Below are 54,731 nucleotides of genomic sequence, written 5' to 3' on the forward strand. Positions count from 1 at the left end.
GGTCTTTCGGCAGAAGAAACCGCCGATATCGTGGGGTCTACCCCGGGTGCGGTTCGCGTCGCACAGCACCGAGCTCTCGCACAATTGCGAAAGGCTCTTGGGCAACAACTAGCTACCGAGGGCTAAAGCCACAACCCCCGCTCTAGTCGCACGCGTACACCTTAAGAAAGGAAGGAGGGACAGAAACCATCATGGCCTCCAAGCATTCTAAAAAGAATAACGATGACCTGACGGAGCAGCTCCAGCCCTTGGTAGATGATGATGCATTCCTCACCGAGCTGTCGCAGGGCAAAGATCCCTCCAACGGCAGCGATGAGCTCGCTGGGCTACTGCTGGGGCTGAAGCGGGACATCGATAAGCAGATGCCGCCAGCCCCGCGCGTGGATGGGGTAGAGGAAGAACCGGAAGTCGTAAGCCTCAATAAGGTGCGGTCTCGCCGGCGCAATCGCCCCGTGATGCATGGGCTTATCGGCGCGGCCGCCGCCACCGTGATCCTCGCCGGTGCGGGCGGGGTCATGGTTAATTCCGGCGCCTTTGATCGCCCAGATGAAACCCGCAACGTGGAGCTGGCTGGGACCTTAGATGAGATGGAATCCCGCGCGGCAGAGGGAGATATCGAAGGCGCGCGCGAGCTCATGAAGGAAGCCCGCGCCAAGCTCGAAGAGGCCGAAGGCAAGGAAGAAAACGCCATCGCCGCCAAGGAAGAGGCCGAAAAGAAGCGCTCTGCCCGTCCGAAGCACACGACCGTGACGGAAACCGCCACCGAGACCGTGCCGGGGCAGCAGCCGCAGGACAAGCCCGAACCGGCGCCGAAGACCGTGACGGAAACGCAGTACCAGACCTCAACCGTGGTGGTAACGGAGCAAGCACCGGGGAACTCGCAGCCGGAGACGCGCGAGCCCGAAGAAAGCCCCACCACAACCATTCAGTTGGGGCCAGGCTCCGAGTAACTAGGGCGGTACTTACGCCCTAGCGGTTTTCCAAGCCGTCGACGTAACCCAGCGCGTAGTCCCACGGCACGTAGCGGCGCGGGTCCGGCTCTGCCCCCGGCTCGTGTACTGGGGCGAGCTCGCCTGCCAGCGTGGCGCGCATATTGGCGGCCATAATGTCCCACTCGTAGAAGTGGTTTTCCTGGCAGTCTTCACACAGGAAGAAGATGCCATCGATCCCGCGCGGGCCGAGCACACTTGCGAATTTCTCTACCAAGGCGAGATCGTGGATAAGGGCGAGGCGGTCTTCATCGGAAAGCGGCATGACCTGCTCGTCCTCCTCCAAGAAGGAGGCGGGGTCATTCGGATCGTCTGCAAAAGGATCGCGGGGCATATTGGCGAAGAAGTTCACGCCTGCGAGCCTATTGAACTTGCCCGCTTAAGGCAATTAACCCCTAGCCTGAATGGTGTCATTGGCTGGGCACGCACTACAGTTGGGGTAGCCGCTGAACCTGTTTAAGGAGATACCTCGATGAGCGATTACCCTATTCACACTGGTGGAGATGACCCGAACAAGGTAGCCCTGCGCGGCTTGACCTTTGATGACGTGCTTCTTTTGCCCGCCGAGTCCAATATCGTGCCCTCCGAGGTCGATACCGGCGCGCAATTTACCCGCAATATTCGCCTAGGCGTGCCGCTGGCATCCGCAGCGATGGATACCGTGACCGAGGCCCGCATGGCCATCGCCATGGCGCGCCAGGGCGGCATCGGCGTGCTGCACCGCAACCTTTCTGCGGAAGCACAGGCTGAGCAGGTAGAAATCGTCAAACGCTCCGAGTCCGGCATGGTCACGGACCCGGTCACCGCCCGCCCCGAGATGACTATTGGCGAGGTCGACGCCCTGTGCGCCCGCTTCCGCATTTCCGGCTTGCCGGTCGTGGATAAGGACGGCACCCTGCTGGGCATTTGCACCAACCGCGATATGCGTTTCGAGCCGGATTTTGACCGCAAGGTCAGCGATGTCATGACCGCGATGCCGCTCGTCGTCGCGCGCGAGGGCGTGTCCAAGGACGAGGCCCTGGAGCTTTTGTCGGCCAATAAGGTAGAAAAGCTGCCGATTGTTGATGCAAATAACAAGCTCATTGGCCTTATTACCGTCAAGGACTTCGTCAAATCCGAGCAGTACCCCAACGCCTCCAAGGATGCTTCCGGCCGCCTGTTGGTTGCCGCGGGCATTGGTACCGGCGAGGAGTCCTATCAGCGCGCCGCCGCGCTTGTCGATGCCGGCGTTGACGCCCTTGTCGTCGACTCCGCCCACGCCCACAACAACCGCGTGCTCGAGATGGTTTCCCGCGTGAAGAAGGACTTCGGCGACAAGGTCGATGTCATTGGCGGCAACCTCGCCACCCGCGAGGCCGCCCAGGCGATGATCGACGCCGGCGCGGACGCCATCAAGGTCGGCATCGGCCCGGGCTCCATCTGCACCACCCGCGTCGTCGCCGGCGTCGGCGCGCCGCAGATCACCGCGCTGATGGAGGCCGCAGCCGTCGCCGCTCCCGCGGGCGTGCCGGTCATCGGTGATGGCGGCATGCAGTACTCCGGTGACATCGCCAAGGCGTTGGCCGCCGGTGCCGATACCGTCATGCTGGGCTCCATGTTCGCCGGTACCACTGAGGCACCCGGTGACATCGTGGTCTACCAGGGCAAGCAGTACAAGCGCTACCGTGGCATGGGTTCCATGGGCGCCATGCAGGGTCGCGGGCTTTCCGGCGAAAAGCGTTCCTACTCCAAGGACCGCTACTTCCAGGCCGATGTGCGCAGCGAGGACAAGCTGGTGCCAGAAGGCGTGGAGGGTCGCGTGCCCTTCCGCGGTGAGATCGATGCCATCGTGCACCAAATCATCGGCGGCCTGCGCGCGGCCATGGGCTACACCGGCTCGGCCACCCTAGATGAGCTCAAGACCAAGCGATTTGTCCAGATCACCGCCGCGGGACTGAAGGAATCCCACCCGCACCACCTGCAGCAAATCGCCGAAGCCCCGAACTACCGCTAGGACAAACATGCGTGAATACGCCGAAATCGGCATCGGCCGCGAGGCCCGCCGCACCTTTGATTTAGACCAGGTCTCCATCGTCCCCCAGCGCCGCACGCGCTCGTCCAAGGACGTGGATACCACCTGGAATATCGATGCCTATACCTTCGATACCCCCTTCGTTTCGCACCCCACCGATGCGCTCGCCACGCCCGAGTTCGTCATCGAGATGGGCAAGCAGGGCGGGCTCGGTGTCATCAACGCCGAAGGCCTGTGGGGCCGCCACGAGGACCTTGAGGGTGCCTTGGCGCGCATCTATTCCCAACCGGGCGATAACTCCACCATTCAGGAGTTGCACGCCGCCCCGCTTGACGATGCCCTCCTTGCCTCCCGCATCGCCCAAGTGCGCGAGTCCGGCGTGACCGTCGCCGTGCGCGTTTCGCCCCAAAATGCCCGCGAGATGGCGCCCAAGGCCATCGCGGCTGGGGCCGAGTTACTGTTTATCCAGGGCACGCTGCTGTCCGCGGAGCACGTCGCCACGGGCGGCGAGCCGCTGAACCTGAAGGAATTTATCGGCTCGCTCGAAGTACCCGTCATCGCCGGTGGCGTGGCGGACTACACCACGGCGCTGCACCTGATGCGCACCGGGGCGGCCGGCGTCATCGTGGGCGCGGGCGTGACGACCAACGCGGAAACCGTCGGCATCGATACCGCCATGGCCACCGCCATTGCCGATGCCGCCGCCGCCCGCCGCGACTACCTCGACGAGACCGAAGGCCGCTACGTGCACATCATTGCGGATGCGGAATTCGATAACTCCGGGACCATCGCCAAGGCCTTCGCCTGCGGCGCCGATAGTGTCGCGCTCGGCCCCCTTCTTGCCCAGGCCCGAGAGGCAGGCGGTAGGGGATGGTACTGGCCGGCTACCGCAGGCCACCCGCGGTTCCCGCGCGGATACGCGCAGTTCGCGGGCGTCGATACCGACCTCGATGTGGATTTCCTCACCGCAGGCGATGCTGCGCCCGTGGCTGCGCCGAGCCTGGAAACCGTGCTGCACGGCCCATCCAGCGAACCATTCGGCCGCACCAACCTCGTGGGTGCGCTGCGGCGTGCCCTCGCAAAGTGTGGGTACACCGACTTGAAGTCGTTCCAGAAGGTCGAGCTCGCGGTGCGCTACTAATTAGCGCGCGGCGCGCCTTGCACCGTGCAAGCCCGCGCCGCTCGCCCCGAATCCCGCCGCGCGCCGAATCGCTGTGCCCTGGCGCAGCCGCGCTCACGGCTTCCTGGCGCACCCTGTATTACTTGTGTCCATGGGCCCTTGCGCACCCCGATTCGCTTGCGCGCCCCGCGCCACTACGGCGCGAAAGCCGCCGCAAAGCCCCGCAGGGGCAAGCGCTTCCTGGGCCGCGGGGCCGATGGGTTAGACTATGGGGCGTGACTAAGCCAAATACTACCCCGCGCCCAGTCCTCGTCGTGGACTTTGGCGCTCAGTACGCGCAGCTCATTGCCCGTCGCGTGCGCGAGGCCAAAATCTACTCCGAGGTTGTTTCCAACTCCGCCTCTATCGAGGAAATCAAAGCCAAAGACCCCGCCGCGCTTATTTTGTCCGGCGGCCCGTCGTCCGTCTATGCCGACGGCGCCCCAGCGCTCAAGCCTGAGCTGCTGGAGCTCGGCGTACCAGTCTTCGGCATTTGCTACGGCTTCCAGGCCATGAACCACATCCTCGGCGGTACCGTATCTTCTACCGGTGAGCGTGAATACGGCCGCACCGATATCGACGTCAAGGGCGGCATCCTGCACGAGGGCCTCGAGCCCACGCACAAGGTATGGATGTCCCACGGCGACGCCGTCTCCGCCGCCCCCGAGGGCTTCGACGTAACCGCAACCTCCGCCGGCGCCCCAGTCGCCGCGATGGAGTGCCCGGCCAAGCAGATGGCCGGCGTGCAGTACCACCCAGAGGTGCTGCACTCGCCCCACGGCCAAGAAGTGCTCACCCGCTTCCTCACGGAGATCGCCGGTCTGGAGCAGAACTGGACCGCCGATAATATCGCCGAGCAGCTCATCGCGGATATCCGCACCCAAGTAGGCAAGGAAGGCCGCGCTATTTGCGGCCTGTCTGGTGGCGTGGACTCTGCGGTCGCTGCAGCCTTGGTGCAGCGCGCCATTGGCGATCGCCTGACCTGCGTCTTCGTCGACCACGGCCTGCTGCGCGCGGGCGAGCGCGAGCAGGTCGAAACCGACTTCGTCGCTTCTACCGGCGCCAAGCTAGTCACCGCGGATGAGCGTTCTGCCTTCCTAGCCAAGCTGGCAGGTGTGAGCGATCCAGAGGCTAAGCGCAAGGCTATCGGGGCGGAGTTCATTCGCTCCTTTGAACGCGCCGTAGCCGGCGTGCTTGCCGATGCCCCCGCCGGCTCCACCGTCGATTACCTCGTCCAGGGCACCTTGTACCCGGACGTCGTTGAATCCGGCGGCGGCGACGGCACCGCCAATATTAAGTCGCACCACAACGTCGGCGGCCTCCCGGATGACGTCGAGTTCGAGCTCGTCGAGCCGCTGCGCCTGCTCTTTAAGGACGAGGTGCGCGCGGTGGGCCGCGAGTTGGGCCTGCCGGAAGAGATCGTCGGCCGACAGCCCTTCCCGGGTCCCGGCCTGGGCATCCGCATCATCGGCGAGGTCACCGAGGACCGCCTCGAGACCCTGCGCCAGGCGGATCTGATTGCCCGCACCGAGCTGACCAATGCCGGATTGGACGAGCAGATTTGGCAGTGCCCGGTCGTGCTGCTTGCCGATGTCCGCTCCGTCGGCGTCCAAGGCGATGGCCGCACCTACGGCCACCCCATCGTGCTGCGCCCGGTATCTTCCGAGGACGCCATGACCGCGGACTGGACCCGCTTGCCGTATGACGTGCTAGAGAAGATCTCCACCCGCATCACCAACGAGGTTAAGGACGTCAACCGCGTGGTCTTGGATTGCACCTCCAAGCCACCGGGAACCATCGAGTGGGAGTAAAACCCACAAAACGGCATGCGTATAAGGCGCTCAGTACTTGAGCGCCTTTTCGCATACCTGCGGCTAGTTGCGGGGTGTTACGGGTGGCCGCCAGACGATGCGACCGCCCACCCTTTCTAGCCGCCCGCGCCGAGGCGGGGCATTGGGATCGTCGTCGTTGATGCCGTTGTGGTAAGCACAGCACACGACGAGGTTGTTCATATTGGTCTCCCCGCCGCGGCTCCAGGCCGTGAGGTGGTGGACCTGGGATAAATCGGCCGGTTGATTGCATCCGGGCCAGGCGCAGCGCGGATTTTCCGCGGCCGCCATCATCCTCTGCTTATCGGTGGCCACGCGCGCCGTGCGGTAGAGGTTGACCGGCCCTTCTACAGGATGCACGAGGGTGACATAGCCCGTTTCGCCATCACCGCTGCCGTTGCCGCTGGGGCCGGGGGCGGAATAGCCGGCATCGTTAAGCACGCGGCGCAGGTACTCGGTACCGGACATGGTCGCACCGTTGGTGAGATCGAGTTGCACGTCGTCGCCGTGGCCGTCGCGGAGGCGAATGAATTTCTCCAGCGGCACGATGGCGTTGGTGACCACCGTGGAGCGCGCGGCGCTGCCGGCGCCGAAGAAGATATCTTCCACCGCCTGCAGCGGCTTTTTATCGGCGGCTGTAATCGCGCCCTGCAGATCCGCAATGAAGCGGGAGGTACCAGTAATGGCGAGCGTCCAGTAGTCATTGGGGCGCCGGTAGGTGCGCACGCCGGGGCTGACCGTGGACTTTTTCATCTCGCGCACCCGGCGCCGGGCGTGTTTGATAATGGCGCTCATCTCCGCGGACATCGCACAGCACTCCGCGCGCAGCTCCCACGCCTGCTTCTTGCTGGGCGCGCGGTTGACCACGCGCTCGATGCCGGCGAGGAGGGCAATGGGGTGGGAGTTGGCGCGGGCATCGGCAATGGCGCGGCGCTGCATCCGGCTAAAGGCGGTGCGGCCGTAGTAGCTTTCGCATAGAAGGAGCAGGTCGGCGGCGATGGCATCGGGCGCGCCGCGCTCCATAAGCTCAGACCCAGAGAGCCCGCGGCACGCGGCGATGATATCCATGCCGGGCGCGAGGGCGGTGAGGTAGGTCTCGAGTGCGTTCATGCCGCCTACGCTAGGGCGGTGTTAGCCCGCGCTCAATCGCTAGGGCAACCGCAAAGGCGCAATTTGTGGATAACCCGGATCCGTAGCGTGAAAACCAGGGGAAATCCTGTGGATAAGTCCCCGCAGTGTCGCATGGATTAGACAAAGGCCAGTCGGCGCGTGCCATCCACGTGGGGGAAGGCGATAAAACTTATACCTGAGACCGCAACCCACACCAGCGCCGAGCCCCACGCGGGCAGGCCGAGGATGGGCGCGAGCATAATAAGGAGCCATAAAATCATCAGCGGTACTAGCTGCGCGATGGTGGGGATGAGATCGGCATCGTGCCGGTCGGCATAGGAGCGCATCTCGCGGCGGTAGGGGTGGGCAAAGACCAAGACGAAGGCCGCCACGAGGCAGACCGCGGCCCCAGATAGGGTGGCGAAGAAATGGGTGCGGGTGGTCAGCAGCGCGACGGTGGCACCGAGCAGGATGGAGGATCCGAGGCGCACCCACGGCGGGGTGGGGATGGGGGTTGGATTCTCGCGCATAGCACCGTAGGCCTCGTTCAGGTTCATGCGCTTAAGACTACCATTCGAACATACAGTTGCATGTGTCCGGTGGAGGGTTCATACTGTCTGGGTGAGTCAAACGAACGTTCGCCTGGAAAAAGCGGTGGCGGGACTGGATAGGTCCGACCGCGTTGCGGTGCTGCGCGCCCGCATGCAGGCGATGGAGCAGGAGGATGAAGACGAGCTGGTAGATACCGTTCCCCAGCTGGCGCGGCTACTTCCCGCAGGTGGTCTCGCCCGGCGGAAGGTGGTTTCGTGTGTGGAATGTCCCGCGCTCGTGGTGGAGCTTATCTGCCATCTTACGGCCCGCGGGGGCCATGTGGGGATAGTGGGGTGGCCGGATCTTTCTCTCGCACAGGTTGCCGAAATGGGGAGTCTCAATAACGTGGTCACCGTCCCCGATCCGGGCCTGGAGGCATGGGCGGTAACCAGCGTGCTTACAGAAGGTATGGACCTTATTATCCACCATGGCCCGTCCAGCGAATTGAGTCCAGCCAAGGCACGGCCGGTGTGGGCGAAGATCCGCGGTGGGCAGGCCGCGGTGCTGACCGTGGGCGCGCGGCTGCCGGGCACCGCGGTGCGCATTGGGGCGGAGGTGAGTACGTATCGGGGCATCGGCAAGGGCAGCGGGCGCATCCGCGGCGTGGATATTGATCTTGCGGTGGACTCGAAAAAGGGCACGGCGCGCGGGAGCCTCACCATGGGCGAAGCCCGCAGGTTGGAGGCCGTATGAGGGTGGCCGCGGTGTGGTTTCCGGATTGGCCCATCCAGGCGGTTGGGCAGGCGGGGCCGGTGCTGATCGCGCGCAATCATGCGGTGCTGGTGTGCGATAGCGCGGCGCGCCGGGCGGGCATTCGGCGTGGGATGCGCCTGCGACAGGCCCAGGCGATTTGCCCTGAGGTAAAGGTGGTGGAGGCGAACCCGGATAGGGACGGCGCGGCCTTCGCGGAGATTGCGGCGGGCTTGGACGCCGTGGCCTCGTCCGTGGAGGTGCTGCGGCCCGGCCTGGCCATCGTGGACGCGGGGGCGGCGCTGCGCTATCACGGGCCGGAGGCGCTGGAGATGCTTGCCGATGCCACCGCGCACGCCGGTTTTGATTCCACCCTCGGCGTGGCAGACGAGATCGCCACGGCCATCATCGCGGCTCGGCACCGCGGGGTAGGCGCGGTGGTGCCGGAGGGCGGGTCCCGGGATTTCTTGACCGCCCAGCCCGTGGGCGTCTTAGCCGAGGAGGCTGCGCTGGGGTTTTCTGCGGAATTTGTGGCCCAGCTGCAGAAATTGGGCGTGCGCCGGTTAGGTGATGTGGCGGAGCTGCCGTTTAAGCAGGTGGTCACCCGGTTTGGGCAGCAGGGCAAACGTGCGCACGAGGTGGCGCACGCGCGGGCGGACCGGCGCGTGTCCCCGGAAATGGCGCGGCCCGATCTGTCCGTGAGCAGCGAGCAATCCATCGAGCGCGTGGATGCGGCGGCATTCGTGGCCCGGCAATTGGCCGCGCAGCTGCACGTGCGGTTGGCGGAGGCGGAAGTGGTGTGCGTGCGCCTGCGCGTGGTGGCGGAGCTGGCCACTGGTGAAACCGTGGCCCGGGTATGGCGCACGCACGAGGCGTTGACGGAGCAAGCGACCGCGGACCGGGTGCGCTGGCAGCTGGATGGGTGGCTTACGGCGGCGCGCTCGAGCGGCAAGGACGGCGCCGCGATCGTGCGGCTGGTGCTCGAGCCGGTGGAGGTGGCTAGGCCGCAGGCCGATGGCCTCTGGGGCGGGGATACCTCGCAGGAACAGGTCAAGCGGGTGATTTCGCGCGTGCAATCGCAGCTGGGCATAGATCGCGTCTTGCAGCCGCGGGCCGCCGGTGGCCGTGGGGTGACCGAGCGCATCGAGTACGTTCCCTATGGGGAGCAGCGCGATGCCACGCCGCAAGGCAGCTGGCCAGGCAGGATTCCCGCGCCGCTTCCCGCACGCCTAGGCGGCGGGCCGAACCACCCGGCCGCGCGCATTCGGCTTATCGATGCCGTCGCCCGGGACGTCATCGTCACCGCCGAGGCCCTCCTATCCTCTGTGCCCGTGGCGCTCGGGTGGGGCGCGCACCGCTACCGCGTTATCGGCTGGGCTGGCCCGTGGCCGGTGGATACGCAGTGGTGGACCGAAAAACCACAGCATGCGGCGCGGCTACAAATTGTGGGCCAGGCTGAGCGGGAACAGCGCCAGCGCGCCTGGCTCTTGGTGTGGGCAGAGGGGCGCTGGCGCGTGGAAGCGACGTATTAGGAGCGAATATCTACCACGAGGCGCGTGGGATTTTCTAGCACCTGTACGGAATAAGGCTTGCGCTGGTTCATGCCGATGACAAACTGGCTGCGGCCCTCGTAGGTGCGGCCGTTGACCACTTGGGTAATAACGCCGCCGGCAGGTGCCTCGACGATGCCAATGCGCGGCTCGTCGATGCCTGCCTCAAACGGATAGACCACGCCATCGATATTGACATTGAGCGCGGTATCACCGGAATAGTTAATGGGTTGGCCAGAGCCTTGCTGCTTGGGATTATCGGCGTAATCCACGAACCAGCCCGGGGAACCCTCGCCCTCGAGCTCGAAGACGGCGCGCTCAAAACCATCGTGCTGGCCCACGCGCACCTTGGTCACCACGAGCTGCGAAGGGGCCTCTGGGCGCAGCGTTTTCATGCTCATATCCGCCTCACCCAGCGGGTTGATGTGCGAGTTTCCCACAGAGGCCGCCATGGTGGTGTCATCCGCTGATTCGGTGCTGCAGCCGGTGAGGAAGGCTGCGGCGGCAAGCAGGAGCGAGAGGCGGGCTTTATACATGACCACTAGAGTATAATTTCCAGTAATTGCTGCCTAGCGTTGGGGGCAGATCTTGACCGAATTGTTGCCAAATATGTGAGCTGAGTTGCAGACGGGATAGGCTAAGATACATGACCGATTTCTGTTCAGATTACCAGGTGGAACCGCTGCCCGGCACGGCGAAAAAAGAGTCCGTATTTGTCCTCTTTGAGTGGCCCGGCGGCTGGTCGCGCGATGTGCTTGATGGCGATACTTTTGGCCCGGAGCTCACGGCCCAGCTGAAGAAAAAACTCAAGGGCCAGGCCGGGCTGCAATTGATTCGCCGCCCCGGCCGCGATGGCCGCCAAATCGGCACCATGCACCGGTGCTACCTGGTGTGGGCCGAGCAGGGCGTGATGGAATTGGTCCTTTTGACCGGACCGGAAAAGATCCTGGATTTGGATCTCACCGCGCCGGGCCGCAACGGGGGAGGATCTCTCGAAACACCGCTGGTTTTGGTGTGCACCCACGCTAAGCGCGATAAGTGCTGCGCCGTGAAGGGCCGGCCGCTCGCCGCGGAGCTGGTGGAGGATTACCCGGATATGGTGTGGGAGACCTCGCACACGAAGGGGCACCGCTTCGCGCCCTCGGTCATGCTCATGCCCTGGGCCTATTCCTTTGGCCGGATGAATAAGGAAGCCGCCGCGCAGATGATTGCGGCGGCGGCGCAAGGAAAGTATTTCTACCCGGTCAATCGCGGGCGCGGCATCTTCGGCCCGCGCGGCCAGGTGGCGGAGTTGGCGGTAGCGCGCGAGCTTATCGATGCCTCCGAGGACCTCTACTACGGTCAGCTCCACGCAGAAGACGAAAAGCAGGGCCCCGTGGTCACGCATGCCGATGGCCGGCAGTGGACCGTGGCGCTCGAGCAGCGCGCCGTGGAGGGAGTGGTTTCTTCCTGCGGCGACGCGCCCAAGACCGGCAAGGCGCTTGTGGCCACGGATGTGGAGCTTATTAGCGGCGCATAACCTTGGAAGATAGCCAGTTGCCAAAGAACTGCGCGGCCTGCACCAGCACGATGATGATAAGCGTGGCCACGACGGTGACTTCCCACTCGAAGGCGCGGTAGCCGTAGACGATGGCGAAGTCACCCAGTCCGCCGCCGCCGACGTAGCCGGCCATGGCAGACATATCCACGATGGCGATAAAGAGGAAGGTATAGCCCAGAATCAGCGGGCCAAGGGCCTCCGGGATAATCACGGAGGTAATGATCTTCCACGGTGAGGCGCCCATGGCGCGGGCGGCCTCGATAACGCCCGGGTCGATGGCCACGAGGTTTTGCTCCACCACGCGCGCTACGGAGAACGTGGCGGCGATGACCATCACGAAAGTGGCCGGTTCGCGGCCGATGGACCCGCCCATCACGGCGACGGTGAGCGGCTGCGCAAACGCCAGCAAAATAATAAACGGGATGGGGCGAACGAAATTCACCAGCAGGTTGACCACCAGGTAGACGGCCTTATTTTGCAGGATGCCGCCCGGGCGGGCGGTGTAGAGCAAAATACCGAGCCCCAGGCCCAGAATGCCGGCGACGACGAGGGTGGTCGAGACCATGATGAGGGTGTCGACGATGGCATCGACAAGCGATCCGCCCAAGCGGTCCCAGTCGGCGGCGGCGAGATAGTTGACGTTCATCGTTCAATCTCCTCAATTTGAGTGGTGGCAGATAGGGCGCGGTAGAACTCTTCGATGGCGGCATCGTCGCCGCTCAAGCGCACGGTGAGCTTGCCAAAGGAGTGCTGCTGCAAGGTGGTAATGCCGCCGTGGACGACGGCGATGGATACGCCCGCATCCTTCAGCTTGGCCGCGGCGCCGAAAAAGCCGGATTCCTCGGTCAGGTTGATGGTAAACAGGCGGCCCTCGTGGGCGAGCAGGTCATCGGTTTCCACCACGTCGGGCTCATTGCGCAGCGAGGTGGCGACGAACTTGGCGGCCACGGCGGTCTGGGGATTGGAAAAGACCTGGTAGACGCTGCCTTGTTCCACGACGTGGCCATTTTCCATCACCGCAACCTTATCCGCGATGGAGCGCACGACCTCCATTTCGTGGGTGATGACCACGATGGTGATGCCGAGCTCCTTATTCACCCGGCGCAGCAGGTCGAGGACCTCCTGCGTGGTGGTGGGGTCGAGGGCGGACGTGGCTTCATCGGCAAGCAGCAGCGAAGGATTCGTGGCCAGGGCGCGCGCGATGCCCACGCGCTGCTTCTGGCCGCCGGAAAGCTGCTCCGGGTAGCTTTTCCCCTTATCTCCCAGTCCAACAAAATCCAGCAGCTCCTGCACGCGCTGTTGGCGCTCGCGCTTGCCGATGCCCTGCAGCTGCAGCGGGTACTCAATATTGCCCGCCGCAGTCCGGGAATTCATGAGGTTAAACTGCTGGAAAATCATGCCGATATTGCGGCGGATGCCGCGCAGTTTCTTTTCGGACATGCCGACGATATTTTGGCCATCGAGTAGCAACTCACCGGACGTGGGCGTATCCAGGCCGTTGATCATGCGGACCAGGGTGGATTTGCCGGCGCCGGAGTAGCCGATGATGCCGATGATTTCGCCGGAATCGACGGTCAAGGAGACATCGTCAAGAGCTTTGACCTTGGCCTTTTTCTGCTGGAAGACCTTGGTGATATTGCGGAACTCAATGCGAGTGCCGTTCTGGGTGGAATCTGCCACGGGTTGCGTCCTTAGTGAGGAAGTGCCAAACCCCGCCGGGGTGAAAACCGGCGGGGTAGAAGGCAAGGGTGATTAGTCCAAATCTGCTTCGAGCTTATCCAGGATTTCCTGGAGTTCTTCTGGGGTGCGCTCGACCTCGACGGAGGTGCCTGCGGAGTCCTCGTCGACACCCTTTTGTACCGCATCGGAGTGCCAGAGCTCGGCGAGCTTCTTGATGTCCTCGTTATCGGCGTCTTCCTCGCGAACGGCGAAGACGTTGATATAAGGCTCTGCCTCTTCGGAGTTCGGGTCATCCTGGAAGACGGCGGTGGCCGGGTCGATGCCGGCGCGCTCCAGGAAGGAATTATTGATAATCGCCGGGGTGCCCTCGCCGTGTGCGGATGGGGTCTGGGCTGCATCGACCGGCACGACCTTGACCTTGGACTTCTTCTCATCGATGTCCAGCGGGGTCGGGGTGATAAGCCCGTCCTTCTTCAAGGTGATAAGGCCAGCCTGGACCAGCACGTTGATGGCGCGGCCCTGGTTGGTGGAGTCATTCGGGATGGCAACTTCTTCGCCCTCGATGCCGTCGAGGGAGTCGTGGCCCTTCCAGAACAGCGCCAGCGGCACGATTTCGGTGGCGACGATGGGCACCAGGTTGGTGCCGTTGCCGTGGTTGTACTCAGCCAGGAACTTCAGGTGCTGGAAGTTGTTGGTATCCAGCTCGCCCTGGTTTAGGGCCTGGTTCGGGGTGTTGTAATCCGAGAAGGACTTGATGTCGATGTCGTAGCCGGCGTCCTTGGCTTCTTGCTCAAAGGCAACCCAGGCCTGCTTTGCATCATCGGTGGTGCCAACGGTGATGGTCTTGTCATCATCTGCGTCGGAGGAGCAGGCCACGAGGCTGGTGGCGGCGACGGTAACGGCGGCGGTAGCGGCCGCTGCGCGACGAATCTGCATGAGGTCCCCTTACATGTAGGAGTTGAAATAAATTGACCGTTTAGCAATCTAGCAATAAGCGAACCGCTTTGTCTATTGAACGCGTCTCATTGCGTCGGGTTGTATAGAACACCAATTCGACATTACCCTGTGAAGGGTGAAATTTAATGGTGGAAAGGCGCTGCCGTGGTCGCGTTTAGAAAGGATACTATCCGGCAAGGACACTGCCGCGCCCGTCGCCGTGCATCACCTCGGTGGCGGCGATGAGTCTGTCCAGCGTGGGCACTCCGCCGTGCCCTTTGCGGAGCTGCACGCGGTAAGCTCCTATAGCTTTCTCGACGGTGCCGCCGGGCCGGAAGAGCTGGTCGCCCGCGCCTTAGAGCTTGGCCTCGAGGGGTTGGCCGTTGTGGATCGGGATGGCTTCTACGGCCTGATGAAATTCGCGGAAGCCGCAGCTAAGGCCGGACTTCCGGCCATATACGGCGCGGAGCTTTCCCTTGCGGAATCCCCGGTGACCGTGTTGGCGCGCACCCCGGAAGGCTACCGCCGCCTCTCGCGCCTTATCGCCCGCGCGCGGATGGATGCCGGGGAGAAGGGGAGTGTCGCGTACCCGCCCCTAGACGCCGTGGCGCGCGAGCTAGAAGGGGAGTGCTTTTTCCTGCTGGGGTGGGAGGCTATACAAAAAATCGATCACGTTCTCGAAAGAATAAAAATAGACAGCATAGTTCTCGAATATGCGTGCACAATGTCTCCCGAAGATGCGGATCACCACCGTTTCCTGGATAAGTACAATAATCTCCGCGCCATCGCAACCGCTCGACCTGCGGCAGCAACGCGCGACCAGGTAAGGCTCGCCGCCGCTAAACGCGCCTTGGCGCACCGTCAATCCTTAGAGGAAGCCGCACCGGATGCCCACCCGATGGGCGCAGGCTGGATGCGCTCCGGCGAGCAGATGGCCCAGTTGCTTCCCGGCCGGCCCGAGCTTATCGCCGAAACCGTGCACCTTGCCCGCGAGTGCTCCTTTACCTGGGGTGCCCTTGCTCCCAACCTGCCGGATTTTGTCGTCCCGGAGGGGCATACCGAGATGAGCTGGCTCGAACACGAGGTATGGCGGCGCGGTAAAAAGCGCTACGCCTCGCGCCCGCCCGAAATACAGGCTAAGGCGAAAAAGCAGATGCGGCACGAGCTGGGCATCATCAAGCAGCTGGGCTTTCCAGGCTACTTCCTCATCGTCTGCGACCTGGTGGATTTTTGCCGCCAGGAAAATATCCTCTGCCAGGGGCGCGGCTCGGCGGCCAATTCCGCCGTCTGCTTCGCGCTGGGCATTACCAACGCCGAGCCCATTTCGGCGCAGCTGCTCTTCGAGCGCTTCCTGTCGCCGGATCGCGATGGCCCGCCCGATATCGACATCGACATCGAATCCGGCCGGCGCGAGGAGGTCATCCAGTACGTCTATCGCACCCACGGTCGCGACCGTGCTGCACAGGTTGCCAACGTCATTACCTACCGCCGCAAGGGTGCTACCCGCGACGCCGCACGCGCGTTGGGCTACCCGCAGGGCTCGGCCGATGCGTGGTCGAAGGGCATAGCCGAGCCGCCTGCCGATGTCTCCTTACTCGCCGAGCAATTCCTCGACCAACCGCGCCACCTCGGCATCCACTCCGGCGGCATGGTCTTATGCGACCGGCCGATCGCGGACGTGGTGCCGATGGAATGGGCCCGCATGGAAGGCCGCTCCGTGCTGCAGTGGGATAAGGACGATTGCGCCGCCGCCGGGCTGGTGAAATTCGACCTGCTGGGTCTCGGCATGCTGGAGGCGCTGCACCACATGATCGATGCCGTGCGCGCCACCACCGGCCGTGAGGTGCGCCTGTGGGAGCTCGACCTGGCCGAGCCCGCGGTCTATGACATGCTCTGCCGCGCCGATGCCGTCGGCGTCTTCCAGGTGGAGTCCCGCGCGCAGCTGGCCACGCTGCCGCGGCTCAAACCGCGCTGCTTCTTCGACCTCGTGGTGGAGGTCGCGCTCATCCGCCCCGGCCCCATCCAAGGCGGTTCCGTGCACCCCTACCTGCGCCGGCGCGATGGCCTCGAGCCCGTGACCTATGACCACCCGGTGCTGGAGAAATCGCTGGGCAAGACCTTGGGCATCCCGCTTTTTCAAGAGCAGCTGATGCAGATTGCGGTGGATGCCGCCGGTTTTACCGGCGCCGAGGCCGATGACCTGCGCCGCGCCATGGGCTCGAAGCGCTCACCGGCCAAGATGGCCGCGCTGCGCAGCCGCTTTTTCGAGGGCCTGCGCGCCACCAACGGCATCGACGGTGAGGTCGCGGAGAAGCTCTGGGCCAAGATCACTGCTTTCGCCGCCTACGGTTTCCCGGAATCGCACTCGCAGTCCTTCGCCTCGCTGGTGTATTTTTCCGCGTGGTTCAAGCATCACTACCCGGCGGAGTTCTGCGTGGGCTTGTTGCGCGCGCAGCCCATGGGCTTTTATTCGCCGCAGTCGCTCATTCAGGACGCCCGGCGCCACGGCGTGCGCGTGCTTCCAGTGAGCATCAACGATTCCGGCGCGCAGGCCAGGGCGTTGCCCACCGGAGAGATCCGGTTGGGCCTCAACCTCATCAAGGGTCTGGGGGATAAGGCCGCCGAGCGCGTGGAGGCCGCCGCGCCCTTTAGCAGCGTCTCCGATCTGTCGCGCCGCGCGGATCTCAGCGTGGAGCAGGTGGAGGCGCTGGCCACGGCGGGGGCGCTGGAGTGCTTGGGGTTGGAACGCCGCCAAGCGCTTTGGCAGGCTGGCGTCGCCGCCACCGAGCGCGAGGGCATGTTGCCTGGCACGTCTGCGCTCGCCTCGCCGCACCTGCCCGGCATGTCGGCCTTCGAGCTGATGGCTACCGATGTCGCCGCCACCGGCGTCACTCACGATAAGCAGCCTATGGAGTTAGTCAGGGCCGCGCTTGGCGATGTCCTGCCTTCCTCCCACCTTCCCCACGTCCCCGATGGCACCCGCGTGCGCATCGCCGGCATCATTACGCACCGCCAGCGCCCGCGCACCGCCTCCGGCCTGACCTTTTTGGGCGTGGAGGACGAAACCGGCCTGATGAATGTGATGGTCTCGCCCGGGCTGTGGTCCCGGCAGAAGGTGCTCGCCCGCACCGCCCGCGCCCTTATCATCCGCGGCATCGTGCAAAATGCCACCGGCGTGGTAAGCGTGGTTGCAGACAAGCTCGAGCCGCTGGATTTTGGCGATTTCCTCTCGCGCGGCTCCCGCGATTTCCGCTAGTTTTCTTCGCATCGAAGCCCAAAAGCGGTGGCTAGGCCGAGAAAACATCGCCGGCCAGTACTAAGCGCCTGCGGTGAGCTAGTTAGCCATTAAGAGTTCTTCCTATAGATTTCCGTGGACCTAGGTCAAAGTACTGCATAAACCCAACACTCTGACAAGGTTTTCTATTCCACTTCGAAGATATCGCCCGGCTGGCAGTCCAACGCCGCACACAGTGCCGCAAGGGTGTTAAAGCGCACGGCCTTGGCGCGATTATTCTTCAGGACGGACAGGTTAACTGGCGTGATACCTACCTCTTTGGCGAGTGCCGCTCCGGTAATACCGCGCTCCTCCATTATCCGGTCGAGGTGGCAGATCACCTGGGGTTCTTGCTCCTCAGACAAGGCCTTCGACCTCCTCTTCGAGCTTGCTGCCGCGCTTGATGGCAACTGAGAAGAGCTGGAGGGTGCAGACAAAAAGGTAGGGCAGCGCAAGCTCGCCTAATGAGGAACCGCTCTGGTTGGCCCACCAGTCAATGTCGAGCTGCGAGGAAGCCCAGTTATTGCCCATACCTTCGAGTGGGAAGCGTCCGATAAACCAGACGAGAATCCCCAAGGTCATTCCATTAAGGAAGCGGACATTTTTCGTATTGAAAACCTGCCCACGAAGCATTGGTTTGACCAAGCGGTAGGCGAAGAACGCGATAATCAAGATTCCTGCAATCTTGACGACGAGCCCCGCAGTGAGCATCCAGAATGGCCCGCCGTCGAGGTTGTGCTTGCTTAGGCCTTCCGGGATGGCCGCGCTCAGCGCGGTGGAAAAGCGTCCGGTGACAAGGTCGCGCAGGTAGGTGGGGCCGAGGATGATAATGGTGAACAGGCAGAGGGTGGCCGCCGCAGTAATTTCGCGGCGCTCAGTTTGGGAGGTGGGTTGCGGGGTGGTCATGACAATCCTTTCCGTCGATTCCTTATCGACTTTCGATGTTGTCGTAATTCGATAATATCGATTAACGATAAGTTGCGCAAGGGTGCGGGCCCGATTGCTACTGTCAGTAGCTATGAGCGAAGAAATGAACCCCGTCTCGCCGCGTTTGGTTAAGGTGCGCTACATCCGCCACCTGGGCTGGACGGTTATTTTCGCCGCGGCGGCCGCAGCGGCAGGGTACTGGTGGACCCCGTGGTTCTACTGGGCGGCGGGGCTCTTCGCCGTCCTCTTTTTCTGGCTGCTTTGGCTCATCCCGGCCCAAGTACGCCGCATGGGCTGGTGCGAAACCGACGATGAGCTGCTCATTACGCGCGGCAAGCTGTGGCATTCCTTCACCGTCGTGCCCTACGGCCGCATCCAGTTCGTGGACGTGACCGCCGGCCCCCTCGAGCGCGTCTTCGGGCTCAAGGAGCTGCAGCTGCACACCGCCTCCGCAACCACGGACGCCACGGTGAAGGGTTTGGAAGCCCCGCTTGCCGATGCCCTCCGCACCCGCCTCACCCACCACGCCCGCGAACGGATGAGCGGGCTATGAGGTACCACCGCGTCCACCGCTTGACCCCGCTACTGCGGCTGTGGTCGGTCATCCTGGCCGTCATCGCGGCTTTTGCCTTAAACGTCAATATGGAGGCGCTGCGTGGAATCTTTGCCTTCGTTACCGGCGAACACAGCGCGGCAGACCTGCGCGATATTGGCCTCGCGCTGGCCGGGTTCATCGCAGTGTGCGCGGTGGTCTGGCTCGTCTCCGGCGTGTGGTGGCGCCAGATGGGATACCAGCTGGGCGAGGAGGAACTCACCTTGCGCCGCGGGGTAATTTCGAAGCAGCAGCGCACGGCACGCTATGACCGCACGCAGGCTGTAGACGTCGTCGAGCCCGTTATCGCCCGTCTCTTCCGGCTCGCTGCCGTGCGCGTGGAAACGGCCGGCGGGCAGTCGTCCGCCATCGAAATCGCCTTCCTGACAAAGCGCGATGCCGAGGCCCTGCGCGCCGAAATCCTCTCCCGCGTCCACGGTAAGCCGCGGGAGCGGCCAGCTGAGGAACGGCCGGCCGAAGAACGGCCGGCTGAAGAAGAGGACAATGTCCTCATCCCCGAAATCCCCATCGCGCGTTCCCTGGCCGCGGCCGCCTTGCACGCGTCCACGATCGTCCTGCTTGCGGCCCTTGTCTTCCTCGTGGTCACGCCGATGTCCCTGACTATTACGCTGCCCATCCTTGTGGCCACGATCCCGAAAGCCTGGAACGTGATTGACTCCTCATGGCGCTATACCGCCAGCCTTGATGATGGCGTGCTCAATATCACCTATGGCCTTGCCGATCGCCGCCGCCAAAACATCCGCCTCGAGCGCATCCACGCCGTCCAGGTCACCCAGCCTTTCCTGTGGCGGCCCTTCGACTGGTACGAAACGCGCGTGTCGGTCGCCGGTTATGGTGGCATGGCTAGCGGCGAGGGATCGGGGTCGACGCGGATCGTGCCCGTCGGCAAGCGCGAGCAAGCCCGGCAATTCCTGCCCGCCGATGGCCCACCGACGTATTCCTCGCCCGCGCGCGCCAAATGGGTCTCGCCCATCGACTACCGGCAGCAGACGGTCGCCCTAGTTGGCGACTACGTCGTCGTGCGCACCGGCCGCTTCAATCGCCGCGTCCAGGCTATCGAGGTGCGCCACATCCAGGAGCTCACCCTGCGCCGCGGTCCGATATCCCAGCTGCTCGGCCTAGCCACGGTGGAGCTTGACCTCGTGCAGGGGCCCGTGAAGATGGCGGCGCGCAACCTCGCGCTTGCCGATGCCCACGCGCTCCTTAGCCGCCTGCGCTCCCGCGACCTGCCAGAACTTACACCGCTCCCTTAAAACCAAGCTGGCGCCAGGCCTCGAAGACCGCCGTGGACGCGGAGTTGGAGAGGTTCATCGAGCGCCGAGCCGGGACCATCGGAATGCGCACTTGGTCGGTAATCCGCGGATGATTGACGTGCTCGTCCGGCAGGCCGGTCGGCTCCGTGCCGAAAAGAAGCACGTCGCCGTCTTGGTATTCCACTTCCGTGAACCACTTATCCGTATGCGTGGTAAAAGCGAAGACCCGCGCGCCCGGCAGCGCATCCATGCAGGCCTGGAAATTGGGATGGATGGTCATATCGGCCAGGTCGTGGTAGTCCAGCCCCGCCCGCTTGAGGTGCTTGTCGTCGAAGTTGAACCCCAGCGGCTCAATGAGGTGCAGGTGCGCGCCCGTGACCGCCGCAGTCCGAATGGCGTTGCCGGTATTGGTGGGGATTACGGGGTTGTCGAAGACGATGTGCAGGTTGGTCATGGTTTAAGGGTAGTCGGTGAGAAGAAAGAGGTAGGAGTCGCACCTCTCGCGCTGCCCTGAGAAACCGATTTCTCTTACTCGTTGGTCCCGCGATTATTGCGCTTGTTCCACCTGGACCTACGCCAAAGGAAAAACGGCAGGACCAGAAAGTAATAGAAGGCAAGGAATTGCGCTGAATAGCCCAATAATCCTTCCGAGCTCACCTCACTCCACGGGACTCCTTCTTCGTTGGGTGAAGCTACGCCGCGCCAGCCGGTTACTTGGCTGATGTAGAAACTTGCTACGACCATGGCCGGTAGGACAATAAACGAGAACCATGCCGGTGGTACCCACGGCCCACCGTCTTTGCTCGTTCTTTGCAGAGCACCGCCGAATCCCATCGAAGAAACCTTTCTACCTACATCTGTTCACTCAAAGCGCAGGGCCACCAATCGCTGAAATGCCGTAATCAAGATCTGCGGTAACGCCGTTCAAGGCGGCAACCTGAGTGATCTTCTCAGCTGCTGGGCTCCCATAGCCCCGTGGGTTGTTCAGAGACTACTTCGGTAAATACTGTTTCGAAACTCTGGGAAAGTTCGCGTGTGACTTCTGGACTGGTTGATGTTGAGCAGCAGCGATTGCAGAAGCGACAATTGGCCTTTTGAGGGAAGGCGTACCGGTCGTAATCGCGCTCCAATGCATTGCTATGAGTTCGATGGGTCTGAGCAGCCAATAGTCTGCATACGAATCAAGTAATTTCCAGTAGAGGAAAGTCGACATGAGGTACCCACGTAAGAAATAGTGACGGTTTTGAGCTTGCTGCTGGGTCTCGGCTTACGCCTACCATTAGGATATAAACCATGGCTGCAACCAAATTAGATGGCAAACTGTACCGCGACGAGATTTTTGAAGACCTCAAGCAGCGTGTGGCTGCGCTGAAAGAAAAGGGAATTACCCCTGGCCTGGCCACCGTGCTGGTGGGGGAGGACCCAGGATCCCAGTCCTATGTAAAGATGAAGCACCGCGACTGCGAGCAGCTGGGGATTAACTCCATCCGCAAGGACCTGCCGGCGGATATCAGCCAGGAGGACTTGGAGGCGGTCATCGATGAGCTCAACGCCGATGAAGCCTGCACCGGCTACATCGTCCAGCTCCCCCTGCCCAAGCACCTGGATGAAAACGCCATCCTTGAGCGCATCGATCCGGAAAAGGACGCCGATGGCCTCCACCCGGTGAACTTGGGCAAGCTTGTGCTCAATGAGGACGCGCCGCTGCCGTGCACCCCGAATGGCTGCCTGCACTTGCTGCGCCGCTTCGGCGTGGAGCTCAACGGCGCGAAAACCGTCGTCATCGGCCGCGGCGTGACCGTCGGCCGCCCGATTGGCCTGATGCTGACCCGTCGCAGTGAGAACTCCACCGTGACTCTGTGCCACACCGGCACGAAGGATTTGGCCGCCGAAACCCGCAATGCCGATATCGTCATTGCCGCCGCCGGCCAGCCGCACATGCTCACCGCGGACATGATTAAGGAGGGCGCCGCGCTTCTCGATGTCGGCGTGTCCCGCGTCGACGGCAAGCTCACCGGCGATATCGCGCCGGACTGCTGGGACAAAGCCGGGTATGTCTCGCCGAACCCAGGCGGCGTCGGACCGCTCACGCGCGCCTTTTTGGTACGCAACATCGTTGAGCGCGCGGAAAAGCTGGCGTGAATTTAGACAATCCCCACGACGTGCACCTAGCACCCTCCCCGCTGCCCGCCTCCGTGCAGTGGGTGGCTATCGGGCTCTTTATCGCCGGGGTGGCCTTGTCCGGCGGCTATGCCATTTTCGAGTATTGGCGTCGGGCCACTTTCTTGCTTGGGCTTGCGCTGCTGTGGCTGACGGTGGTGCGCCTGACGTGTGATTCGAGCCGCGTCGGCGTACTGGCGGTGCGCTCGCGCCGCTTCGATGCCACGTTTACCGGTGTCATCGGCGCGCTAATGGCCTTTCTTGCCTACTCCGTGGACGCATTGGGCAGCTAGTTATCCACAGGTGATTGTTTCAGCATCACCAAACTGCGGCGTGTCGCGTGGTTATTCACAGCCGGCGCGCACTAGGCCTCGCGCCCTTCGCTGCCCGCGGTTTAGGCTCGGAGCCATGATTTCGGATTACCTCGCAGCAATCAACTCCCCGATGGCGCTCATCGGGGAGTGTACTGGGCTATCCGAAGCCGAATTAGTAGAGCGCGGCTTTAGCGATAAAGAAGCCGCGGAATTCGCGCGCCTAGCGGATACGTATTTCGGCGCGACATCGTTTAGCGCCAAGCAACGCGCCGCCCGCACCACCGCGCTCCCGCTCGATGCTCTGAAAATCATTGAGGTGCACGCGCAGAAGCTGAAAACCCAGCGCGCGGCGTGGGCCCTGCGCGAGGAGTTATGCCGGCTCAACGTCTCTACCAGTGAGATTGAAAAGCGCGCCCGCCGCCGCGTCAAAGAAGAACGCACCCAAAAGCGCGCGGAGGGCGTCCGGCTCACCCGCCGCACCGATGACCTGTGGACGCTGACCATCACCGCGGAATCGGACCTGGTGGCTGAGATTAATAACCACGTCTCCACCGTGGACGATGCGCGCCGGGTATTCGCAGAGGGTGCGGTATCCTCCACTATCACCACCAACGTGGTCCTCACCCTGGATGACATGGTGAAGGTTACCCACGGCGAGGACGTCACCCTGCAGCTAACCAACGGCGCCACCATCACCGGGGCGCAGCTAGCGGAGCGCGCGCTTGCCGATGCCGGCCTCATCACCCTCATCCACCCCGTTACCGGCCCCGTGAACCTGTACCACACGCGCCGACTCGCCACCTGGAAACAGCGGCAGATGGCGATGGCGGAAAATCCGGTGTGCCCGTGGCCCGATTGTCATACTCCTGCCGATGAATGCCAGGTTCACCACCTGCAACCATGGCTGCTCGGAGGCGAGACCAATTCTGAGAACCTGACCATCGCCTGCAAATATCACAATGCCGTTAACGACGATGATCCGAATGCCCCACCGCGGCGCGGGCGCCTAGAGCGCCGCCCACATGAAGGTATCGTGTGGCGCCCGCCCTGGGCCCGATAAAAAAGCATCGCCGAAGCCAGCGCAGTTAAACCCTGCGCCGCTTCGGCGATCCTTTTGTATGCCTTCTGTAAGGAGTCCGGGCTAGCCACTCACCGCGCCCCGTTCCAGACCCCGCCACTGCCTGCCTCGCGCCGCGTCCCGTTCGTGGGTCGGACCACCCGCGACCGTAAGTTATGCGGGATTGCGCGCCAGCGCGATGGCCACCCGCACGCCATGCGACGAGAGTTCTGCCAGGCGCACTGGTGCGTCGGGGTCGTGCGTCGAGTCACTAGCGACTGTAAACCGCTGGCGTAGGCGGTGCGGATTTGCGCGCCGCGCCGGTGCGGAGGCGGGGATGGCTAGATGGCGTAGTCGATTGTGCTGTCCGCGTCCAGTGGGTGCGGTTGGGACAGGGTGAGGAAGTTGCGCAGGATGCGGTCCATCTGGCGCGATTCCGTGAGGAATGCATCGTGGCCAACAGGTGAGACTACCTTCGCCATGGCCAGCAGGTTGCCCAGGTTGCGCGAGAGGTGTTCCTGCTGGTGATACGGATAAAGGATGTCCGTGTCGACGCCCACGACCATGGTCGGCACCTGTGAAGAACCGAGCGCGCGGTTCAGGCCGCCGCGGCCGCGGCCGATGTCGTGGCGGTTGAGGGCCTCGGTAAGCGTGACGTAGGAACCGGCATCGAAGTGATCCGCCAGCTTCGAGCCCTGGTAATCCAGGTAGGAATTCACAGCGAAGCGCTGGTCGTGGCGGCGGTAGGGCCCCAGCGGTTCTTCGCCGGTTTGGGCCTGGACGCCAAAGCGCTCATCGATTTCCTGTTCACCGCGATACGTCAGGTGCGCGATGCGCCGCGCCGCCGCCAAGCCCTCGCGGGGGCGCTGGGAGGAGGAATAATAGTCTCCGCCGTGCCAGAAGGGGTCGCGCTCGATCGCGGAAATCTGCGCCGACTGGATGCCGATCTGCCATGCGGAGGCGCGCGCGGAGACGGCGATAACGCACGCAGCATCGACGGCATTGGGATACATGAGCGTCCATTCCAAGGCGCGCGCGCCACCCATGGAACCACCGATAATCGCATGCACATGCGTTATTCCAAGCTCTTCCAACGCCTTTTTCTCTGCGGCGACCAAATCGCGAATGGAAAGCGCCGGAAATCGCGATCCCCAACTGCGGCCATCCGGATGCGGGGAGGAGGGGCCGGTGGAGCCATTGCAGCCACCGAGTGCGTTCATGGCGATAACGCACCACTTCGTCGTATCGAGCGCCTTGCCTGGACCAATGAGATCGCACCACCACTCGGCCACATCGGCATTGCCGGTCAGCGCGTGTTCCACCAGGATGACGTTATTCCCGCCGTGCGGATCGCCGAGGAAATGGCCGAAGCGGTGGTAGGCGATGTGGGCATCGGAAAGCGTGGCGCCTGCTTCGGTGCGAAAATCGCCGATACTTATACAGCTCATGCCAGTGCGTTAAATCCCAATTCGAGGTCAGCAATGATGTCGTCGATATCTTCAATGCCCACGGACAATCGGATGGTGGACTGTGCAATACCCGCCGCGGCCAGGGCGGCATCATCGGACTGCGAGTGCGTGGTGGTCGCCGGGTGAACCGCCAGCGAGCGGGTATCGCCGATATTGGCGAGGTTGGAGTGGAGTTTCAGGGCATCGATAAACGCCCATGCTTCCTCGCGCCCGCCCTCAATATCGAAGGACAGCACAGAGCCGGTGTAGGAATAGCCCAGCTTCTCCTTGACCTTCTTATACGGCGAGGAATCCAGGCCGGCGTAGTTGACCTTCGTCACCTTGGCGTGGCCTTCCAGGTACTCGGCCACGGCCTGGGCGTTGGCATTGTGCTTGTCGATGCGCAGCCCTACCGTCTCAATGCCATTGAGCGTCAGCCATGCATTGAACGGGGAAATGGCGGCGCCGGTATCGCGCAGCAGGCCGGCGCGGGCCTTGAGCGCGAAGGCGGGGGCGCCGAGGTCGGCGTACTTCAGGCCGTGGTAGGCCTCGTCCGGGGTGACGAAGTAGGGGAATACTGGCTTGCCGTCGCGCTCGACGGTCCAGTCGAAGGAGCCGCCGTCGATAATCGCGCCGCCCACCGCGGAACCGTTGCCGGTGTAGAACTTCGTGGTCGAGACCACGACGATGTCCGCGCCCAAGTCGAGCGGGCGGGCCAGCGCCGCGGTGGCGATGGTGTTATCCACGATGAGCGGGACCTGGTTATTGTGCGCGACCTCGGCAACGGCAGGGATATCGAGGACATCGGCGACCGGGTTGCCAAAGGTCTCGCCGTAAAATGCCTTGGTATTGGGCTGCACGGCGTCCTGCCAGGACTGAGGATCGTCCGGGTTTTCCACGAGGGTGACCTCGATGCCAAGCCGCTTGAGGGTGACGGTAAAGAGGGTGGAGGTGCCGCCGTAGAGGCGCGGGGAGGTAACGATGTGATCGCCTGCCGAGGCGAGGTTGAAAATGGCTGCGGTCTCCGCAGCCTGGCCGGAGGCAAAGGCCACGGCGGCCACGCCGCCTTCAAGGGAGGCCAAGCGCTCTTCTAGCGCATCCTGCGTTGGGTTGGTCAGGCGGGTGTAGATGGGGCCTGCATCGGAGAGATTAAAGCGGTTAGCCGCGTGCTCGGCGTCATTAAAGACATACGAGGTGGTTTGGTAAATCGGCACGTTGCGGGAGTTGTGCGCGCCGTCGAGGTTTTGGCCTGCATGAACGGAGCGAGTGGCAAAGGACCAGTCTGCGTTGGAGTTATCGTATTTCGTCGTCATGCCACGCAAGACTAGACCAAGCGGTATGTAACGTACAGCACCCAGCGCCGAAACCGCAGTATAGTCCGAGAATAAAAATAGACTAAGCGGTAAACTTCTTACCCTGCGCGAGCCGCCTATAGCCCGGCACTCCAGCATTGGTGAGCATGGTGTCGAAGGCGGTGCGGCCGACATCGGAAAGCACGGCGTCGTGGATGGGAACCGTAGCGGCGGCGCCTACACGCTGGGCATAATCGGCCGCCTCAGCAGCCTTTACCCACGGACCAGCAATGGGCAGGAGCAAAACCTCGGCCGAATGATCGATGTACTGATCGCCGGGGTGGAGCAGGCCGCCCAAGAGGTAGCCCACGTTGACCGGGCGCGGAATATTCGGATGAATCAGCGCGTGCCGCCCGCCGAGCACCTTGATGTCCTGCCCCGCGACGGTGATGGTCTCGCCGGGTGAGACCGCGGTGCCGCGCCCCAGCTTCTCGCAGACCTCGGCAGGGCCCCAGAGCGGGGCATCGGGAAGCCGGTCCGGATCCAGGTGATCCGCATGCGCGTGGGTAATGAGCACCGCATCGGCATCGGGGATAGTCGGCGTCATTGTTCCGGGATCGATAAGGATGCGCCCGCCTGGTGCCTCGACGGCGACGCAGGCGTGGCCAAGCAGACTAAATTCCATACGCCCCAGCTTAACCGAAGGTAAACGAGTAAAGCTTTAGCCCTTCGCTGACCTCGAGCTCGATGGTCTCCGACATTTCCTCTCCCTTGACCAGGTCAATCGTGCCATCCTCGTGGATGGGGAATTCCTCGGTATCGCCGTTTCCGCGGTGCAGGATAACGGTGCCTTTCCCGGAGACCACCAACTGCACCCATGCGGCGTGATAGTTCAGGCGAAGCCGCGCGTTGTTGCCCGCAGTAATGGGCTGATCCTCCAGCGTCCACGTCCCACCCAGCGAATACTGGCCCGGTTTCGGCTCGCCGAGCTCAAAATCGTGGGTTCCGGGGCGGTAACCGTTGTTGTCGAAATAGCGAGCCCGGTCCGTGCCCAGGTAGGTTTCCGGATTGCGCTCAGACGCCCCTGTGTAATCGCTTCCTTCCAACGGCTCGGGTAGCGCAACGCCGGGGTCGCGCTCGAGCAAAAGCTCGCGAATGTGGCGCTCGGTGGCGGCGTAATCGCCCTCGCCGTGGTGGGTTTCGCGCACCGTGCCGTTGCTGTCTACCAAGTAGTGCGCCGGCCAGTAGTGGTTATCGAATGCCTTCCACGTGGCGAAGTCGTTATCTTGGGCGACCGGATAATTGATGCCTTGCTCCTTGGCGGCCTTGCGGACGTTGGCGGCCTCGCGCTCGAAGGCGTACTCGGGCGCGTGGATTCCCACGACCTCGAGTCCAAAGTCCTTGTAGTGGTCGTAAATTTTGGTGATGTGCTCGTTGTTGCGCTGGCAGTTGATGCAGGCATAGGCCCAGAAGTCGATGAGCGTTACCTTCCCATTTGTGCGGGGATCTACGGGCTCGTCGGTATTAAACCACCCGGTCAGGCCCTGGAACTCGGGTACGGGGGTGCCCTCCGCGCTTGTCGATGTCTCCCCCTTCCACTCCACACTCGGCAGCTTCTTTTGCAGCCACGTCGGCACGCCTGCGGCAATGGCAATCGCCATGGCGATGACCAAGATGCCGGCGGTGATGCGGAGGGGGCGTTGGTGGCGTCGGAAAGCGTCAACGCGTTTGCCGGCCTCGTTGCCGCCAAGGGCGAAGGCAAGAAGAGGGATGGCGACGCCAGCCGCGAAGGACAGGCAGAGCACAAGGATATGGGCGTCGATCTGGCCGGTAGCCCCGGCGACGGAAATCGTCGCGAGGACCGGCCCGGCGCAGGGGACGAAGATGACGCCCATGGCCAGGCCCACGGCGAATCCTCCCTTATCGCGCGCCTTGGCTTGCAGCCCGCCGGCGTGTGGCAGTTTCTGGAAGGGCCATTCGAGTATTTCTTGCACCTTGGGGAAAATCATGCCGAGGCCCACGAGGATGAGTAAGACGACGCCCACCTTCCACACGATGTCGGCGGGCAGATGCAGGGCGTTGAGTACCGTAGTGGCGAAAAGCGTCACGAGGGTGAAGCTGGTGACCAGCCCACCTACTACCTGCCAAGGCCGCCGGCGCGAGCCGCCGCTGACCGCGACGACGAGGGGTAGAACCGGCAGGATACACGGGGAAATTCCCGTGATAAGGCCACCGGTAAACCCGATAAACAGTGTCTCTAGCATTCGTTGTGTCCTCCGAAATGTCGGTGCAGTGATATATCAACCAATTCGGAGTCGGGGCGAGAATGGATTGCTGGAAAGTTTTCCAATCCGTTTCCGCTTACCGCTCCGAATGGGTGGATAGAGGGCCGGAAAAGCCGGCCCGCGACTACAAGGAGAACCCTCATGAAGAAGATCATTTCCGCCGCAGCTGCCCTTGCTATCGCCGCCGGTAGCCTGGCTGCCTGCAATAACGATGACTCGAAGTCTGGGGAGACCTCGTCTGAGATGATGACCCCGTCGTCCGAGATGATGGCGCCTGAATCGGACAGCATGGACAAGGACTCCATGAAAAGCGACGAGATGATGGCGCCGTCGTCTGAGATGGCGCACTAATTCGCCGTTATGCCCGCCCGACTGCTGGAGGTAAACTCACACCCTGTGTCTACGCTCACTCCCGACGATCACGCGCGATTAAACCGCCTCTTGACGGCGTCCGCCGCGGGGGATAAGCGTGCCTTCAGCCAGTTCTACGACGCCCTCGCGCCGACCATTTACAGCGTGTGCCTGCACGTTCTGCGCAATCAGGCGTTGGCGGAGGAAGTGGCCCAGGACGTCTTCGTAGAGGTGTGGACCAAGGCCGTGCACTTCGATCCGGAGAAGGGGACGGCGCGTTCGTGGGCGGGGCGGATTGCGCATGGGCGGGCCGTCGATAAGCTGCGCAGCCACGTTGCCAGCGTGGAGCGGGATGACCGGGAAGCCGCGCTTGCCGATGCCGCCTTTCACCTAGACATCGAAGATGAAGCCCTCAGCAATGTGGAATCGCAGCGTTTGCGCGCGGCCGTCGACGAGATTGGCGAGCCGCACCGCACGGCCGTGATGCTTGCATTCTTTGCTGGATTAACCCGCGCCGAATTGGCAGAATCAACAAATGTACCGATTGGTACGGCGAAGACGCGCGTGCGCGATGGTGTGCAGAAACTAAAACTTATACTCGGGAAGGAGGGGAAATGAGCAACACGCACGAGTTTTCTGAAGCGGAGTTTGATGATTTCCTCGATTCCCTTCCTGAGATCGATCCGCCGCCCGAGATGAAGGACAAGGTATTTTCCTCCCTCGACGTGGAAGCCGAGGTGGTGGAGATGCCGCGCCGGCGCTGGCGGGCTTTTGTTGCGGTCCCCGCAGCCGCGGCCGTTGTGATCGCCGGTGTGGTGCTGTGGATTCCCCACCAGGGTGGAGAAGACGCTGGTGAGGGCAATACCGTGGTCGCAGAATCGTCGGGCGAGGAGTCCATGCACCACATCATGGAGGCTGATGACCTGATTCAAGGAAAGGCCGATGCCTCAGGTGCGCGGCTGGATATCGTGTCCTCGGCCTCGATGGGCAAGTCCGGCGCGATGGTCGATGGCCAGCCTGAGCTGAAGGAAGGCATGGGCGCGCAGGTGTGGGCGATTTCCGAGGACAAAACGATGACCTCGGCCGGCGTCATCGGCCAAGACCCGCACGATGGAGTGTGGATGCCTTTTGAAACCAATGCCGTCAAGGTCATGGTGACGGAGGAACCCGCCGCAGGCAGTGCGGAACCTACGGGCCGCACGCTCGTCGAGGTGCGCCTGAGCTAGCGATCCTCGCTTGCGGATTCCTTTTCTGGCTTGCGCTGAAACAGGTACCAGATTCCGAGGATCGCGCCGAAGAGCAGGAGTGATGATGCGATGAAAACCATCGCGATCACCATTGTGCGGTGCGGATCGTTTAAGAAAATCATGCAGACGATGGCGGCGAGGAAAATCGCAGCGAAAAAAGTGATGAGCCAATTGCGCTTGGTGTGCTCTGCGAATGTCATGCATTAATTGTTACGGAAAAACCGGGGGTAAACAAGCTGGGTGGGAATTTTGGGGGCGGAACCCGGCTATATGGTGCACCGATTTTCCCAACAGTGCCCGCGTGAGGGCCGGCCGATGAGGGTGAATGGGGGTAGGTGCTTGTTGTTCGACTATTTAACACCGCTTTGTCCGTTCATAATGATGTATGTCGAACTCTCTAGAACTGTGAAAAGGATGCATTATGGCCACCACTACTGGGGCTGAGGATCGGTCAAAGCCGGTACTCAAGGTGAGCAATGTGTGGGTGCAAGGGATTGCTCTCGTCATGATTTTTGGCTTTTTGGTCATGGGATTTTTGGCGTACCGCACCTATGACGCATCGATGCCGTTGCCGGAAAAGATTGTCTCCGAATCCACCGGCGAAACGGTCTTGACCAAGGACGAGATCACTAACGGTCAGGCGCTGTACCAGGCACGCGGCCTGCAACAATACGGCTCCGTGTTGGGCCACGGCGCCTACCTGGGCCCGGACTATACGGCGGAGTACCTGCGCCGCGCCCTCGACCATGCCCGCGAGGAAAATGACGCGAACGGTATCCCCGATTTCGTTGATTCCTCCGCCACTCCCGAAGAGGCCGTGGTAGAAGAATTCCGCACCAACCGCTATGACGAAGAAACGGGCGTGCTGGAGTGGACCGATAACCAGATTTCGGCATTCGAGGCCAATAAGGACTACTACGCCCAGTACTTTGGCCCCGATTCCCACAACAGTGGCTTGCCGTCGGACTTTATTACCGATGAGCAAGACATCAATAACCTCGTTGGTTTCTTCGGCTGGACCGCGTGGGCTTCGGCGGCAGAGCGTCCGGGCCATGACTATTCCTATACCAATAACTGGCCAGCGGAATCGCGCGTGGACAACGGTCCGACCGCGGACCTCGTGGTGTGGTCGGTGCTCTCGCTCATCGCGCTTATCGGCGGTACCGGCCTGATCTTTGCGATTTACGGCCGGTGGTCCAAGTCCATCGGTTGGCATTCGGAAGAAGCACCGAACCTGGACTTTAAGCAGCCGGGCGAGGTTGGGCTGACCAAGTCGCAGAAGGTGGTGGCCTGGTTCGTCCTGGTCATTGCGTTGCTGTTCTTGATCCAGGCGCTACTGGGTGCGGCCAGCCAGCACTACCGCACGGAACTAACCGGCTTCTTTGGCATCCCGCTGCAAGAAATCTTGCCGTATAACGTCTCGCGCACCTGGCACGTGCAGCTCTCCCTCCTGTGGACCGCCGGCGGGCTCTTGGCGGCCGGTATTTTCCTGGCCTCGTTCGTGGGCAAGAAGGAACCGAAGAAGCAGGATTGGCTCGTATGGTTCCTGCTCGGTGCCATCGCGGTCGTGGTCTTTGGGTCCATGGCCTTTGAATGGCTTTCTACCATGGGCTACATCGAAGAGGGCACGCTATTTTCCCAGCAATGGGAATACCTGGACCTGCCGCGCTTCTTCCAGGTACTGCTTACCATCGGCATGTTCGTGTGGATTGGCATCATCTACCGCCAGCTGCGCGGCCGCCTGAAAAACGAGCACAAGTCCAATATGCCGTGGCTCTTCTTCTTTGCCGGCCTGGCCATCCCAGCGTTCTACGCAGTGGGCAACCTGGCGGGATCGGAAACCCACATCTCCGTCGCAGAGTTCTGGCGCTTCTGGGTGGTTCACCTGTGGGTGGAAGACTTCCTCGAGCTATTTACCACCGTCATGGTGGCCTACGTCTTCGTCCTGCTCGGCGTGGTTCGCGAAAAGATCGCCCTGGGCATCATCTTCTTGGACGTCATCCTCTATTCCACCGGTGGCGTGCTGGGCACGATGCACCACCTGTACTTCTCGGGCACCCCGGTCGAGCACATGGCCCTGGGCGCATTCTTCTCGGCCGCAGAGGTCGTGCCGCTGACCCTGTTGACCGTTGAGGCATGGACCTTCATGCAGCTGGGCTCCCGCCAACGCGCCTCGGGCGAGCGCCCCTTCCCGCACCGCTGGGCAGTCATGTTCCTGGTCTCCGTCGGTTTCTGGAACTTCTTGGGCGCGGGTATCTTCGGCTTCCTGGTCAACCTGCCCATCGTGTCCTACTACGAAATCGGCACGGCGCTTACCGCAAACCACGCCCACGGCGCGATGATGGGCGTCTACGGCTTCCTGGCCGTGGGTCTGTCGGTCTTTGCGCTGCGCTACCTCATCCCCAAGGATAAGTGGTCCGATAAGGCCATGGGCTGGGCCTTCTGGCTGCAAAACCTGGGCCTGCTCTGGATGGTGGTCATTTCGCTCCTGCCGCTGGGCATCATGCAGCTCTACGAATCCGTCGGATCGGGCTACGTGGAAGCGCGGTCGCTGGGCTATATCACCCAGCCCGGCAACTTCATCATGGAATGGCTGCGCCTGCCTGGCGATGTCATGTTCCTCCTCGGCGTCCTGCCCTTCCTCTGGATGGCGCTGCGTGGCGTGCTCTACAAGAAGGAGATCCCAACGGTGGAGGAGCACCCAACCAACCCGCTGTTTAGCATCATCACCCCGGACGAGGACGACCACGCAGGCGAGGTCCCCGTGGGTTCCTCGGTGGGGCTGGTTTCGGGCGGCAAGGGGCGCGTCGACAAGCGCAGCTCCACGGGCCGGCGCTACGGGTACATCGATGAGCGCGGTGCCTTCGTTGAGGAAGAAGATCCCGATGCCGAGCGCGGCGATTCAGCCACCGCCCCGCGCCAGGAATTTGAATCGCGCACCAAGTGGGGCGGTACCTACCGCTCGGACAAGAAGGACGACTAATGCCGGGTGCATTTACCGTATTATCCGCGTGCTACGGGCTCTTCCTGCTCGCTGTGGCCTGGGTATTCGACCTGCTCGCGCAGCAAACCGCCAACCGCACCATGTCCAACCAATCCGGTACGTTCCGGTACTTGGAAGACCACGATGCTTGGCGATGCCCCGAAGATCACTGGCTCTGGCCCTCCAGTTTCGACCCGGAAAACCGCGTCATGCGCTACCGTGCGAACCCGACCGTGTGCAATACCTGCCCGGTCAAGCAACAGTGCACGGTCTCGCACCACGGCCGGGAGGTCACGCGCCAGTTGGACCCGTGGCCGCACTCGGATTCGGGGCGCTTCCACCGCGGCATCGCGCTGGCGGTGGCGGCGATGGGCTACCTGCTGCCGTTGGCCTCGCTGATTAGCTACCATTCGCCCTCGGAGGTGGCGTTGACGCTGGCCACGGTGCTCATCATTACCGGATTCGGCGTGTACCCGCTGGCCCGCCACCTGTGGAATACGCCCTCGAACGCGCCGCAGCTTGTGGTGCCGGAGATGGATAACCGCGAGGCGGAATTGGCGGCGCAGGTCGATCGCTATGGTTCGAAGTACGGAAAATCCACGCGCTACCGCTCGGTGCGTCAAGAACTGGAAGGGGAAGTCTAAGTGTCCGCTCCCGTATTCTGGCCGATCGTCATCGGCATCATTATCGCTCTCATCGGGGTGTTTTTGTCCTACTCGCTCAAGGTGATTAAGCAGTATGAGCGGGGCGTGACCTTCCGCTTTGGCCACCTGCGGCCGATGCTGGAGCCGGGGCTGCATTTCTTGCTACCGGGCATCGATAAGCTGGAGCGCGTGGATTTGCGCGTGGTGACGCTGACGATTCCGCCGCAGGAAATCATCACCAAGGACAACGTGTCCGTGCGCGTGAATGCGGTGGTCATGTTCGAGGTTACCGATTCGAGCAAGGCGGTCCTCGAGGTAGAAAACTACGCCGTGGCGACCTCGCAGATTGCGCAGACCACCCTGCGTTCGCTCTTGGGGCGGGCGAGCCTCGATGATTTGCTGGCCCACCGCGAGGAGCTCAACGAGGACCTAGCGGCGATCATCAACGGCCAAACCGAACGGTGGGGAGTGCTCACCCGCATCGTGGAGATCAAGGACGTAGAGATCCCAGAGATGATGCAGCGCGCCCTAGCGCGCGAGGCTGAGGCGGAGCGCGAGCGTCGCGCCAAGGTCATTTCGGCCCACGGTGAGCTGCAGTCCTCCCGCGAGCTGCGCGAGGCAGCCGAGGAGCTGGGCAAGGCCCCGGCGGCGCTGCAGCTGCGCTACCTACAAACGGTGCTGGAACTCGGCGCGGACCAAAATTCCACCATCGTCTTCCCGCTGCCCATAGACATCATGGGCGGGTTCATGGAAAACCTGGGCACCTTTAATAAGGGCTTCAAGGAATTCAGCGAAAACTTTTCGCACGCGGTGAATACGGAAAAGCCTGCGGACTAGGCATTTAAGAATGCGGCCCCTGCCCAGCGGAGGGGCCGTTTTTCTGTGCCTCTCGAAGTTGCGCGATGGCCTGCGAATTCTGCTTAATATCATTGGAATTGCGCGCGACCTGCACGATTAAATAAATGACACCGGCTATAAGTCCGATGTAGATAGCTAGCGGGATGAGCATGAGCAGAAGTTCGAGCGGGCCAAGCGTCATTCTTACGTCTTTCTGTGCGAGGGCATTTAAATTCAGGCTAACATTCGCGTTGCGCGGCGGCGACCGCGCTCAGGCTGTGGCGCAGGTCGTCATCGCTTAAATGACCAAAACCTAAAACGACGCCGTCTTCGGCGTCCACGCCGCCCCAGTATTCGCGTAGCGGGGTCAGCTTAATGCCGCGGGCGGCGGCGCGCAGGACGATGGCCGGGTCGCACAGCAAAACCGCATGCAGGCCGCCGTTGATGGGCAGCAGGCGCGCGCCGGGGAGAGTGCCTAGGGCATCGGCCACGAGGTCGCGGCGGCGCTTATAGGTCCGGCGCATGCGGCCGGTGTGGCGCCGCAGCGCCCCGCTGGCCAGGTAATGGGCGAGCGCGGCCTGCGGGATGGTACCGACCGGCTGGCCAAAGATATCGCGCTGCCTGTCGATGCCCCCGCGCAGCCCATCCGGGACCACCACATAGCCACAGGCGATGGACGGCGAAATCACGGTGGAAAAGGTACCGAGCAACACGGTGCGCTCTGGGGCGAGCGCAGCGAGCGCGGGCAGCGGCTGACCCACGTAGCGCAGCTCGGAATCGAAGTCATCCTCGATGAGTAAAGCGCCGTTCTGGCGGGCCCAGGCCACGAGTTCGGCGCGGCGTTCGGCCGGCAGCGACGCGCCATACGGGTACTGGTGGCTTGGGGTGACAATCAGCGCGTCAAGGTCGGTATCGGGCACGGTAACGCCATCGGCATCGGTGGGCACGTTTACCAACTCATGGCCAAGCGCTTGCGGAACGCGCCGCAGGCTGGGGTAACCGGGCGATTCGACGCCGACGCGCAGCGCGGTACCGAGCGTACGCAGCACTAAAGCGAGGCCATCGCGGGCACCGGCGGTAACGACGATGCGGCGCGGATCGACCCGGAGCCCGCGCATGTAGCGCAGGTGGTTGGCGATGTGGTGGGGGAGTGGAGGGGCATCGGAAAGCGGCTGGGCGGCGGCATCGCGCCAGGCGGCGCGCCATTCGGGGGTGATGATGCCGGCGGTATCGGGCAGACCGGGCGTCAGTTCCAGCAGGTTGGGCGCGGGAGTGGGCTGCGGCGCGGGCTCGGGGCGTGGCGGCGGGCTGTGGGGCAGGCGGGGATTGATGACGGTACCGGAGCCGACCTCGGCGCTGAGGTAGCCCTCGGCGGTGAGCTGCTCATATGCGGTAACGACGCTGCCGCGGGAGACGCCGAGCTGCGTGGCCAGCGCGCGGGTGGAGGGCACGGCTTCGCCGGGCAGCAGCGCGCCGGAGGTGGCATCGGCGCGCACGGCGTCGGCGATTTGTACCGGCAGGGCGCGCGTATCGGCGGGGTCGAGGCGCAGGGGCATGAACACAGTATAAGTGGTACAACCCAACACGCGGGAAATGGTTCTTTACTTGTACCACTTGGGCAGGGCAGTATAGAGCGCATGACCGAAAACATTGCGACCACGCGCGTGAAACGTGGACTAGCTGACATGCTCAAGGGCGGCGTCATCATGGACGTCGTAACCCCGGAACAGGCGCGCATCGCCGAGGATGCGGGCGCGAGCGCCGTCATGGCACTTGAGCGCGTGCCTGCCGATATCCGCGCCCAGGGCGGCGTGGCCCGCATGTCCGATCCGGAGCTTATCGAGGGCATCATCGACGCCGTATCCATCCCCGTGATGGCGAAGGCGCGCATCGGCCACTTCGTCGAGGCACAGATTCTGGGCGAGCTCGGCGTGGACTTCATCGATGAGTCCGAGGTGCTCAGCCCAGCCGATTACGTCAACCACATCAATAAGTGGGACTTCGACGTGCCGTTCGTGTGCGGCGCGACCAACTTGGGCGAGGCCCTGCGCCGCATCACCGAGGGTGCGGCCATGATTCGATCCAAGGGCGAGGCCGGCACTGGCGATGTCTCCGAGGCCGTCAAGCACCTGCGCACCATTCGTGCGGAAATCGCCCGCCTGCAGCACCTCGACCGCGACGAGCTGTACGTCGCCGCCAAGGAACTCCAGGCACCGTATGACCTGGTTGCGGAGGTTGCGGAGACCGGCAAGCTGCCGGTCGTCCTCTTCGTTGCCGGCGGCGTAGCTACGCCTGCCGATGCCGCCCTCGTCCGCCAGATGGGCGCCGAAGGCGTCTTCGTGGGCTCCGGCATCTTCAAATCCGGTAACCCGGCAGCGCGCGCGGAGGCCATCGTGAAGGCCGCCACGCTTTACGATGACCCCGCCGAGCTCGCCAAGCTCTCCCGCGGCCTGGGTGAGGCCATGGTCGGCATCAATGTCGGCGATGTGCCGGCACCGCACCGCCTGGCCGAGCGCGGCTGGTAATCGCGTGGTCATGCCACAAGAAGCTAGCGCCACGATCGGGGTGCTCGCGCTGCAGGGAGGCGTGGAAGAGCACCTGCGCATCCTCGAAGGCCTGGGGGCGGACACGCGCCGGGTGCGCGTGCCGCGCGACCTTGAAGGCCTGGATGGGCTGGTGATTCCGGGCGGGGAGTCGAGTGTCATCGACAAGCTCGCCCGCACCTTCGGCGTGGCCGATCCACTGCGGGCGGCTGTAGCCGCGGGCCTTCCCGTGCTCGCTACCTGCGCCGGGTTGATTTATTGCGCCCGCGATCTGGATAACCCCTCGCCGGGCCAGCAGACCCTGGGGCTGCTCGATATCACCGTGCGGCGCAATGCCTTTGGCAACCAGCGTTTTTCCGCCGAACGGACCCTGCCGGTCCTGGTCGGGGAAGAAACGCTGCCCATCGAGGCGAGCTTCATCCGCGCCCCGCTGGTCACCCGCGTGGGCGAGGGCGTGGAGGTCATCGCGACCGTGCCGCGCGACGGCGCGGAGGAGGCGGTCGTCGGCGTGCGCCACGGCGCCGTCACCGCTTTGAGCTTTCACCCGGAAGAAAACGATGAGGCGCGCGTGCACGCCGCCTGGCTGGACAGTATCCGCTAGACGCCGGAGAGGCCGCGGCGCTTGAGCAGCGGCGCGACGTCCTTTTCGCGCCCGCGGAAGTCGCGGTAGGCCGCGCCGAAATCGCGGGAGGCGCCCCGAGAGAGGATGAGGTCCCGGAACTTTTGTCCTGCGGCGCGCAGATCGCTTTGCTCCTTGAACCACTCGAAGCCATCGGCATCGAGCGCCTCCGCCCACAGGTAGGAGTAGTAGCCCGCGGAGTAGCCGCCGGCGAAGATGTGGTTGAAGTACGTTGAGCGGTAGCGCGGGGCGATGTGCGGGTTATCCAGCCCCACCGCGCGCAGGGCCTCCTCCTCGAATGCGTCCACGGCCTCCGGGGTGGCCTCCAGCGCTGCGGCGTCCTTGGCGCTGAGCGAATGCCACGCCAAATCGATAATGGAGGCCGCCAAGTACTCCGAGGTGGCAAAGCCCTGGCCAAACTCGGAGGCGGCGGTCACGGCATCGAGCAGCTCATCGGAGATCGGTTCGCCGGTGTCGACGTGGCGCGCGTACTGCTTGACCAGCGACTTATCCAGCGCCCAGTTCTCATTGATTTGCGAGGGGAATTCCACCCAGTCGCGCGGGACGTTGGTGCCGGCGAAGGTGGGGTAGTGGACATCGGAAAGCAGCCCGTGCAAGGCGTGGCCGAATTCGTGGAAGAGGGTGTGTACCTCGTCCAGGCTCAGCAGGGGCTGGGAACCATCGGCGGGCTTGGTAATGCCCAGCACGTTGACGATGACCGGCTTGCGCTCCAGCAGGCCTGACTGGCCCACGAACTGGCTCATCCACGCGCCACCGCGCTTGGTGGGGCGGCCGAAGTAATCCGTGAGCAGCAGGCCGATTCCCTTATCGCCGTGCTCGCCCTTATCTTCGTGCTCGACGTTATCTCTGTGTTCGACACTCTTGTCGAACACCTCCCAGACGCGCACGCCCTCGGCATAGCCCTCCAGGTCCTCGCGCGGGGCAACGGTAATGCCGTACAGGCGCTCGGCAGCAGCGAATACGCCCTGGGTAAGGACCTTGTCCAGGGGGAAGTACTGGCGCAGTTCCTCCTCGTCGAGCGAGAAATCGCGGGCGCGGACCTTGGATTCCCAGTAGGGCCAGTCGGCGGCGTGGAAGTCTTGCTCGTTGAGCGTGGCTTCCTCGGCTAGCAGCTTGTGCTCGCCGGCGGCATTGGCCGCGGCGGCGGGAGCGAGGTCTGCGAGCATGTCGCGCGCGGCGTCGGCGCTGCCAGCGGTTTCTTCCGCGATCACGTAATCGGCGTGGGAGGCATAGCCCAGCAGCTCGGCGCGCTCGGCGCGCAGCTGGACGGCCTCGATAAGCCCTGGAATGTTGTTCTCGGAGCCCCTGCTTGCCGATGCCGCATAGAGCTTCTTCCGCGCCCCTCCCGAGCCAGGCGGGACTGCTCCGATTGCACGGTAGGCAGCTCGAGGGGGATGACGTAGCCTTCGCGGCCTAGGGCCTTGGCATCCGCCTTGGCTGAGGCGATGCGTTCCGGCGGCAGGCCCTCGAGCTCTTCCTCCGTGAACTCGACGGCGCGCTCGCGCGTGGAGGCCATGAGATTGCGGCCGAATTCCTCCGATAGGGCGGACAGGCGCTGGTTGATATCGGAGAGGCGGGCCTTGCCGGCGGCATCGAGATCCGCTCCCTGGCGCGCAAAGGTGCGTAGCAGGTGTTCGTGCAGGCGCGCGCCCTCCTCATCGCCGGCGGGTGGGGTGGAGTCCTTGATGCGCTGGTAGAGCTTTTCGTCCTGGTACATCGCATCGTAGTGGGCGGACAGGCGCGGATAGATATCGGCGGCGATTTCTTCCATCTCATCAGTGACGTCCGTGCCCGACAGGTTGCCAAAGACCGACATCACGCGGTCGAGATCCTGGCCGGAACGCTCGAGGGCTTCCACGGTGTTTTCCCAGGTGGGGGCAGCGGGATTTTCAGTAATGGCGGAGATCTCGGCATCGTGGAGCGCGAGCGCTTCGTCGAAGGCGGGGCGGTAGTGCTCGACCTTAATCTCCGCAAACGGCGGGAGTTGGTAGGGCAACGATGAAGGGTGGAGTAATGGATTAGTCATAAATGACCAATGTACCCATTTACTCCACCCTGTGTGATGGCTTTCACTAAGATTGCTAGCCCACCGGTACTAGCTCCGCGTCTTCATCCTTCTTCTTTGGCGCGGTAGCCTTGCGCTTTCCGGTATTCATCACGATGATGTCTAGTACGAGGAATGCTGCAAGGGTAATGCCCAAAAGCGGCATAAATGCACCGACGGTGGCGGCAAAGAGCGCACCCAGGCCGGTGGTGGCCCAGGAGAAGTTCCGCTTGGAGCCAGGGGCGAATTGCGGCCGGCGCTTCCACCACATGTAGTAGCCCAGAACCACCATGGCGGCGATGGCGAGGCCGAGTGCGAACAGGGCAATCTGCAGCGGCAGGCCAAACATGATGCCCATGTGCAGGTAGATGCCCCAGCTGCTGAGCTTGCTAAATAGCGGCAGCTCAGAGAATGGAAGGCGGTCGATGACCTCGCCGGTGGAACCGTTGACGGAGACCTCATCGGAGGTATAGCGCCACTCGACCCAGCGCTCACTGACCTTCCACCCCGAGTCGGTGTCTTCCGGCGCGTACAGGCGCAGCGGACCCGTTAGTCCTTCCGCGCGGCCGGTGGCATAGACGCGCTCTGCCTGCTCGGCGATGACCTCCGGCTCCGGAGTCTCGCCCGCAGCCTCCGCATCCCCACCATGAGCGCCGTGGGCACCGTGACCTTCGTGCCCGGCGTGGGCATCGTGTGCGGCATCGGCGGAGGAATCGGTGGTGAGCGCGGTTTCTACCGGCGTGGCCTTCCAGTTCATCTTCTCCACCACGGAATTGACGTTCTCGCCGGCGAGCTGGGACCAGGTGATGCCGGTGGCAGACAGGCCAATGAGCCCGATGAAAATCCATGCGCCCATAGTGGAGTGCAGGCGGGTGGCCTTCCAGCGCTTGGAGCGCTGTGGCTGCTTCTTCAGCGGCGCGGCAGCCTTCTTGGGCCGGCGGCGAATCCACCACATGTAGAGCCCGCCGCAGGCCAGGACCCACAGCCAGGAGGCGGCTAGCTCGGAATAGAGCTCGCCCGGCTGGCCCAGGTGGAAGCTTTCATGCAGCGAGGAGATCCAGCGGCGCAGCGGCATCTCGCCCAAGCCGGAGTAGGTGGGGTAGTCACCGATGACCTCGCCATCGGCCGGATTAATAAAAACGGTGCGCTGCAGGCTCTCGTCGATGCCCGGATCCGCCACCAGCACGCGCGTGGAGTCCGTCGCCGATTCCGCCGGCCATACCTGGGAGACCGGCATATCCGGGTGCTCCTTTTGGGCAGCGCTGATTTGATCCTCCAGGCTTACCGGGTTATTTACTTCCTCAACGGTCATGACGTCGCGGTAAGCAAACTTTTCCAGGGTCGGCGCCAGTGCATAGAGGCAGCCGGTCAAAGCCGCGATAAGGATGAAGGGGCCGACGAACATGCCGCCGTAAAAGTGTATGCGTTGGATGAAGGAACGCAGAGTCGTCCGACTCATAAAATAGTTCTCTTTCGTGCTTAGTGGTCAGTTGCATGGGTGCTGATATCAACTGCACTAATAGTCGGAACTTAGGCAACCCTGGTTCCCGGAAGGTGAAAAAATTTTTTCAGTTGTGTGAAATTGAAGGAGCGAAAACGACGACACTGCGCGCCCCAGTGAAGGGAACGCGCGGTGAAAATTAGCTGGTGAAGAAGCTTTTACTTTCTCAGGCCATCGATGAAGTTGTTCCTGGTTTCCTCGGCTAGCCGCTTGTGCTCGCCTGCCGCGTAAAGAGTTTTTGCGGAACCCAATCCTTATGCTGCTCAGCTAGTACGGCGCCGACGAGGCGGAGGTCAGGTCCGTTGGATCGATATGATGGTCGCCCTATTGTGCACGGCCGTGAGGCTTACCACGAGCTCCACACCACGCTAGCGGGCGCAACCGTTTTGGCTTGAGAAGCAAGAAACGAGCAAGAAAAAGTTTGCGCAGGTAAATGGGTAAATTTGATGATAAAAGCGGCTGTTTTGGCTGGGTTTTCGGCGAACGAAGCAAGAAAAGACCGCCTCGAACTCCGAGGAGTAATCGAGGCGGTCTGTGGCTAGAAACCTAACGCGGGTTTACTTCTTCAGGCCATCGATGATCTCGTTGAACTGTGCGACAGGGCGCATGACAGCGGAGGTCTTCTCGTCGTTGGGCCAGTAGTAGCCGCCGAGGTCGGCGGGCTCACCCTGGGCATCGATAAGAGCCTGGGAGATTTCATCGGCCTTGCCGGAAAGGTCGGAGGCGACGTCCTTGAAAGTGGCCGCGAGATCGGCATCCTCGGTCTGGTTAGCCAGCTCCTCGGCCCAGAAGGTGGCCAGGAAGAAGTGGGAACCGCGGTTGTCGTTCTCGCCCACCTTGCGGGATGGGGACTTGCCCTCGTTCAGCAGGCGCTCGGTGGCCTTGTCCAGGGTGGTGGCCAGCACGCCGGCCTTCTCGTTGCCGTTGGTCTGGTTCTCGTGGCGGAAGGACTCGGCCAGCGCCAGGAACTCACCGAGGGAGTCCCAGCGCAGGTGGTTTTCTTCCTGCACCTGCTGGACGTGCTTCGGGGCGGAGCCGCCGGCACCGGTCTCGAAGAGGCCGCCGCCTGCCATCAATGGAACCACGGACAGCATCTTTGCGGAGGTACCCAGCTCGAGGATGGGGAAGAGGTCCGTGTTGTAGTCACGCAGCACGTTACCGGTCACGGAGATGGTGTCCTCGCCGCGGCGGATGCGCTCGATGGAGGTCTTGGTAGCGGTGACCGGATCCTGGATCTCAATGTCCAAGCCCTCGGTGTCGTGGTCCTTCAGGTACTTTTCCACCAAGGACTGGATATTGCGGTCGTGGCCGCGCTCTGGGTCGAGCCAGAAAATGGTCTTCATACCGGACAGGCGGGCGCGGTTGACGGCGAGCTTGACCCAATCCTGGATCGGCTCGTCCTTGGTCTGGCAGGCGCGCCAGATATCGCCGGCCTCGACGTCGTGCTCGATGAGCACCTCGCCCTTGGAGTTGCGGACCTCAACGGTGCCGGCTGCCGGTACCTTGAAGGTCTTGTTGTGGGAGCCGTACTCCTCGGCCTTCTTGGCCATCAGGCCGACGTTCGGCACGGTACCCATGGTGGTGGGGTCAAAGGCGCCGTTTTCCTTGCAGTCCTCGATGACGGCCTGGTACACGCCGGCGTAGGAGGAATCTGGGATGACGGCGAGGGTGTCCTGCTCCTCGTCGTTCTTATTCCACATGTGGCCGGAGGTGCGGATCATTGCCGGCATGGAGGCGTCAATGATGACATCGGAAGGCACGTGCAGGTTGGTGATGCCCTTGTGGGAGTTGACCATGGCGAGATCGGGGCCATCGGCAAGCGCGGATTCGAAGGCAGCCTTGATCTCCTCGCCATTGTCGAGCTTGTCTAGGCCCTCCAGGATGGAGCCCAAGCCGTTCTCGCCGTTCAGGCCGGCGGAGATGAGCTCGTCGCCGTACTTATCAAAGACATCGGCGAAGTAGGTGCGCACGACGTGGCCGAAGAGGATGGGGTCAGAGACCTTCATCATGGTGGCCTTCAGGTGGGTGGAAAAGAGCACGCCCTCTTCCTTGGCGCGCTTGACCTGCTGCAGCAGGAACTCATCCAGGGCCTTGGCGGACATGAAGGTGCCGTCGATGACCTCGTCCTTAAGAACCGGCAGTTCCGGCAGCAGGGTCTGCTCGCCGTCGGCGGTCTTCAGCACGATGGACAGGGTATCTTCCTCGGGGATGATGACGGACTTCTCATTGTGGCGGAAGTCGTTATCGTCCATGGTGGCGACGTTGGTCTTGGAATCCTTGGACCACTCGCCCATGCGGTGGGGGTGCTTCTTAACAAAGTTCTTTACGGCCTCCGGCGCGCGGCGGTCGGAGTTACCTTCACGCAGGACGGGGTTAACGGCGGAGCCCTTGACAGAATCGTAGCGGGCCGCGATGTCCTTTTCCTCGTCAGTGGAGGGGTTATCCGGGTAATCAGGCAAGTCGTAGCCGGCGGCCTGCAGCTCGGCGATGGCCTTCTTCAGCTGCACCAGGGAAGCCGAGATATTCGGCAGCTTGATGATATTAGCCTCTGGGGTCTTGGCCATCTTGCCCAGCTCAGCCAGGGCGTCTTCCACCTTTTGGTCCTCGGTGAGGCGCTCCGGGAACTGCGCGGCGATGCGGGCAGCTAGGGAAATATCGCGGGTTTCTACGTCAATGCCCGCGGTGGAAGCGAAGGCCTCCACGATGGGCTTGAGGGAGTAGGTCGCCAGAAGCGGCGCCTCATCGGTACGGGTCCACGTAATCTTAGCCATGATTCTCCTATTAAATGTGGGAAAATTTCTTCAGGTGACCAGATTACCGATTTTGTCCGCTCCATGTGGAGCGCTCGGTACATTCTGGGGCTGGGTGGCATCGGTCACGGGGCCATGCGCTGGGTAAATCTCTTCACCTGTCCACGCCCTGAACATGCTTTATGCCCAGGTGGGGTGTATCGTCGCCCCTCGTGAAAATTATCGATCAGTTAAGCCCGCGCAGCGCCCATGAACATCGCATTCACCGTCGGCCTCTGCCCCGCCAGACGGAGATTTCTACCGCGCGCCGCACCATCGTCATGGTGGCGATGGCCCTTGGTGCGTTTGCTATCGGTACTACCGAGTTCGTCTCGATGGGCCTGCTGCCGCTGATCGCGGAGGACTTCGGGGTTTCTGAGGATACCGCCTCCACGCTGATTACCACCTACGCACTCGGCGTAGTGGTCGGTGCGCCCCTGATTGCGGCCTTTACCGGCAAGCTCCCGCGCCGCCGCCTCATCCTCTTGCTCATCGGCTTTTTGGTGGTGGGCAACCTGCTCTCGGTCCTCGCGCCGAATTACTGGGTGCTCATGGTGGCCCGCTTCATCGCCGGCATGCCCCACGGCGCGTACTTCTCCGTGGCTAACCTGTCCGCGGCATCGATGGCCCCTCCCGGCGGGCGGGGCAAGGCCATGGCGTTTGTGGGCATGGGCCTTGCCATCGCCACGGTCATCGGCGTGCCCGCGGCACAGGCCCTGGGTTCCGCGCTGGGGTGGCACGCGGCATACCTGGTGGTCGTGGTCATCGGCCTTATTACCGCCGTAGCCCTGTTTTTCCTCATGCCGCACATGACGGAGATGAAACAGACCGATATCCGCACCGAGTTCGGCGCCTTTAAAAACAGCCAGGTGTGGCTCACCGTCATCATGGGCGTGGTGGGTTTCGGCGGCATGTTCTCCGTCTATACCTATATTTCCTGGACCATGACCGAGGTCGCGGGCCTGAGCGATAGCCTGATTTGGGTCGTGCTCATGGCCTACGGCATTGGCATGACGATTGGCAATGCCTTTGGTGGCTGGTTGGCAGACCGCAACCTCGAATTTGGCATCATTTTCGCCTTAGCCAGCCTGATCATCATCCTCACGGCCTTCTACTTCCTTTCCAGCCACGCCATCGCCGCCACCATTTGCTTTGGCATGGTGGCGTTTATGGGTTCCACGTTGGTGCCGTCGCTGCAGCTACGCCTGGTCCACGTGGCGGGCGATGCTCAGACCTTATCCGCAGCGCTCAACCAATCCGCGCTCAATATCGCGAACGCGGCCGGTGCGACCATCGGCGGCATCGTCGTAGGCGCGGGCCTGGGCTACTCTGCTCCGGCGCTGGCGGGCGCCGGCTTGGCGGCCGCGGGTTGCGTTGTGTGGGCGATAACAATGTGGGATAAAAAACGCCTTGCCAATCGTGGCTAGAACTACCACCGCACACGCCTATATTCTGGAGCACCATGAGCCTTACCATCGCTAGCGTCAACGTCAACGGAATCCGCGCCGCCTGCAAGCAGCGCAATGAGAATAACCCCGGCATGAATGCCTGGTTGGAACAGACCCCGGCCGATATCGTGCTGATGCAAGAGGTCCGCGCCACCCCGGACCAAGCCAGAAAAGCCCTGGCACCCGCCCTGGAGGCGGGCTGGCACCTAGAGCTTGCCGATGCCGCCGCCAAGGGCCGCGCCGGAGTAGGCATCCTTTCCCGCACGCCGCTTGCCGATGTCGAAATCGGTTTCGGCTCCTTCACCGATGCCGGCCGCTGGATTGCCGCCACCACCCGCGATATCCGGGTGGCCTCGCTGTACTTGCCTTCCGGCGATACCGATTCGCCAAAGTTGGATGAAAAGTACCGTTTCTTGGATGAATTCGATGCCGTGCTGGCAGAAAACGCCGATAAGGACATGGTCATCGGCGGTGACTGGAATATCTGCCACCGCGCCCAGGATTTGAAGAATAATAAGGCCAACGAGAAGAAGGCCGGCCACCTGCCAGAAGAGCGCGCCTTTCTGGACCACGTCTTCGGCAGCTTCCCGGATGAGGCGCCGCAGGAGAAAAAGAACCTGGGGGAGTGGCTCGGAGTCGTGGACTACGCGGGCACCACGCCGTGGGAGCCGGCCACCGCGCCGCAGTGGTTCGACGTGGCGCGCCGCCTCCACCCAGAGGCCGACGGTCCCTATACCTGGTGGACCTACCGCGGCCAGGCCTTCAATAACGATGCGGGCTGGCGCATTGACTACCAGGCCGCTACCCAGCCGTTGCTCGATCGCGCGCAGCGCACCTGGGTGGATAAGGCCCCGACCGTGGAGCAGCGTTGGTCCGATCACTCGCCGCTGCTGGTGGAATACGCCTGATGTCGCCGCTTTTTAGCGTCCTGTACGTCATCGGCATTACCGCCGAGTCCATGACCGCTGCGCTATCGGCCGGCCGGCAAAAACTCGACCTGTTCGGTGTGACGATGATCGCCTCCATCACGGCGCTAGGCGGCGGCACTGTCCGCGATATCGTGCTGGCGGATCCGCCGCTGACCTGGGTGGAACACCCCATCTATCTGGTCATCGTCATCGCCGCTGCCATCGTCACGGTGGGCATGTCCTTCCTCATGCACTATTTCCGCCACCTCTTCCTCATCCTCGATGCCTTGGGGCTGGCGGTCTTTTCCGTGCTGGGCACCCAGATTGCCGCGCACTTGGGCTATGGCTTCATTATCGCCTCGGTATCCGCGGTTATCTCTGGCGTCTTCGGCGGCGTGCTGCGCGATCTACTCTCAGACCGCATTCCGCTGGTATTTTCCGGCGAGTTTTATGCGGCCATCTCGATCCTCGCGGCCGGGCTGTACATGATCCTCTTGCGCGCCGGGCTATCGGAGGAACCCACGGCGATCATCACCGCCCTAGTCTGCTTTAGCGCGCGCCTTGCGGCTATCTACTTTAAGAAGGGCCTGCCCGTCTTTGAGTACCGCGACGGCGAGCAACAGATGGATCCGCGCCTGCGGCTATCGGCGCGCATCGTGCGCGATGGTGCCCGCCGGGCCAAGCGGAAGGCGGGCGCGGCCACCCGCTACGCCAGCCCGATTACCCGGCCGCTGGTTCGTAACAAGCGCACCGCAAGCGATTTTTCCTCCCCGCTAAGCCTCGAAGAGTTAAATAGCAACCGGATCGCGCGGCCGACTGCTCACGCATCTATTACCCGTCCCAGCGGCAAGCACTCGCCCGGGGCGAGGGGAGTGGATGTGCAGCAGCAATGGACCTTCAACAAGGAGGATGTGGGCAGGCAAAGGACCCCCAAGCACAAGCAGTAGTGCTAGTATTAACACGTTAAAAATTTCGAAATCTGCAACGGAGAAAGTTCATGGCTCGCGCAATTATTCCTTTTGTCCTTGGCGCCGTAATCCTCGCCCTGAGCATCTGGTGGTGGACCGCTGTCGGACCGTCCTTCGCCTTCCTTGGCCCCATCGTCCTCATGGGCGTCGGCGGTGCCTTCATGGTGACCGGTTTCGCCGTCTTCATGGACATCGTCAGTCCCACCTCCCGCAAGGTCTAAGGGCGCGGTCTGGCGATGAAGGCTATCGATCTGCTTACGGACATGGCGCAACGCCCGCTCGATGCGCTCGCCGCATTGCCGGAGCTGAGCAACGAGACCGCCAATGCGCACTTTGGTGATCATCCGAATTCGATCACGTGGCTGCTGTGGCACACCGGCCGCATGGCAGACCTGCAGCTAGCGCAACTGACTGGGGAAGAAGAGCTGTGGCAGCGCTACGACCTCGACCTGCCGGATGCCATGGGCTATGGCCAATCGGCGGAGGAAGCGCGTGCGGTGACCACGCAGGACATCGGCAAGCTCCGCAGCTATACCCAGGAAGCATTGGAGCAGGTCAAGGCGTATGTGACCTCGCTGGAGGATGACAACCTCGATGACGTGATCGACACCTCGTGGACGCCGCACGTTACCCGCGGCGTCCGGCTGGTCTCGATTTTTGATGATGCCGCGCAACATCTTGGGGCGGCCAATCAACAAGCAAAAATGACGGAGTAACATTACCTGACATGACTGATTCCACTGCATCTAATTCTGCGTCCCGCGTACTTTCCGGCATTCAGCCCACCGCTGATTCCTATCACTTGGGAAATTACTTGGGAGCGCTGAAGCAGTGGATCGACCTGCAGGAAGGCTACGATGCCTTTTACTTCATCCCGGATCTGCACGCGATTACCGTGGAGCAGAATCCGGAGGAGCTGCGCAACCGCACCATGGCGGGGGCTGCACAGCTCATCGCGCTGGGCATCGACCCGGAAAAATCCACCCTCTTCGTCCAGTCCCACGTGCCCGCCCATGCGGAGCTGACCTGGGTATTCCAGTGCCTGACCGGCTTCGGTGAAGCCTCCCGCATGACGCAGTTCAAGGATAAATCCGCCAAGCGCGGCGCCGATCGCACCTCGGTGGGTCTTTTTACCTACCCCATCCTGATGGCGGCCGATATCCTGCTGTACTCGCCGGATTACGTGCCGGTGGGCGAGGACCAGCGCCAGCACCTGGAGCTCACCCGCAATCTGGCCGAGCGCTTTAATAATAAGTACGGCGAGACCTTCCACGTGCCGGAGCCGTTCATTCCAGAGGGCGCGGCGAAGATCTATGACCTGCAGGATCCGACGTCCAAGATGTCTAAGTCCGGCCCCAACCCCAAGGGCCTGGTCAACCTGCTCGACGCCCCGAAGACCTCTGCCAAGCGCATTAAGTCCGCCGTCACCGATGACCTGGGCTCGGTTGCCTTCGACCGGGAAAACCAGCCGGGCGTATCGAACCTGATGGTCATCCAGTCCGCGCTGACCGGCGAGTCCATCGACTCCTTGGTCGAAAAGTACGCCGGCCAGGGCTACGGGCACCTGAAGGTGGATACCGCGGAGGCGCTCGAGGCCTTTACCACCCCGCTCAAGCAGCGCTACGACGAGCTCATGGCGGATCGCGGCGAGCTGGAGCGCATCTTGGAGCGCGGTGCCCAGACCGCACAGGAAGTAGCGCAGCCGCTTGTCGATGCCGTCTATGAAAAAGTCGGCTTCCTTCCTCGCCCGCGCAGGTAGTAGGTACCCCTTAACCCACCCCACCGAGGGACAAGTGGGTGTTTGCCAGCTACGCTATACGAGGATAAACGCTGTGCGAACAAGAAGGGAAGCACGTGTCCACCACCACGCAATCCTCCTCTAAAAAGACGGACCACTACGGCATCGAGCGCGCGAACGCCGATGATCCGGGGGCGATAGATAAGGTCCGGCGTAAATCGCCCATGGTTGACCACCTCATGCGCATGCAAGAGCGCTATGCCGCAGAGGGCGGAAACCAATTTTCCGCTGGCATTACCTATTACTCGGTCCTGTCCATTTTCCCGTTGGCGATGCTGCTGGTGGCCACCATCGCCGCTGTCCTTGCTAACCGCGAGGACCTGCTCAATGACTTGCAGTCCTATATCACGGACTCCATTGACGGGAACCTCAGCGAGTCGGTCAATGAGATCTTGGATAAGGCCATTGACCAGCGCGGTGCCATGTTCGGTATCGGTGGTTTGACCACCCTGTGGTCCGGACTGGGCTGGATGAACCATCTGCGCATCGGCATTTCTGCCATGTGGGGCATCGATGCCAACGACGGTGGCTCCTTCCTGAAGAAGAAGTTCTCGGATCTTCTGGGCCTTATCGGCCTGATCGTCGCCTTCGTCGTGGCCTTCAGCGTGACCGCGGCTGGTTCCTCTGGGCTTACGCAGAAGGTATTTGACCTCTTAGGCATCGATTCCTTCCCTGGCATGGGCTACGTGTTCTTCTTTAGTGGCCTGCTGCTGGGTCTTATCGCCAACTTCATCGTCATGTGGTGGCTGATTATGATCCTGCCGCGCACGAAGGTGCCTAAGAAATCCGGCTTTACCGGCGCCGCCATTGGTGCGGTGGCATTCGAGGCCATTAAGCAGCTGTCCACGGTGATTATGTCCTCTGCCACCGGCAGCCCGGCCGGTGCGGTCTTTGGCCCTGTCATCGTCCTGATGATTGTCATGTACCTGGTGTGGCGCGTGGTGCTGTATATCTCCGCATGGACCGCGACGACCGCAGAATCCCTGAAGTACGCGCACCCGCCGGTTCCAGAACCCGCCGTTATCCGCGTGCGCAATGAGGTGCGCGAGGGTGCACCGGCAGGCGCGGTCTTCGGCGTGGGCGCTGCTCTGGGCGCTGCGGCCGTGGGTGTGGCGAAGCTTTTCCGCCGGAAATAATTATCCTCCCTACGGGTGAGGACCGCCGCGCGCCTTACCTTTAAGATAGGACACTATGAACGCCGATGATATTGCCCCAGACCTCTACGAAAAGTGGGACCTCGACCGCAATGGTGGCGAGGATGAGCTTTCCGTTTTATTGGAAGCAAAAGACATTAAGCTCGGGCAGCAGGGATATAACCAGGATGAGCCGCGGCGCGTCCAGCTGCGCATAGCGGCCAGCATCCTGGGTTCGGCGAAGAAGCGGGCCGAATACGATGAAGCATTGCGCACCGGCCTTCGCCCGACGTGGGGCGAACTCGGCACGCTGAGCTCGGTGGGGCAGTGGTCGCCGGCGCCGCGCCCGCAACCGAGCTTCCACGATCAACCGCAGGGCCCGGCGCAGGCACCCGGTTTTGCCCAACCCAGCCCGTATAGCTCCCCGTACGCGCGCGATCCATTCGCCCAGCATGCTTCGCCGCAGCAGCAGATGGTGCCATCGCCCGCTGCCGCGCCGGCGCCAGTCCAGCACCAAGCGCAGAAACGGCCGTCCCAAGAAACGCGCATCGGCATGGGCATCTTGGACTTTTTCTTGGCCGGCGGCATCAGCGGCGCGGTTGGCGCGGGCGTCGACGAGCTCGCGGATGTAGAAGCCCTGTCCTTTGTCGTTTTCTGCATTGTCATGGTGGTCTACGTTCTGGGCAGCGAAGTTTGGTTGGGCGCTAGCCCGGCAAAGATTCTTGCCGGCTACACCGTGCGGGACGTGGATACGAAGGAAAAGCTCAGCCTTAGCCAGTCCGCCAAGCGCCAGTGGTGGCGCCTAATTAACGTGATTCCTGGTATCGGTCAATTGGTGGGTATGTTGGGTGCGGTGGTGCACGCGACCACCATCAACGAGGAAAACAACCTGCGCGGCTCCCACGATGATCTCGCAAACGCTGAGGTGGTCAAGAGGAAGCCGCGCAAGTAGATCGCTGATATGGCGCATCCCAGGGCTGGTGCCTACGATGGTGCGCATGCATGATGCACCTTTAATTAGCCCCGAGAACAAGGATTCCGCCGAGAGCGTGGTGGAACAACTGCCCAAGGTATCCCTCTGGGAACCGGTCCGTTCGCAGGCCAGCACCGCGGAGGAACTGAACGCGGATATTCGCGAGCAGTGCGCCCAGCTTGCCGATGACCACGTGGTCTACGCCGAATTGCAGCTCAACCCCGCGGCTTATTCTTTTGATACGTCCGCAATCGTGCGGGAGGTGGCCGCGGAAGGCTTCGGCGATCTTGAGATTCAGTTTGTCCTTGAGACAGCAGAGCCGACGGCTAACGCCGAGGACACTGCGGGCGTTGCGGGCTACACCCTGCCGGAAGGTAGCGCTGCCGCCGCTGCGGAGTTCCGCGCGAAGTACCTGCCTACGCAGATCGCGGTGGGCGAGGATTTCGCCGATACCGAAAGCGCGGCGCAGGCCGGAGTCAACCGTTTGCTGCGACCGGTGAATATGATCGATGATTTCACCGCCGATGTCGATGGAATCCGCCCGGGCAAGGCCTCCGGATGGATCCGCGACCGACACATTCCGCTGGTATTTTCGCCCGTGGACGATGTTGAGGAACTCACGGATCACCCGCTGCCGCTGTTACAGCAGCTTGGTTTTACCTGCTCGGTCTCCTCCGGCGATTCCACGCTGAGCAGGCAATTTCTCGCCTTGAGCGAGACCTTTGGGTACGGCTTGGAGGAGTTTTTCGATCTCACCGTGAAGGCGATTGAAAATATTTTCGACACCGAAGAGACAAGGCAGCGTATCCTTGAGACCGTTGTCCTTCCGGCCTACGAGGACCTCTCCGATCCGGAACTTGCCGGCCCCGATGCTGAGGAGTCGCTCCAAGATTCCGGGTTCTCAATGAACCTGAATGACAACGCTTCCGAAGGGTAATAGAGAGTTAATCTACATAAAGGAGGAAGAGATGCCTTCCGCACTATTCGTTGTTACCGCCGCTGATAAGTGGACGCTTGCAGATGGCAGCGCCCGTCCTACCGGTTACTGGGCCGAGGAGCTCATCGCTCCGCACCGCGTGTTTAAGAACGCTGGTTGGGATATCGACTTTGCTACGCCGAACGCAAAGGCACCAGTAGTAGACGAGTACAGCCTCGAGGTATTGTCTGAGGGCGACCGCGCCGAGCAGGAGAACTACCTCGCAGAAATCGGCCCGGACCTGGAAGAACCACTGAACCTGGCCGATGTTAAGGAAGCCGACTACGACCTCGTCTTTTACCCCGGCGGCCACGGCCCAATGGAGGACTTGGCTTATGACCAAGACTCCGCCAAGCTGCTGCAGGAGCGCATCGAGTCCGGCCGCGCGCTATCCCTGGTCTGTCACGCACCGGCTGCATTGCTCGCGCTGGACAATGACAACTGGCCGCTTAAGGGCTACACCATGACCGGCTTTACCAACGCCGAAGAGGGCGAGGAGACCATCGCCGCCGCCAAGTGGGTTGTTGAGACCCGCCTGCGCGAGCTCGGCGCTGATTTCAAGCAGACCGACCCGATGCAGCCTTATGTTGAGGTTGACCGCAACCTCTACACCGGCCAGAACCCGGCATCCTCTGAGCCTTTGGCACAGCGCATCCTGCGCGACTTCTAAAACCGTGGGCCACGCTGGGAAGCGGCGCCAACAGGAGCCGCCGTTCCTAGCCGCCTCGTCGGGGCTCTTGGCCACAAAAGAAGCCAGCCACCCAGATCGGGGAGTGGCTGGCTTTCTTCTGTTTTAAAGAGACCTGGTGATTCTAGAAGCGGGAGAAACGCTTAATCAGCATGTTCTCGAGGCCCTTCCAGGACTCGGCGTGTTCGTTATACGGCTTCGACGGGACGTAGCCGGCGTGCTCGGTGGAACCGAGCATGTAGCCCAGGTAGTCCTGCAGGCGCGGATTGGCCAGCATATAGGAGTTGATGGAATCGTCCCCGGCCCAGTCCGCGGCATCGGCGCAGACCTCGTAGCAGCGGGCCAGCTGGTCGGAGTCTACCGCTTCTGGACCCTTTTCAATATCGCGCACGAGGCCGTTAAAGGAATATTGGTTATCCGGGTGGACTTGGACCTCCAATTCGCCGGCGTTGGCGGCGGTGACGACGTCCTCCCAGGTAGATACGCGCGCCAAGTCGTGGTCATCATTATCGATGAGCCATCGCACCAGCGTCTTGGAGGAATCGAAGGTAAAGATTTCGCCCCACTTGCCCAAGAAGATGGGCTTGCCGTCCAGGTAGGTGCGCAGCGTGTAGACGGACTTGGACTGCGCGGTGATCTTAATCGGGTCGATTCCGGCGGCGGCCCAGGGGGACTCGTCATAAGGGTCGGCGGCTTCCGCTGCGGCCTTGCGCTTTTCTTCGGCTTCCTTGGCGGCAGCGTCGGCGGCACTCGCGGCCTCGGAGATGCGGGTTTCGGCATCGGAGATAGCGGCGGCGTCGAATTCATCGCTCGGGACCACGCGGACGTGCTTATCCAGATCCGCGATGACCTTCTTCCAATTGGTCAAGATGACCCGCCCGACGCCGGTCCACTCATTCAGGCCCTGCTCGCCGGAGTAGTGATCGGCGCCGCGGGAGACGTTGCGAAGGATGGAGTGGGTGGCGAAGAAGATGGTGGTTTGTTCGGCAGCGGCGACATCGGCAAGCGCGGATGCCACCTCGAGGTCGCGCGCCACGGTGGAGACATTGGCGTGGCTGGGGCGGCCGGCGAGGGCTTCCGGCATGCCGATGAGATCGTATTCATCGCGCTTGGCCGGGGTGACGCGGTGCGCCGGGCGGGCGGAAAATTGCTCCCACTGCGGGTGATCCAGCAGGTCATGCTTGGCATCGGACTCTAGGTAGCACAGCAGCTCAGCGGGGGAGTCAAAGACCAAAACGGAGTCATCGTCGCCCAAAAAGGCTTGCCACTCGGAGCCATTTTCGCGCCACTTGGGCGCCCAGAGGGTATAAAAATCGCCCTCAGTCAAGGAGAGCTTAATAGGCACAATCGCACGGGTACTCATGAGCTTTTAGTCTACCCAACGCCCCAGCTGCCGCGCGGAATTGCCGGGGCCTTGTCAGGCAGTCGGCCGCCAAAAACCCTTAAATTGCATGCCCATATTATTCGTGCGCAGCGGGTTGGTCTGCACAGGGTCGCCGGCCTCCACAATCTCGCCATTGCCGGAATACATCGCCACATGGCCATCCCAGAC

Annotated in this window: 53 protein-coding genes and 1 pseudogene (2 of these 54 cut by a window edge); 32 read left to right on the forward strand and 22 right to left on the reverse strand. The window is 62.5% G+C overall.

What is annotated here, in order from left to right; translation table 11 throughout:
- A protein-coding gene (locus tag HMPREF1287_RS10820; RefSeq protein WP_005277195.1) for a sigma-70 family RNA polymerase sigma factor crosses the window boundary here: on the forward strand, positions 1 to 126 show its end. The gene continues 447 nt to the left of window position 1, outside the view; only the last 126 of its 573 coding nucleotides appear in the window; its start codon lies off the left edge, out of view; the stop codon is at positions 124 to 126.
- Between the two features lie 65 nt (positions 127 to 191).
- Positions 192 to 950 (forward strand): hypothetical protein, encoded by a 759-nt coding sequence (locus tag HMPREF1287_RS10825; protein ID WP_023016785.1) that lies wholly within the window; start codon positions 192 to 194, stop codon positions 948 to 950.
- Between the two features lie 19 nt (positions 951 to 969).
- On the opposite strand, the gene HMPREF1287_RS10830 is transcribed toward HMPREF1287_RS10825, so the two are convergent.
- Entirely contained in the window at positions 970 to 1,341 is a 372-nt protein-coding gene (locus HMPREF1287_RS10830) for a DUF5319 domain-containing protein (RefSeq protein ID WP_005277198.1), read from the reverse strand.
- Positions 1,342 to 1,461: 120 nt separating this feature from the next.
- Between HMPREF1287_RS10830 and guaB the strand changes: the two genes are divergently transcribed.
- From guaB to guaA, 3 genes are all read left to right on the forward strand, one after another.
- Entirely contained in the window at positions 1,462 to 2,982 is a 1,521-nt protein-coding gene (gene guaB, locus HMPREF1287_RS10835) for an IMP dehydrogenase (protein WP_023016786.1), read from the forward strand.
- Between the two features lie 7 nt (positions 2,983 to 2,989).
- A complete protein-coding gene (locus HMPREF1287_RS10840) occupies positions 2,990 to 4,141 on the forward strand; it encodes a GuaB3 family IMP dehydrogenase-related protein (protein WP_005277202.1) in 1,152 nt (383 codons plus the stop codon).
- Between the two features lie 254 nt (positions 4,142 to 4,395).
- Positions 4,396 to 5,970 carry a glutamine-hydrolyzing GMP synthase gene (gene guaA, locus HMPREF1287_RS10845; protein WP_023016787.1) on the forward strand — a complete coding sequence of 525 codons (1,575 nt, stop codon included), beginning with the start codon at positions 4,396 to 4,398 and terminating at the stop codon, positions 5,968 to 5,970.
- Between the two features lie 63 nt (positions 5,971 to 6,033).
- Here guaA and HMPREF1287_RS10850 read toward each other — a convergent pair whose 3' ends face one another.
- Both HMPREF1287_RS10850 and HMPREF1287_RS10855 read right to left on the reverse strand, forming a co-directional pair.
- Positions 6,034 to 7,098: an HNH endonuclease signature motif containing protein gene (locus HMPREF1287_RS10850; protein ID WP_023016788.1), complete on the reverse strand. Its 1,065-nt coding sequence runs from the start codon at positions 7,096 to 7,098 to the stop codon at positions 6,034 to 6,036.
- Between the two features lie 137 nt (positions 7,099 to 7,235).
- Positions 7,236 to 7,655 (reverse strand): hypothetical protein, encoded by a 420-nt coding sequence (locus tag HMPREF1287_RS10855; protein WP_023016789.1) that lies wholly within the window; start codon positions 7,653 to 7,655, stop codon positions 7,236 to 7,238.
- A 97-nt stretch (positions 7,656 to 7,752) separates the two neighbouring features.
- On the opposite strand from HMPREF1287_RS10855, the gene HMPREF1287_RS10860 reads away from it, so the two are divergent.
- A complete protein-coding gene (locus HMPREF1287_RS10860; protein WP_034653455.1) occupies positions 7,753 to 8,382 on the forward strand; it encodes a hypothetical protein in 630 nt (209 codons plus the stop codon).
- Positions 8,379 to 9,911, forward strand: coding sequence for a DNA polymerase Y family protein (locus tag HMPREF1287_RS10865; protein WP_023016791.1), 1,533 nt, complete (start codon positions 8,379 to 8,381; stop codon positions 9,909 to 9,911). The genes HMPREF1287_RS10860 and HMPREF1287_RS10865 overlap by 4 nt, the downstream gene beginning before the upstream one ends.
- Here HMPREF1287_RS10865 and HMPREF1287_RS10870 read toward each other — a convergent pair.
- Positions 9,908 to 10,465, reverse strand: coding sequence for a hypothetical protein (locus tag HMPREF1287_RS10870; RefSeq protein ID WP_023016792.1), 558 nt, complete (start codon positions 10,463 to 10,465; stop codon positions 9,908 to 9,910). The genes HMPREF1287_RS10865 and HMPREF1287_RS10870 overlap by 4 nt on opposite strands.
- A gap of 110 nt (positions 10,466 to 10,575) precedes the next feature.
- Here HMPREF1287_RS10870 and HMPREF1287_RS10875 point away from each other — a divergent pair, with 110 nt between their 5' ends.
- On the forward strand, positions 10,576 to 11,448 hold the full coding sequence (locus HMPREF1287_RS10875) for a sucrase ferredoxin (protein ID WP_023016793.1): 873 nt from the start codon (positions 10,576 to 10,578) through the stop codon (positions 11,446 to 11,448).
- Here HMPREF1287_RS10875 and HMPREF1287_RS10880 read toward each other — a convergent pair.
- The 3 genes from HMPREF1287_RS10880 to HMPREF1287_RS10890 all read right to left on the reverse strand — a co-directional run bounded on the left by HMPREF1287_RS10880 (position 11,435) and on the right by HMPREF1287_RS10890 (position 14,085).
- On the reverse strand, positions 11,435 to 12,115 hold the full coding sequence (locus tag HMPREF1287_RS10880; protein ID WP_005277229.1) for a methionine ABC transporter permease: 681 nt from the start codon (positions 12,113 to 12,115) through the stop codon (positions 11,435 to 11,437). The two genes, HMPREF1287_RS10875 and HMPREF1287_RS10880, sit on opposite strands and share 14 nt — an antisense overlap.
- The gene (locus HMPREF1287_RS10885; RefSeq protein ID WP_023016794.1) at positions 12,112 to 13,149 is read right to left on the reverse strand and encodes a methionine ABC transporter ATP-binding protein; all 1,038 of its coding nucleotides are present in this window, start codon (positions 13,147 to 13,149) and stop codon (positions 12,112 to 12,114) included. The genes HMPREF1287_RS10880 and HMPREF1287_RS10885 overlap by 4 nt, the downstream gene beginning before the upstream one ends.
- Positions 13,150 to 13,221: 72 nt before the next feature.
- Positions 13,222 to 14,085, reverse strand: coding sequence for a MetQ/NlpA family ABC transporter substrate-binding protein (locus tag HMPREF1287_RS10890; RefSeq protein WP_023016795.1), 864 nt, complete (start codon positions 14,083 to 14,085; stop codon positions 13,222 to 13,224).
- 136 nt (positions 14,086 to 14,221) lie between these two features.
- Here HMPREF1287_RS10890 and HMPREF1287_RS10895 point away from each other — a divergent pair, with 136 nt between their 5' ends.
- Positions 14,222 to 17,341: an error-prone DNA polymerase gene (locus HMPREF1287_RS10895; RefSeq protein WP_023016796.1), complete on the forward strand. Its 3,120-nt coding sequence runs from the start codon at positions 14,222 to 14,224 to the stop codon at positions 17,339 to 17,341.
- A gap of 164 nt (positions 17,342 to 17,505) precedes the next feature.
- Here the strand turns inward: HMPREF1287_RS10895 and HMPREF1287_RS10900 are convergent, their stop codons facing one another.
- Positions 17,506 to 17,724, reverse strand: coding sequence for a helix-turn-helix transcriptional regulator (locus HMPREF1287_RS10900; protein ID WP_023016797.1), 219 nt, complete (start codon positions 17,722 to 17,724; stop codon positions 17,506 to 17,508).
- Entirely contained in the window at positions 17,717 to 18,265 is a 549-nt protein-coding gene (locus HMPREF1287_RS10905) for a hypothetical protein (RefSeq protein ID WP_023016798.1), read from the reverse strand. Before HMPREF1287_RS10905 ends, HMPREF1287_RS10900 begins: the two co-directional genes overlap by 8 nt.
- Before the next feature lie 112 nt (positions 18,266 to 18,377).
- On the opposite strand from HMPREF1287_RS10905, the gene HMPREF1287_RS10910 reads away from it, so the two are divergent.
- Both HMPREF1287_RS10910 and HMPREF1287_RS10915 read left to right on the forward strand, forming a co-directional pair.
- The gene (locus HMPREF1287_RS10910) at positions 18,378 to 18,839 is read left to right on the forward strand and encodes a PH domain-containing protein (RefSeq protein ID WP_084519520.1); all 462 of its coding nucleotides are present in this window, start codon (positions 18,378 to 18,380) and stop codon (positions 18,837 to 18,839) included.
- On the forward strand, positions 18,836 to 20,152 hold the full coding sequence (locus tag HMPREF1287_RS10915; RefSeq protein ID WP_023016800.1) for a PH domain-containing protein: 1,317 nt from the start codon (positions 18,836 to 18,838) through the stop codon (positions 20,150 to 20,152). Before HMPREF1287_RS10910 ends, HMPREF1287_RS10915 begins: the two co-directional genes overlap by 4 nt.
- On the opposite strand, the gene HMPREF1287_RS10920 is transcribed toward HMPREF1287_RS10915, so the two are convergent.
- Positions 20,136 to 20,606 carry a tRNA (cytidine(34)-2'-O)-methyltransferase gene (locus tag HMPREF1287_RS10920; protein ID WP_023016801.1) on the reverse strand — a complete coding sequence of 157 codons (471 nt, stop codon included), beginning with the start codon at positions 20,604 to 20,606 and terminating at the stop codon, positions 20,136 to 20,138. The two genes, HMPREF1287_RS10915 and HMPREF1287_RS10920, sit on opposite strands and share 17 nt — an antisense overlap.
- 839 nt (positions 20,607 to 21,445) lie before the next feature.
- Between HMPREF1287_RS10920 and HMPREF1287_RS10930 the strand changes: the two genes are divergently transcribed.
- The 3 genes from HMPREF1287_RS10930 (at position 21,446) to HMPREF1287_RS10940 (ending at position 23,686) form a co-directional block, all read left to right on the forward strand.
- Positions 21,446 to 22,294: a bifunctional methylenetetrahydrofolate dehydrogenase/methenyltetrahydrofolate cyclohydrolase gene (locus HMPREF1287_RS10930; RefSeq protein ID WP_023016802.1), complete on the forward strand. Its 849-nt coding sequence runs from the start codon at positions 21,446 to 21,448 to the stop codon at positions 22,292 to 22,294.
- On the forward strand, positions 22,291 to 22,605 hold the full coding sequence (locus tag HMPREF1287_RS10935) for a DUF3017 domain-containing protein (protein WP_023016803.1): 315 nt from the start codon (positions 22,291 to 22,293) through the stop codon (positions 22,603 to 22,605). Before HMPREF1287_RS10930 ends, HMPREF1287_RS10935 begins: the two co-directional genes overlap by 4 nt.
- Before the next feature lie 115 nt (positions 22,606 to 22,720).
- Positions 22,721 to 23,686, forward strand: a complete 966-nt coding sequence (locus HMPREF1287_RS10940) for an HNH endonuclease signature motif containing protein (RefSeq protein ID WP_023016804.1) — start codon at positions 22,721 to 22,723, stop codon at positions 23,684 to 23,686.
- A 338-nt stretch (positions 23,687 to 24,024) separates the two neighbouring features.
- On the opposite strand, the gene HMPREF1287_RS10945 is transcribed toward HMPREF1287_RS10940, so the two are convergent.
- From HMPREF1287_RS10945 to HMPREF1287_RS10960, 4 genes are all read right to left on the reverse strand, one after another.
- Complete coding sequence (locus HMPREF1287_RS10945) at positions 24,025 to 25,131, reverse strand: homoserine O-acetyltransferase (protein WP_023016805.1); 1,107 nt, start codon at positions 25,129 to 25,131, stop codon at positions 24,025 to 24,027.
- Positions 25,128 to 26,444, reverse strand: a complete 1,317-nt coding sequence (locus HMPREF1287_RS10950; RefSeq protein ID WP_023016806.1) for an O-acetylhomoserine/O-acetylserine sulfhydrylase — start codon at positions 26,442 to 26,444, stop codon at positions 25,128 to 25,130. Before HMPREF1287_RS10950 ends, HMPREF1287_RS10945 begins: the two co-directional genes overlap by 4 nt.
- A gap of 82 nt (positions 26,445 to 26,526) precedes the next feature.
- A complete protein-coding gene (locus tag HMPREF1287_RS10955) occupies positions 26,527 to 27,108 on the reverse strand; it encodes an MBL fold metallo-hydrolase (protein WP_023016807.1) in 582 nt (193 codons plus the stop codon).
- A 10-nt stretch (positions 27,109 to 27,118) separates the two neighbouring features.
- Complete coding sequence (locus tag HMPREF1287_RS10960; RefSeq protein WP_023016808.1) at positions 27,119 to 28,687, reverse strand: cytochrome c biogenesis protein CcdA; 1,569 nt, start codon at positions 28,685 to 28,687, stop codon at positions 27,119 to 27,121.
- A 162-nt stretch (positions 28,688 to 28,849) separates the two neighbouring features.
- Here HMPREF1287_RS10960 and HMPREF1287_RS10965 point away from each other — a divergent pair, with 162 nt between their 5' ends.
- From HMPREF1287_RS10965 to HMPREF1287_RS10975, 3 genes are read left to right on the forward strand one after another with little or no spacing between them, the layout of a single operon-like run.
- The gene (locus HMPREF1287_RS10965; protein WP_023016809.1) at positions 28,850 to 29,059 is read left to right on the forward strand and encodes a hypothetical protein; all 210 of its coding nucleotides are present in this window, start codon (positions 28,850 to 28,852) and stop codon (positions 29,057 to 29,059) included.
- Between the two features lie 9 nt (positions 29,060 to 29,068).
- On the forward strand, positions 29,069 to 29,677 hold the full coding sequence (locus HMPREF1287_RS10970) for a sigma-70 family RNA polymerase sigma factor (protein WP_005281476.1): 609 nt from the start codon (positions 29,069 to 29,071) through the stop codon (positions 29,675 to 29,677).
- Complete coding sequence (locus HMPREF1287_RS10975; RefSeq protein WP_023016811.1) at positions 29,674 to 30,285, forward strand: anti-sigma factor; 612 nt, start codon at positions 29,674 to 29,676, stop codon at positions 30,283 to 30,285. Before HMPREF1287_RS10970 ends, HMPREF1287_RS10975 begins: the two co-directional genes overlap by 4 nt.
- Here HMPREF1287_RS10975 and HMPREF1287_RS10980 read toward each other — a convergent pair.
- A complete protein-coding gene (locus HMPREF1287_RS10980) occupies positions 30,282 to 30,506 on the reverse strand; it encodes a hypothetical protein (protein ID WP_005277286.1) in 225 nt (74 codons plus the stop codon). The genes HMPREF1287_RS10975 and HMPREF1287_RS10980 overlap by 4 nt on opposite strands.
- Positions 30,507 to 30,727: 221 nt before the next feature.
- Here HMPREF1287_RS10980 and HMPREF1287_RS10985 point away from each other — a divergent pair, with 221 nt between their 5' ends.
- The 3 genes from HMPREF1287_RS10985 to HMPREF1287_RS10995 are packed head-to-tail and all read left to right on the forward strand — an operon-like array spanning position 30,728 to position 34,770.
- Positions 30,728 to 33,289 carry a nitric-oxide reductase large subunit gene (locus HMPREF1287_RS10985; protein WP_023016812.1) on the forward strand — a complete coding sequence of 854 codons (2,562 nt, stop codon included), beginning with the start codon at positions 30,728 to 30,730 and terminating at the stop codon, positions 33,287 to 33,289.
- Positions 33,289 to 33,933 (forward strand): hypothetical protein, encoded by a 645-nt coding sequence (locus HMPREF1287_RS10990; protein ID WP_023016813.1) that lies wholly within the window; start codon positions 33,289 to 33,291, stop codon positions 33,931 to 33,933. The genes HMPREF1287_RS10985 and HMPREF1287_RS10990 overlap by 1 nt, the downstream gene beginning before the upstream one ends.
- Positions 33,934 to 34,770 carry a slipin family protein gene (locus HMPREF1287_RS10995; protein ID WP_023016814.1) on the forward strand — a complete coding sequence of 279 codons (837 nt, stop codon included), beginning with the start codon at positions 33,934 to 33,936 and terminating at the stop codon, positions 34,768 to 34,770.
- A gap of 4 nt (positions 34,771 to 34,774) precedes the next feature.
- On the opposite strand, the gene HMPREF1287_RS11000 is transcribed toward HMPREF1287_RS10995, so the two are convergent.
- Entirely contained in the window at positions 34,775 to 34,972 is a 198-nt protein-coding gene (locus HMPREF1287_RS11000; protein WP_023016815.1) for a hypothetical protein, read from the reverse strand.
- A 37-nt stretch (positions 34,973 to 35,009) separates the two neighbouring features.
- A complete protein-coding gene (locus HMPREF1287_RS11005) occupies positions 35,010 to 36,326 on the reverse strand; it encodes a PLP-dependent aminotransferase family protein (RefSeq protein WP_023016816.1) in 1,317 nt (438 codons plus the stop codon).
- An 81-nt stretch (positions 36,327 to 36,407) separates the two neighbouring features.
- Here HMPREF1287_RS11005 and pdxS point away from each other — a divergent pair, with 81 nt between their 5' ends.
- A complete protein-coding gene (gene pdxS, locus HMPREF1287_RS11010) occupies positions 36,408 to 37,295 on the forward strand; it encodes a pyridoxal 5'-phosphate synthase lyase subunit PdxS (protein WP_023016817.1) in 888 nt (295 codons plus the stop codon).
- A gap of 10 nt (positions 37,296 to 37,305) precedes the next feature.
- A complete protein-coding gene (pdxT, locus tag HMPREF1287_RS11015) occupies positions 37,306 to 37,914 on the forward strand; it encodes a pyridoxal 5'-phosphate synthase glutaminase subunit PdxT (protein ID WP_034653793.1) in 609 nt (202 codons plus the stop codon).
- Here the strand turns inward: pdxT and HMPREF1287_RS11020 are convergent.
- From HMPREF1287_RS11020 to HMPREF1287_RS11030, 3 genes and pseudogenes are all read right to left on the reverse strand, one after another.
- Positions 37,911 to 39,979 (reverse strand): annotated as a pseudogene (locus HMPREF1287_RS11020) (M3 family metallopeptidase). The gene pdxT and the pseudogene HMPREF1287_RS11020 overlap by 4 nt on opposite strands.
- 55 nt (positions 39,980 to 40,034) lie before the next feature.
- Positions 40,035 to 41,456, reverse strand: coding sequence for a PepSY domain-containing protein (locus HMPREF1287_RS11025; RefSeq protein WP_023016821.1), 1,422 nt, complete (start codon positions 41,454 to 41,456; stop codon positions 40,035 to 40,037).
- A gap of 599 nt (positions 41,457 to 42,055) precedes the next feature.
- Positions 42,056 to 44,269 (reverse strand): NADP-dependent isocitrate dehydrogenase, encoded by a 2,214-nt coding sequence (locus HMPREF1287_RS11030; RefSeq protein ID WP_005277306.1) that lies wholly within the window; start codon positions 44,267 to 44,269, stop codon positions 42,056 to 42,058.
- Positions 44,270 to 44,460: 191 nt separating this feature from the next.
- Between HMPREF1287_RS11030 and HMPREF1287_RS11035 the strand changes: the two genes are divergently transcribed.
- The 10 genes from HMPREF1287_RS11035 to HMPREF1287_RS11080 all read left to right on the forward strand — a co-directional run bounded on the left by HMPREF1287_RS11035 (position 44,461) and on the right by HMPREF1287_RS11080 (position 53,161).
- The gene (locus HMPREF1287_RS11035) at positions 44,461 to 45,714 is read left to right on the forward strand and encodes an MFS transporter (protein ID WP_042403997.1); all 1,254 of its coding nucleotides are present in this window, start codon (positions 44,461 to 44,463) and stop codon (positions 45,712 to 45,714) included.
- A 35-nt stretch (positions 45,715 to 45,749) separates the two neighbouring features.
- On the forward strand, positions 45,750 to 46,643 hold the full coding sequence (locus HMPREF1287_RS11040) for an exodeoxyribonuclease III (protein WP_023016823.1): 894 nt from the start codon (positions 45,750 to 45,752) through the stop codon (positions 46,641 to 46,643).
- Positions 46,643 to 47,590, forward strand: coding sequence for a trimeric intracellular cation channel family protein (locus HMPREF1287_RS11045; RefSeq protein ID WP_023016824.1), 948 nt, complete (start codon positions 46,643 to 46,645; stop codon positions 47,588 to 47,590). Before HMPREF1287_RS11040 ends, HMPREF1287_RS11045 begins: the two co-directional genes overlap by 1 nt.
- 50 nt (positions 47,591 to 47,640) lie before the next feature.
- On the forward strand, positions 47,641 to 47,832 hold the full coding sequence (locus HMPREF1287_RS11050; RefSeq protein ID WP_005277318.1) for a hypothetical protein: 192 nt from the start codon (positions 47,641 to 47,643) through the stop codon (positions 47,830 to 47,832).
- A gap of 15 nt (positions 47,833 to 47,847) precedes the next feature.
- On the forward strand, positions 47,848 to 48,327 hold the full coding sequence (locus HMPREF1287_RS11055) for a DinB family protein (RefSeq protein WP_023016825.1): 480 nt from the start codon (positions 47,848 to 47,850) through the stop codon (positions 48,325 to 48,327).
- 11 nt (positions 48,328 to 48,338) lie between these two features.
- Positions 48,339 to 49,370, forward strand: coding sequence for a tryptophan--tRNA ligase (gene trpS / locus HMPREF1287_RS11060; protein ID WP_023016826.1), 1,032 nt, complete (start codon positions 48,339 to 48,341; stop codon positions 49,368 to 49,370).
- A 95-nt stretch (positions 49,371 to 49,465) separates the two neighbouring features.
- A complete protein-coding gene (locus tag HMPREF1287_RS11065) occupies positions 49,466 to 50,545 on the forward strand; it encodes a YhjD/YihY/BrkB family envelope integrity protein (protein ID WP_023016827.1) in 1,080 nt (359 codons plus the stop codon).
- Between the two features lie 55 nt (positions 50,546 to 50,600).
- Positions 50,601 to 51,494 carry an RDD family protein gene (locus HMPREF1287_RS11070; protein ID WP_023016828.1) on the forward strand — a complete coding sequence of 298 codons (894 nt, stop codon included), beginning with the start codon at positions 50,601 to 50,603 and terminating at the stop codon, positions 51,492 to 51,494.
- Positions 51,495 to 51,531: 37 nt separating this feature from the next.
- Positions 51,532 to 52,452 carry a hypothetical protein gene (locus tag HMPREF1287_RS11075; RefSeq protein ID WP_023016829.1) on the forward strand — a complete coding sequence of 307 codons (921 nt, stop codon included), beginning with the start codon at positions 51,532 to 51,534 and terminating at the stop codon, positions 52,450 to 52,452.
- Between the two features lie 31 nt (positions 52,453 to 52,483).
- A complete protein-coding gene (locus HMPREF1287_RS11080) occupies positions 52,484 to 53,161 on the forward strand; it encodes a type 1 glutamine amidotransferase domain-containing protein (RefSeq protein ID WP_023016830.1) in 678 nt (225 codons plus the stop codon).
- 142 nt (positions 53,162 to 53,303) lie between these two features.
- On the opposite strand, the gene HMPREF1287_RS11085 is transcribed toward HMPREF1287_RS11080, so the two are convergent.
- Together HMPREF1287_RS11085 and HMPREF1287_RS11090 are read right to left on the reverse strand one after the other, a co-directional pair.
- Positions 53,304 to 54,542 carry a hypothetical protein gene (locus tag HMPREF1287_RS11085; RefSeq protein WP_023016831.1) on the reverse strand — a complete coding sequence of 413 codons (1,239 nt, stop codon included), beginning with the start codon at positions 54,540 to 54,542 and terminating at the stop codon, positions 53,304 to 53,306.
- Between the two features lie 54 nt (positions 54,543 to 54,596).
- Positions 54,597 to 54,731, reverse strand: the 3' portion of a protein-coding gene (locus HMPREF1287_RS11090) for a C40 family peptidase (protein ID WP_023016832.1). 774 nt of this gene lie beyond the right edge of the window; the window shows 135 of its 909 coding nt (coding positions 775-909); the start codon falls outside the window, past its right edge; it ends in the stop codon at positions 54,597 to 54,599.

It is taken from the genome of Corynebacterium sp. KPL1986 (assembly GCF_000477975.1).
In the GTDB taxonomy this organism is placed as follows: Bacteria; Actinomycetota; Actinomycetes; order Mycobacteriales; family Mycobacteriaceae; genus Corynebacterium; species Corynebacterium accolens.

What these genes read in the sequence shown, in the direction of transcription:
- HMPREF1287_RS10825 (WP_023016785.1), top strand. Translation starts at nt 192, where the DNA reads ATGGCCTCCAAGCATTCTAAAAAGAATAACGATGACCTGACGGAGCAG.
- guaB (WP_023016786.1), top strand. Translation starts at nt 1,462, where the DNA reads ATGAGCGATTACCCTATTCACACTGGTGGAGATGACCCGAACAAGGTA.
- HMPREF1287_RS10840 (WP_005277202.1), top strand. Translation starts at nt 2,990, where the DNA reads ATGCGTGAATACGCCGAAATCGGCATCGGCCGCGAGGCCCGCCGCACC.
- HMPREF1287_RS10850 (WP_023016788.1), bottom strand. Translation starts at nt 7,098, where the DNA reads ATGAACGCACTCGAGACCTACCTCACCGCCCTCGCGCCCGGCATGGAT.
- HMPREF1287_RS10855 (WP_023016789.1), bottom strand. Translation starts at nt 7,655, where the DNA reads ATGAACCTGAACGAGGCCTACGGTGCTATGCGCGAGAATCCAACCCCC.
- HMPREF1287_RS10865 (WP_023016791.1), top strand. Translation starts at nt 8,379, where the DNA reads ATGAGGGTGGCCGCGGTGTGGTTTCCGGATTGGCCCATCCAGGCGGTT.
- HMPREF1287_RS10870 (WP_023016792.1), bottom strand. Translation starts at nt 10,465, where the DNA reads ATGTATAAAGCCCGCCTCTCGCTCCTGCTTGCCGCCGCAGCCTTCCTC.
- HMPREF1287_RS10875 (WP_023016793.1), top strand. Translation starts at nt 10,576, where the DNA reads ATGACCGATTTCTGTTCAGATTACCAGGTGGAACCGCTGCCCGGCACG.
- HMPREF1287_RS10880 (WP_005277229.1), bottom strand. Translation starts at nt 12,115, where the DNA reads ATGAACGTCAACTATCTCGCCGCCGCCGACTGGGACCGCTTGGGCGGA.
- HMPREF1287_RS10890 (WP_023016795.1), bottom strand. Translation starts at nt 14,085, where the DNA reads ATGCAGATTCGTCGCGCAGCGGCCGCTACCGCCGCCGTTACCGTCGCC.
- HMPREF1287_RS10905 (WP_023016798.1), bottom strand. Translation starts at nt 18,265, where the DNA reads ATGACCACCCCGCAACCCACCTCCCAAACTGAGCGCCGCGAAATTACT.
- HMPREF1287_RS10910 (WP_084519520.1), top strand. Translation starts at nt 18,378, where the DNA reads ATGAGCGAAGAAATGAACCCCGTCTCGCCGCGTTTGGTTAAGGTGCGC.
- HMPREF1287_RS10915 (WP_023016800.1), top strand. Translation starts at nt 18,836, where the DNA reads ATGAGGTACCACCGCGTCCACCGCTTGACCCCGCTACTGCGGCTGTGG.
- HMPREF1287_RS10920 (WP_023016801.1), bottom strand. Translation starts at nt 20,606, where the DNA reads ATGACCAACCTGCACATCGTCTTCGACAACCCCGTAATCCCCACCAAT.
- HMPREF1287_RS10930 (WP_023016802.1), top strand. Translation starts at nt 21,446, where the DNA reads ATGGCTGCAACCAAATTAGATGGCAAACTGTACCGCGACGAGATTTTT.
- HMPREF1287_RS10940 (WP_023016804.1), top strand. Translation starts at nt 22,721, where the DNA reads ATGATTTCGGATTACCTCGCAGCAATCAACTCCCCGATGGCGCTCATC.
- HMPREF1287_RS10945 (WP_023016805.1), bottom strand. Translation starts at nt 25,131, where the DNA reads ATGAGCTGTATAAGTATCGGCGATTTTCGCACCGAAGCAGGCGCCACG.
- HMPREF1287_RS10950 (WP_023016806.1), bottom strand. Translation starts at nt 26,444, where the DNA reads ATGACGACGAAATACGATAACTCCAACGCAGACTGGTCCTTTGCCACT.
- HMPREF1287_RS10955 (WP_023016807.1), bottom strand. Translation starts at nt 27,108, where the DNA reads ATGGAATTTAGTCTGCTTGGCCACGCCTGCGTCGCCGTCGAGGCACCA.
- HMPREF1287_RS10960 (WP_023016808.1), bottom strand. Translation starts at nt 28,687, where the DNA reads ATGCTAGAGACACTGTTTATCGGGTTTACCGGTGGCCTTATCACGGGA.
- HMPREF1287_RS10965 (WP_023016809.1), top strand. Translation starts at nt 28,850, where the DNA reads ATGAAGAAGATCATTTCCGCCGCAGCTGCCCTTGCTATCGCCGCCGGT.
- HMPREF1287_RS10970 (WP_005281476.1), top strand. Translation starts at nt 29,069, where the DNA reads ATGCCCGCCCGACTGCTGGAGGTAAACTCACACCCTGTGTCTACGCTC.
- HMPREF1287_RS10975 (WP_023016811.1), top strand. Translation starts at nt 29,674, where the DNA reads ATGAGCAACACGCACGAGTTTTCTGAAGCGGAGTTTGATGATTTCCTC.
- HMPREF1287_RS10980 (WP_005277286.1), bottom strand. Translation starts at nt 30,506, where the DNA reads ATGACATTCGCAGAGCACACCAAGCGCAATTGGCTCATCACTTTTTTC.
- HMPREF1287_RS10985 (WP_023016812.1), top strand. Translation starts at nt 30,728, where the DNA reads ATGGCCACCACTACTGGGGCTGAGGATCGGTCAAAGCCGGTACTCAAG.
- HMPREF1287_RS10990 (WP_023016813.1), top strand. Translation starts at nt 33,289, where the DNA reads ATGCCGGGTGCATTTACCGTATTATCCGCGTGCTACGGGCTCTTCCTG.
- HMPREF1287_RS11000 (WP_023016815.1), bottom strand. Translation starts at nt 34,972, where the DNA reads ATGACGCTTGGCCCGCTCGAACTTCTGCTCATGCTCATCCCGCTAGCT.
- HMPREF1287_RS11005 (WP_023016816.1), bottom strand. Translation starts at nt 36,326, where the DNA reads ATGCCCCTGCGCCTCGACCCCGCCGATACGCGCGCCCTGCCGGTACAA.
- pdxS (WP_023016817.1), top strand. Translation starts at nt 36,408, where the DNA reads ATGACCGAAAACATTGCGACCACGCGCGTGAAACGTGGACTAGCTGAC.
- pdxT (WP_034653793.1), top strand. Translation starts at nt 37,306, where the DNA reads ATGCCACAAGAAGCTAGCGCCACGATCGGGGTGCTCGCGCTGCAGGGA.
- HMPREF1287_RS11025 (WP_023016821.1), bottom strand. Translation starts at nt 41,456, where the DNA reads ATGAGTCGGACGACTCTGCGTTCCTTCATCCAACGCATACACTTTTAC.
- HMPREF1287_RS11030 (WP_005277306.1), bottom strand. Translation starts at nt 44,269, where the DNA reads ATGGCTAAGATTACGTGGACCCGTACCGATGAGGCGCCGCTTCTGGCG.
- HMPREF1287_RS11040 (WP_023016823.1), top strand. Translation starts at nt 45,750, where the DNA reads ATGAGCCTTACCATCGCTAGCGTCAACGTCAACGGAATCCGCGCCGCC.
- HMPREF1287_RS11045 (WP_023016824.1), top strand. Translation starts at nt 46,643, where the DNA reads ATGTCGCCGCTTTTTAGCGTCCTGTACGTCATCGGCATTACCGCCGAG.
- HMPREF1287_RS11050 (WP_005277318.1), top strand. Translation starts at nt 47,641, where the DNA reads ATGGCTCGCGCAATTATTCCTTTTGTCCTTGGCGCCGTAATCCTCGCC.
- HMPREF1287_RS11055 (WP_023016825.1), top strand. Translation starts at nt 47,848, where the DNA reads ATGAAGGCTATCGATCTGCTTACGGACATGGCGCAACGCCCGCTCGAT.
- trpS (WP_023016826.1), top strand. Translation starts at nt 48,339, where the DNA reads ATGACTGATTCCACTGCATCTAATTCTGCGTCCCGCGTACTTTCCGGC.
- HMPREF1287_RS11070 (WP_023016828.1), top strand. Translation starts at nt 50,601, where the DNA reads ATGAACGCCGATGATATTGCCCCAGACCTCTACGAAAAGTGGGACCTC.
- HMPREF1287_RS11075 (WP_023016829.1), top strand. Translation starts at nt 51,532, where the DNA reads ATGGTGCGCATGCATGATGCACCTTTAATTAGCCCCGAGAACAAGGAT.
- HMPREF1287_RS11080 (WP_023016830.1), top strand. Translation starts at nt 52,484, where the DNA reads ATGCCTTCCGCACTATTCGTTGTTACCGCCGCTGATAAGTGGACGCTT.
- HMPREF1287_RS11085 (WP_023016831.1), bottom strand. Translation starts at nt 54,542, where the DNA reads ATGAGTACCCGTGCGATTGTGCCTATTAAGCTCTCCTTGACTGAGGGC.